The 54,654-nt window shown below is 64.6% G+C and carries 59 protein-coding genes and 1 tRNA gene (1 of these 60 running past the window's edge); 28 read left to right on the top strand and 32 right to left on the bottom strand.

What is annotated here, in order from left to right; all coding sequences use genetic code 11:
* The first annotated feature begins 97 nt into the window (after positions 1 to 97).
* Positions 98 to 171, top strand: a tRNA-Gln gene (locus tag F7P65_RS10370).
* On the opposite strand, the gene F7P65_RS10365 is transcribed toward F7P65_RS10370, so the two are convergent.
* The 14 genes from F7P65_RS10365 to F7P65_RS10305 form a co-directional block, all read right to left on the bottom strand.
* Positions 139 to 519, bottom strand: coding sequence for a hypothetical protein (locus F7P65_RS10365; RefSeq protein ID WP_150291674.1), 381 nt, complete (start codon positions 517 to 519; stop codon positions 139 to 141). The genes F7P65_RS10370 and F7P65_RS10365 overlap by 33 nt on opposite strands.
* Positions 520 to 1,064: 545 nt before the next feature.
* Positions 1,065 to 3,656, bottom strand: coding sequence for a hypothetical protein (locus F7P65_RS10360; protein ID WP_150291673.1), 2,592 nt, complete (start codon positions 3,654 to 3,656; stop codon positions 1,065 to 1,067).
* A 10-nt stretch (positions 3,657 to 3,666) separates the two neighbouring features.
* Positions 3,667 to 4,014 carry a hypothetical protein gene (locus tag F7P65_RS10355; RefSeq protein ID WP_150291672.1) on the bottom strand — a complete coding sequence of 116 codons (348 nt, stop codon included), beginning with the start codon at positions 4,012 to 4,014 and terminating at the stop codon, positions 3,667 to 3,669.
* Complete coding sequence (locus F7P65_RS22005) at positions 4,011 to 4,160, bottom strand: hypothetical protein (protein ID WP_162854593.1); 150 nt, start codon at positions 4,158 to 4,160, stop codon at positions 4,011 to 4,013. Before F7P65_RS22005 ends, F7P65_RS10355 begins: the two co-directional genes overlap by 4 nt.
* Positions 4,157 to 4,363 carry a hypothetical protein gene (locus F7P65_RS10350; protein ID WP_150291671.1) on the bottom strand — a complete coding sequence of 69 codons (207 nt, stop codon included), beginning with the start codon at positions 4,361 to 4,363 and terminating at the stop codon, positions 4,157 to 4,159. The genes F7P65_RS22005 and F7P65_RS10350 overlap by 4 nt, the downstream gene beginning before the upstream one ends.
* 4 nt (positions 4,364 to 4,367) lie before the next feature.
* Positions 4,368 to 4,961, bottom strand: a complete 594-nt coding sequence (locus tag F7P65_RS10345) for an HK97 family phage prohead protease (RefSeq protein WP_150291670.1) — start codon at positions 4,959 to 4,961, stop codon at positions 4,368 to 4,370.
* Positions 4,958 to 6,001 (bottom strand): phage major capsid protein, encoded by a 1,044-nt coding sequence (locus tag F7P65_RS10340; protein ID WP_150291669.1) that lies wholly within the window; start codon positions 5,999 to 6,001, stop codon positions 4,958 to 4,960. Before F7P65_RS10340 ends, F7P65_RS10345 begins: the two co-directional genes overlap by 4 nt.
* 88 nt (positions 6,002 to 6,089) lie before the next feature.
* A complete protein-coding gene (locus F7P65_RS10335; protein ID WP_150291668.1) occupies positions 6,090 to 6,371 on the bottom strand; it encodes a MerR family transcriptional regulator in 282 nt (93 codons plus the stop codon).
* The gene (locus F7P65_RS10330; RefSeq protein ID WP_150291667.1) at positions 6,368 to 7,261 is read right to left on the bottom strand and encodes a hypothetical protein; all 894 of its coding nucleotides are present in this window, start codon (positions 7,259 to 7,261) and stop codon (positions 6,368 to 6,370) included. The genes F7P65_RS10335 and F7P65_RS10330 overlap by 4 nt, the downstream gene beginning before the upstream one ends.
* A complete protein-coding gene (locus tag F7P65_RS10325) occupies positions 7,261 to 7,524 on the bottom strand; it encodes a hypothetical protein (protein ID WP_150291666.1) in 264 nt (87 codons plus the stop codon). The genes F7P65_RS10330 and F7P65_RS10325 overlap by 1 nt, the downstream gene beginning before the upstream one ends.
* Position 7,525: 1 nt before the next feature.
* Positions 7,526 to 7,816 (bottom strand): hypothetical protein, encoded by a 291-nt coding sequence (locus F7P65_RS10320; protein WP_150291665.1) that lies wholly within the window; start codon positions 7,814 to 7,816, stop codon positions 7,526 to 7,528.
* Positions 7,813 to 8,223 (bottom strand): hypothetical protein, encoded by a 411-nt coding sequence (locus F7P65_RS10315; protein WP_150291664.1) that lies wholly within the window; start codon positions 8,221 to 8,223, stop codon positions 7,813 to 7,815. Before F7P65_RS10315 ends, F7P65_RS10320 begins: the two co-directional genes overlap by 4 nt.
* Before the next feature lie 61 nt (positions 8,224 to 8,284).
* A complete protein-coding gene (locus F7P65_RS10310; RefSeq protein ID WP_150291663.1) occupies positions 8,285 to 8,512 on the bottom strand; it encodes a hypothetical protein in 228 nt (75 codons plus the stop codon).
* Positions 8,505 to 8,690, bottom strand: coding sequence for a helix-turn-helix domain-containing protein (locus F7P65_RS10305; RefSeq protein WP_150291662.1), 186 nt, complete (start codon positions 8,688 to 8,690; stop codon positions 8,505 to 8,507). Before F7P65_RS10305 ends, F7P65_RS10310 begins: the two co-directional genes overlap by 8 nt.
* Before the next feature lie 116 nt (positions 8,691 to 8,806).
* On the opposite strand from F7P65_RS10305, the gene F7P65_RS10300 reads away from it, so the two are divergent.
* Positions 8,807 to 9,421 carry a hypothetical protein gene (locus F7P65_RS10300; RefSeq protein ID WP_150291661.1) on the top strand — a complete coding sequence of 205 codons (615 nt, stop codon included), beginning with the start codon at positions 8,807 to 8,809 and terminating at the stop codon, positions 9,419 to 9,421.
* Between the two features lie 43 nt (positions 9,422 to 9,464).
* Positions 9,465 to 10,580 carry a tyrosine-type recombinase/integrase gene (locus tag F7P65_RS10295; protein ID WP_240334259.1) on the top strand — a complete coding sequence of 372 codons (1,116 nt, stop codon included), beginning with the start codon at positions 9,465 to 9,467 and terminating at the stop codon, positions 10,578 to 10,580.
* Between the two features lie 377 nt (positions 10,581 to 10,957).
* Here F7P65_RS10295 and F7P65_RS10290 read toward each other — a convergent pair whose 3' ends face one another.
* The 5 genes from F7P65_RS10290 to F7P65_RS10270 all read right to left on the bottom strand — a co-directional run bounded on the left by F7P65_RS10290 (position 10,958) and on the right by F7P65_RS10270 (position 17,142).
* A complete protein-coding gene (locus F7P65_RS10290; RefSeq protein ID WP_150291659.1) occupies positions 10,958 to 11,464 on the bottom strand; it encodes an energy transducer TonB in 507 nt (168 codons plus the stop codon).
* A gap of 283 nt (positions 11,465 to 11,747) precedes the next feature.
* On the bottom strand, positions 11,748 to 13,370 hold the full coding sequence (locus F7P65_RS10285; RefSeq protein WP_150291658.1) for an NAD(P)/FAD-dependent oxidoreductase: 1,623 nt from the start codon (positions 13,368 to 13,370) through the stop codon (positions 11,748 to 11,750).
* Between the two features lie 42 nt (positions 13,371 to 13,412).
* Positions 13,413 to 14,669 (bottom strand): PepSY-associated TM helix domain-containing protein, encoded by a 1,257-nt coding sequence (locus tag F7P65_RS10280; protein ID WP_150291657.1) that lies wholly within the window; start codon positions 14,667 to 14,669, stop codon positions 13,413 to 13,415.
* Positions 14,670 to 14,671: 2 nt separating this feature from the next.
* Entirely contained in the window at positions 14,672 to 16,693 is a 2,022-nt protein-coding gene (locus F7P65_RS10275; RefSeq protein WP_150291656.1) for a TonB-dependent receptor family protein, read from the bottom strand.
* Positions 16,694 to 16,734: 41 nt separating this feature from the next.
* Entirely contained in the window at positions 16,735 to 17,142 is a 408-nt protein-coding gene (locus F7P65_RS10270; protein WP_150291655.1) for a hypothetical protein, read from the bottom strand.
* Between the two features lie 95 nt (positions 17,143 to 17,237).
* Between F7P65_RS10270 and F7P65_RS10265 the strand changes: the two genes are divergently transcribed.
* The 3 genes from F7P65_RS10265 (at position 17,238) to F7P65_RS10255 (ending at position 20,899) form a co-directional block, all read left to right on the top strand.
* A complete protein-coding gene (locus F7P65_RS10265) occupies positions 17,238 to 17,645 on the top strand; it encodes a MerR family transcriptional regulator (RefSeq protein WP_150291654.1) in 408 nt (135 codons plus the stop codon).
* A gap of 33 nt (positions 17,646 to 17,678) precedes the next feature.
* Complete coding sequence (locus F7P65_RS10260) at positions 17,679 to 19,481, top strand: acyl-CoA dehydrogenase C-terminal domain-containing protein (RefSeq protein WP_150291653.1); 1,803 nt, start codon at positions 17,679 to 17,681, stop codon at positions 19,479 to 19,481.
* 116 nt (positions 19,482 to 19,597) lie between these two features.
* Entirely contained in the window at positions 19,598 to 20,899 is a 1,302-nt protein-coding gene (locus F7P65_RS10255; protein WP_150291652.1) for an amino acid permease, read from the top strand.
* On the opposite strand, the gene dnaJ is transcribed toward F7P65_RS10255, so the two are convergent.
* A complete protein-coding gene (gene dnaJ / locus F7P65_RS10250) occupies positions 20,877 to 22,010 on the bottom strand; it encodes a molecular chaperone DnaJ (RefSeq protein ID WP_150291651.1) in 1,134 nt (377 codons plus the stop codon). The two genes, F7P65_RS10255 and dnaJ, sit on opposite strands and share 23 nt — an antisense overlap.
* Positions 22,011 to 22,073: 63 nt before the next feature.
* Positions 22,074 to 23,972 (bottom strand): molecular chaperone DnaK, encoded by a 1,899-nt coding sequence (dnaK, locus tag F7P65_RS10245; protein WP_150291650.1) that lies wholly within the window; start codon positions 23,970 to 23,972, stop codon positions 22,074 to 22,076.
* Between the two features lie 178 nt (positions 23,973 to 24,150).
* Here dnaK and F7P65_RS10240 point away from each other — a divergent pair, with 178 nt between their 5' ends.
* From F7P65_RS10240 to F7P65_RS10220, 6 genes are all read left to right on the top strand, one after another.
* Positions 24,151 to 24,621: a copper chaperone PCu(A)C gene (locus F7P65_RS10240; protein ID WP_150291649.1), complete on the top strand. Its 471-nt coding sequence runs from the start codon at positions 24,151 to 24,153 to the stop codon at positions 24,619 to 24,621.
* Entirely contained in the window at positions 24,618 to 25,082 is a 465-nt protein-coding gene (locus F7P65_RS10235; RefSeq protein ID WP_150291648.1) for a vgr related protein, read from the top strand. Before F7P65_RS10240 ends, F7P65_RS10235 begins: the two co-directional genes overlap by 4 nt.
* A gap of 97 nt (positions 25,083 to 25,179) precedes the next feature.
* Positions 25,180 to 25,356 carry a hypothetical protein gene (locus F7P65_RS22000; protein WP_162854592.1) on the top strand — a complete coding sequence of 59 codons (177 nt, stop codon included), beginning with the start codon at positions 25,180 to 25,182 and terminating at the stop codon, positions 25,354 to 25,356.
* Positions 25,357 to 25,445: 89 nt separating this feature from the next.
* On the top strand, positions 25,446 to 26,108 hold the full coding sequence (locus F7P65_RS10230; RefSeq protein ID WP_150291647.1) for a peroxiredoxin: 663 nt from the start codon (positions 25,446 to 25,448) through the stop codon (positions 26,106 to 26,108).
* 5 nt (positions 26,109 to 26,113) lie between these two features.
* Positions 26,114 to 27,151, top strand: coding sequence for an MBL fold metallo-hydrolase (locus tag F7P65_RS10225; protein ID WP_150291646.1), 1,038 nt, complete (start codon positions 26,114 to 26,116; stop codon positions 27,149 to 27,151).
* Positions 27,148 to 27,909, top strand: coding sequence for a class I SAM-dependent methyltransferase (locus F7P65_RS10220; protein WP_150291645.1), 762 nt, complete (start codon positions 27,148 to 27,150; stop codon positions 27,907 to 27,909). Before F7P65_RS10225 ends, F7P65_RS10220 begins: the two co-directional genes overlap by 4 nt.
* Positions 27,910 to 27,980: 71 nt before the next feature.
* Here the strand turns inward: F7P65_RS10220 and F7P65_RS10215 are convergent, their stop codons facing one another.
* Entirely contained in the window at positions 27,981 to 28,988 is a 1,008-nt protein-coding gene (locus F7P65_RS10215) for a S66 peptidase family protein (protein WP_150291718.1), read from the bottom strand.
* 20 nt (positions 28,989 to 29,008) lie between these two features.
* Positions 29,009 to 29,452 carry a cupin domain-containing protein gene (locus tag F7P65_RS10210; RefSeq protein WP_150291644.1) on the bottom strand — a complete coding sequence of 148 codons (444 nt, stop codon included), beginning with the start codon at positions 29,450 to 29,452 and terminating at the stop codon, positions 29,009 to 29,011.
* Positions 29,453 to 29,560: 108 nt separating this feature from the next.
* Here F7P65_RS10210 and dapE point away from each other — a divergent pair, with 108 nt between their 5' ends.
* A complete protein-coding gene (gene dapE / locus F7P65_RS10205) occupies positions 29,561 to 30,703 on the top strand; it encodes a succinyl-diaminopimelate desuccinylase (RefSeq protein ID WP_150291643.1) in 1,143 nt (380 codons plus the stop codon).
* Positions 30,704 to 30,708: 5 nt separating this feature from the next.
* Here the strand turns inward: dapE and F7P65_RS10200 are convergent, their stop codons facing one another.
* From F7P65_RS10200 to F7P65_RS10185, 4 genes are all read right to left on the bottom strand, one after another.
* Positions 30,709 to 32,388, bottom strand: coding sequence for a putative bifunctional diguanylate cyclase/phosphodiesterase (locus tag F7P65_RS10200; RefSeq protein ID WP_150291642.1), 1,680 nt, complete (start codon positions 32,386 to 32,388; stop codon positions 30,709 to 30,711).
* Between the two features lie 96 nt (positions 32,389 to 32,484).
* The gene (locus F7P65_RS10195) at positions 32,485 to 33,018 is read right to left on the bottom strand and encodes a Smr/MutS family protein (protein WP_150291641.1); all 534 of its coding nucleotides are present in this window, start codon (positions 33,016 to 33,018) and stop codon (positions 32,485 to 32,487) included.
* Between the two features lie 12 nt (positions 33,019 to 33,030).
* Positions 33,031 to 34,287, bottom strand: a complete 1,257-nt coding sequence (mltA, locus tag F7P65_RS10190) for a murein transglycosylase A (RefSeq protein ID WP_150291640.1) — start codon at positions 34,285 to 34,287, stop codon at positions 33,031 to 33,033.
* Positions 34,284 to 34,940 (bottom strand): Tim44/TimA family putative adaptor protein, encoded by a 657-nt coding sequence (locus F7P65_RS10185; RefSeq protein ID WP_150291639.1) that lies wholly within the window; start codon positions 34,938 to 34,940, stop codon positions 34,284 to 34,286. The genes mltA and F7P65_RS10185 overlap by 4 nt, the downstream gene beginning before the upstream one ends.
* Before the next feature lie 182 nt (positions 34,941 to 35,122).
* Between F7P65_RS10185 and secB the strand changes: the two genes are divergently transcribed.
* From secB to F7P65_RS10165, 4 genes are all read left to right on the top strand, one after another.
* Positions 35,123 to 35,620 carry a protein-export chaperone SecB gene (secB, locus tag F7P65_RS10180; protein ID WP_150291638.1) on the top strand — a complete coding sequence of 166 codons (498 nt, stop codon included), beginning with the start codon at positions 35,123 to 35,125 and terminating at the stop codon, positions 35,618 to 35,620.
* 21 nt (positions 35,621 to 35,641) lie between these two features.
* Entirely contained in the window at positions 35,642 to 37,249 is a 1,608-nt protein-coding gene (gene murJ, locus F7P65_RS10175; protein WP_150291637.1) for a murein biosynthesis integral membrane protein MurJ, read from the top strand.
* A 4-nt stretch (positions 37,250 to 37,253) separates the two neighbouring features.
* The gene (gene trpS / locus F7P65_RS10170) at positions 37,254 to 38,258 is read left to right on the top strand and encodes a tryptophan--tRNA ligase (RefSeq protein WP_150291636.1); all 1,005 of its coding nucleotides are present in this window, start codon (positions 37,254 to 37,256) and stop codon (positions 38,256 to 38,258) included.
* 199 nt (positions 38,259 to 38,457) lie between these two features.
* The gene (locus F7P65_RS10165; protein ID WP_150291635.1) at positions 38,458 to 39,108 is read left to right on the top strand and encodes a DUF4136 domain-containing protein; all 651 of its coding nucleotides are present in this window, start codon (positions 38,458 to 38,460) and stop codon (positions 39,106 to 39,108) included.
* An 89-nt stretch (positions 39,109 to 39,197) separates the two neighbouring features.
* Here F7P65_RS10165 and F7P65_RS10160 read toward each other — a convergent pair whose 3' ends face one another.
* From F7P65_RS10160 to mutM, 4 genes are all read right to left on the bottom strand, one after another.
* Positions 39,198 to 39,803: a peptidylprolyl isomerase gene (locus tag F7P65_RS10160; protein ID WP_150291634.1), complete on the bottom strand. Its 606-nt coding sequence runs from the start codon at positions 39,801 to 39,803 to the stop codon at positions 39,198 to 39,200.
* A gap of 32 nt (positions 39,804 to 39,835) precedes the next feature.
* Complete coding sequence (dnaA, locus tag F7P65_RS10155; RefSeq protein WP_150291633.1) at positions 39,836 to 41,245, bottom strand: chromosomal replication initiator protein DnaA; 1,410 nt, start codon at positions 41,243 to 41,245, stop codon at positions 39,836 to 39,838.
* Between the two features lie 440 nt (positions 41,246 to 41,685).
* Entirely contained in the window at positions 41,686 to 41,949 is a 264-nt protein-coding gene (rpsT, locus tag F7P65_RS10150) for a 30S ribosomal protein S20 (RefSeq protein ID WP_150291632.1), read from the bottom strand.
* Between the two features lie 119 nt (positions 41,950 to 42,068).
* The gene (gene mutM, locus F7P65_RS10145; protein WP_150291631.1) at positions 42,069 to 42,881 is read right to left on the bottom strand and encodes a bifunctional DNA-formamidopyrimidine glycosylase/DNA-(apurinic or apyrimidinic site) lyase; all 813 of its coding nucleotides are present in this window, start codon (positions 42,879 to 42,881) and stop codon (positions 42,069 to 42,071) included.
* Between the two features lie 135 nt (positions 42,882 to 43,016).
* On the opposite strand from mutM, the gene F7P65_RS10140 reads away from it, so the two are divergent.
* From F7P65_RS10140 to F7P65_RS10120, 5 genes are all read left to right on the top strand, one after another.
* A complete protein-coding gene (locus F7P65_RS10140) occupies positions 43,017 to 43,748 on the top strand; it encodes a class I SAM-dependent methyltransferase (RefSeq protein WP_150291630.1) in 732 nt (243 codons plus the stop codon).
* Positions 43,749 to 43,754: 6 nt separating this feature from the next.
* A complete protein-coding gene (gene ubiB, locus F7P65_RS10135) occupies positions 43,755 to 45,296 on the top strand; it encodes a 2-polyprenylphenol 6-hydroxylase (RefSeq protein WP_150291629.1) in 1,542 nt (513 codons plus the stop codon).
* Positions 45,297 to 45,338: 42 nt separating this feature from the next.
* Entirely contained in the window at positions 45,339 to 45,746 is a 408-nt protein-coding gene (locus tag F7P65_RS10130; protein WP_150291628.1) for a GlcG/HbpS family heme-binding protein, read from the top strand.
* Between the two features lie 67 nt (positions 45,747 to 45,813).
* Positions 45,814 to 47,058 carry a bifunctional phosphopantothenoylcysteine decarboxylase/phosphopantothenate--cysteine ligase CoaBC gene (coaBC, locus tag F7P65_RS10125; RefSeq protein ID WP_150291627.1) on the top strand — a complete coding sequence of 415 codons (1,245 nt, stop codon included), beginning with the start codon at positions 45,814 to 45,816 and terminating at the stop codon, positions 47,056 to 47,058.
* Between the two features lie 127 nt (positions 47,059 to 47,185).
* The gene (locus tag F7P65_RS10120) at positions 47,186 to 48,934 is read left to right on the top strand and encodes an N-acyl-D-amino-acid deacylase family protein (RefSeq protein ID WP_150291717.1); all 1,749 of its coding nucleotides are present in this window, start codon (positions 47,186 to 47,188) and stop codon (positions 48,932 to 48,934) included.
* A 9-nt stretch (positions 48,935 to 48,943) separates the two neighbouring features.
* Here F7P65_RS10120 and F7P65_RS10115 read toward each other — a convergent pair whose 3' ends face one another.
* Complete coding sequence (locus F7P65_RS10115) at positions 48,944 to 49,543, bottom strand: nuclear transport factor 2 family protein (protein WP_150291626.1); 600 nt, start codon at positions 49,541 to 49,543, stop codon at positions 48,944 to 48,946.
* A gap of 173 nt (positions 49,544 to 49,716) precedes the next feature.
* Between F7P65_RS10115 and dut the strand changes: the two genes are divergently transcribed.
* The 6 genes from dut to F7P65_RS10085 form a co-directional block, all read left to right on the top strand.
* Complete coding sequence (gene dut / locus F7P65_RS10110; RefSeq protein WP_205452018.1) at positions 49,717 to 50,196, top strand: dUTP diphosphatase; 480 nt, start codon at positions 49,717 to 49,719, stop codon at positions 50,194 to 50,196.
* Complete coding sequence (locus tag F7P65_RS10105; RefSeq protein ID WP_150291625.1) at positions 50,193 to 50,960, top strand: HesA/MoeB/ThiF family protein; 768 nt, start codon at positions 50,193 to 50,195, stop codon at positions 50,958 to 50,960. Before dut ends, F7P65_RS10105 begins: the two co-directional genes overlap by 4 nt.
* Positions 50,948 to 51,313, top strand: coding sequence for a DsrE family protein (locus F7P65_RS10100; RefSeq protein ID WP_150291624.1), 366 nt, complete (start codon positions 50,948 to 50,950; stop codon positions 51,311 to 51,313). Before F7P65_RS10105 ends, F7P65_RS10100 begins: the two co-directional genes overlap by 13 nt.
* A 133-nt stretch (positions 51,314 to 51,446) precedes the next feature.
* On the top strand, positions 51,447 to 53,444 hold the full coding sequence (thrS, locus tag F7P65_RS10095; RefSeq protein WP_150291623.1) for a threonine--tRNA ligase: 1,998 nt from the start codon (positions 51,447 to 51,449) through the stop codon (positions 53,442 to 53,444).
* 127 nt (positions 53,445 to 53,571) lie between these two features.
* Positions 53,572 to 54,105 carry a translation initiation factor IF-3 gene (gene infC, locus F7P65_RS10090; protein WP_150291622.1) on the top strand — a complete coding sequence of 178 codons (534 nt, stop codon included), beginning with the start codon at positions 53,572 to 53,574 and terminating at the stop codon, positions 54,103 to 54,105.
* Positions 54,106 to 54,229: 124 nt separating this feature from the next.
* On the top strand, positions 54,230 to 54,654 hold the 5' portion of the coding sequence (locus F7P65_RS10085; protein ID WP_150291621.1) for a hypothetical protein. The gene runs 139 nt beyond the window's last position; 425 of the gene's 564 nt are visible here — the first part of the coding sequence; the start codon lies at positions 54,230 to 54,232; its stop codon lies beyond the right edge, outside the window.

Here is a 54,654-nt window from a genome sequence, read left to right as displayed (position 1 = left end):
CCAGGAAATTGTGCGAAAAGCCTGTCGCAATCCTCTTGACCAATGCCGAATCCCCGCCTATTTGCGCGTCTCCGGTGAGCTACAGGCCTGCCGCTGATGCCCGATCCTCTAATGGTAAGAGAGCGGACTCTGACTCCGTCAATCAAGGTTCGAATCCTTGTCGGGCATCCAAACTTTCCCAAAGAAAATCAATGCCTTGGAAGCGTCGGAACCCTGCCCGGCCCGCGATCCCATGTTGCAAACGATAACCGCGCATTTCTGCCATTTTCTGGCGATTTCTGAGGGTTCCCGGCGGCTCCATGCAACATGGATGCAACATGAGATCGGCCCGAGAGGCGCAGAAAACTGCGGTTCGCAGAGGTTCGCACTGGTTCGCAAAAGGTGCGCAAACTTGAATTCCAACTTGAATTCCGGCGCCTTTGATTTCTTTGATTTCCCAGCCCCAAAACCGCGCATTTCCGCCGTTTCTGCCGCGCCGGGTTTGATTATTTCACCGATTCTTTGATTTTCGGAATTCATACAGGAATAAAAAATCTCCACATGCCAGGGAGGCCGGTTCGCGAGCAGGGGCCGAGCCAGATTTTCGACCCGCCCCCCCGGTCAGTGATGGGGTCGGCGCGAGGGTCGGGGCCAAGGGCTTCGGCTCGGGCAATCTGACGGTTTACGTGCTGCTTAGTCTGCCCGATCTTATTGGAGGCGTCAGACGCGAACCCCGCAGGGCGACCTGTTGATTTCGGAACATTTTGTTCCGAAACTTCCAAAGCCTCCCAAACCTCTTTGCGCCGCGCCAGATGTTCCGCTTGCTGTGCGGGCGCATGCAGGCCGGGTGCCAGCGGGTCAGCGCGTGTCTGGATATCCATACGCATGGCGGGACAGGCGGCCGCCGGTTCAACTGTTCACATATGGCAACGGTTGGAGGCGTGGCGATATCCCCACAACTGGCGCCCACCAAAAGCCAAATTAGACATCTCAGACAATCAATGTGGTTTTGCGTGCGATTTGTGGCGAGGTCGGTCCTACAGGCGGAGGGCGGCAGGTTTATACCGTCCCCCCTCCTGTTGCCCTCAATATCCCCGCTTGGCCGACCTGCCGAGCTTCGCCCGCAGCACCGACGCCGCCTGCATCGCGCTCTCCCGGTCTGCCTTCGGGTTCCCGCTGGCGATCATGGAGAGGTTGATCGTGACGGGCTTGGCGCGGCTGTCGCTGTTCGCTGCGATCCCGCGATAGTGGTCGCCCAGCTTGCTGACGAAGCCACCGGCGGCGAAGCGCGGGGGCGTGATGCCTTTGTTCATCAGGTCCAGTTGGGATTTCCCCCACTTGCGCACCGCTGCGGCGTTCAGCACATATTCGCCGTTAGAGAGCCACGCCTGGATGCTGTCGCTGGTCGGGCCGCCGGGGCCGGTGATGAGGCCGCCATCGGCATGGCCGAACGCCTTGGCGAACGCGCCTTGGTTGACCATGATCCCGTTGGACGCTTGCACGATGTTGCTGTTGCCGCCGCCCAGAAAGCCCAGATAATTGTTCGCGTCGCCAGTGCCGCCGAGCAGGCCACCGCCGCCACCGAAGCTGATACTGCCCGCAACAGCCTTACCGATGCCGAACAGCGTGCCGAGCAGCCCGCCGCCACCGCCGCCGCCCATGCGCGACTGCAACGCCTGCGCGATGGGCTGGATCAAATTTTGCTGGATGAATAGGTCGATCAGGCCCTTGAGGAACGGGTCTTTCACCCCGAGCGCGTTGCTGATCGCGTTGTCGATGCCCTGCCGGACCGATTCGAGTTGATCCACGTAAAGCTGCTCGACCTTCTCACCGATCTTCGCGGGATCATTCTCCGCAATGTATTGCTCAAGCGGCGAGCGGGTGGACTGGATGATGTAGTCGCGCTGCAAGGCGGTTTTCTGATCGAGCGTGCTTAGGTCGTTCTGCGCGTTCAGCTTGGCAGTCGGGGACGCGTTCGGGTCGTTGATAGTGACATTGGCCTTGCGCCGCAGTTCGTCCCGCTCCTTCTCCAGCAGTTGAAGCTGGATTTTCCGGCGCTCCTCCTGCGTGACGGCCAGCGATTCCTGGAGGCGGAGAATATCCTTCTGGTTGTCGTTGGCATGAACGAACGCGTCCAGTTCATCAGCGGCCTTCCGGTGCATTTCCTGCACATCCACGGTCAGCAACTTCTGCGCGGCGATCTGCTTCGCCTGCTCTTCCAACTGGACCTTGTGCGCCTCGATCTCCTTATTGTGTCCGGCCTTCGCTTCGATGTCGGCAATCAGCTTGTCGCGCTCGATGCCGATCTGATCCCGCGCATATTGCGCAATCTGTTCGGCGTCGGTGACATTGGCGCGCTTGGCGTTGAGCAGGTCCATATCGAGGCTGGCCTGAAGGTCGGTGAATTCTTTCTGCTGCTCCTCCGCCTTACGGGCTAAACTCTCCGCTGACGGCCCGCTGCGCCCCTTGGCGGCCTCGCGGACCTCCTTGGGCTTCAACAGATAGTTGCCGCCCGGCTTGCCCGCCAGCAGCTTCTCAGCGTCTCCCAGCACTTTTATATTTTCAAGATTGACGTTGAGGTTCGCGATGGCGCTGGCCGCGTTGGCAAAATCTTCCGGGCTAATTTGCCCGGCTTTCTGGAATTTTTCGAGATTGCCCAGCGCATTGGCGGGCGTGACGACGCCAGCAAGGACCTGGCTGACGAACTTCTGGTCTGCCCCAAGCGGCGATTTGCCGATGGAGAAGCCGCCGCCCAAACCGCCCGAAAATTCGGTGCGTGGGTCGGTGATGCGCTGCAAGGCCTTCCGGGCGTCGGCGGCGTCGACCTGCGCCTTGACGCGCGCCACGGCCAGTTGCGCCTGTGCCAAGTCGCGGAGGGCCTGAGACTGGTTCTGAATCTTGCCGGTCTGGAGGTCCATGACGGTGCCAAGGATGCCTTGGGCCTGGCTGACTGCCGAGGTGGCGAATTGCACCTTGCCCAGCGCCACGCGCGCCTGTTCAGACGCATCGCTGAAATCCATGAACTTCGCCGCCAGCGCGCCGACCACTGCCGAGCCGACGCCAAGGGCAACGCCCCAAGGGCCAGCCATGAACTGCGCGAACTTGCTGGTGCCGCCGCTCATCAACTGGACCGCGCCCACCACCTGCGGCATCTGCTGCGAGAAAATCAGCGCCGCCTTCTGGCCGCCCGCGAACTGGACCGCCACGTCCTGCAACTGGAAACCCAATTGCTGGAGGCCCGCGCGCTGCGCACCGGATGATCCGACAATCTCGCTCGCGCCCCGGCGGAAGGATGCAACTTGGCTTTGATATTCTGAGCGGACGAGGGCGAGCGCGGTTCTGGTTTCCAACTGCTGGCGCTTATATTCCTCCAGACCGAGGGTGCCTTGCCGATATGCCTCCTTCGCCGCCTTGAACTCGGCGGACGCCTGAATCTGCGCCCCTGCCACGGCCTTGATGGCTTGCTGCAACTGGTCGTACCCGGAGCGCGTCCCGACCAGCGCGCCGGCCGTCGCCTTGGCCTCCTTCGCGATCTCGCTGAACCCGCCGTCCAGCTTGCGCAAATCATCGAACATCCGGCCCGTGTTGGCCTTGAGCGTATCCGCCGCCGCCTTTACCCCGCCGTCCCATGACGCGGTGTTGGCGACGAAATTGACGGCGATTTCCTGACCAGCCATGGCGCGTCCCTCAGTTTAAGATCGGCATTTCGGAATATTCGAGCTGGGGCCTCTTGCCGTCGACGCGGCTACAGAATGCCACCTCACCGCCGAGAAGCTCTATCATCGCCGCCGCCTCGGCAAATTCCGGCGCCAGATCCCCGAAAATCGAGATGAATGAATTCGCCGCCAGCGTCGCCGCGTCAGGGGCCGAGCGCGGGCCGCATATAATGGCGCTCATCCCGGAGTTATCGATCGGCCTGACCACGATCCCGAAAGCGTTCTTCCGCTCAAGGTCGATTCCGGTTTCCGCCAGAACAAAGGACCGCAACGCGGCCCATGCGGTTTCGTGACTGACCGTTCGGCTCTGATCCCTCATGCGGTTGCCCCTTCTTCCAGGTCCGTGATGCGCTGCGCCAGCGCGGCAATATCGTCGCGCAACGGTGCCAGCGCGGCATCGATGGCGCCGCCAATGAGATCTGCGAGCATGTCGGCCATTTCCTCCGAAGGCGTCAGCGTCGTCATGCGGTGATCCCTTCCTCGATGTCCGTCACGCGCTGGCGCAGCGTTGCCATGTCGGCGTCGCGCTGCCGTTCGCGGGCCTCCATCTCCTCGATGCGGTCCCGCAACGCCTTGTTCTCAGCCAGAACCGGCGCGAGGGTTTTATTGAGATGGGCGCGGACAATTTCGGCGGTCGATTTTGCCAGCGCCTTGGAGTCGATCTCCATCGCATCAGTCCTCCCAGCCGAACATCTGCTCATAGGCAGCCTTCACCTCGGCCATCTCCCGCCGCTCCGCAGGCGTCAGGCCGGAGTAGCGACCGCTCGCGGCGGGCTTGTCCCTGATGATTCGGCGGATGGTGAAGCCGTTGGCGGCCTTCGCGCTGGTGATCGCGGCATCGGCCTGGGCCGGGACCGCGACCAGCGAAAGCTCCAGCCATTCCCATTTTTTAAAGCGCTTGCCGCCGGCCGCGAGAGGTTCGTGGTCGAGCGGCCGGAAGCCGATCGATACGGAACGGCGCAGGCCATTTTTGACAAGTTGCCATGCCTTATCGACTAGATTCTTCGCCTCGCCCGGTTCTGCGATCTTGGCAATTCTCGCGGTGAACTTGATCCCGGCGTCCGACACTTCGACCCGCTCCACATTGCCGACCGCGAGCGAGTGGTTATGGTCGATCAGCAGCGGCAGAGGCAGTTTGTAGGACGCCCCTCGCGGCATCACGATATCGCCCATGCGGTCCTCTGTCGGGGTGGTCGCCCAGCCTTCGATGACGCGCTGGTCGTCCTGGGTCGCCTTGATGGCGAGATCTAGAAAGACGCGGTTCATGGCATCACCTCCACCGGAGCGATGCCCGTCAGCAGGGCGACCGAACCCGGGCGAACAGTTTCCCAATTTTCATGTAGCATCGCCGCGATGACCGTCGAATCAACCTGGAATGCGGAAACCAGCTTATGCCCCACGCCCGGCGGCAGGGTCGGGTCGTCGCGCATGTCGATCAGCGCCGAGGTGGAGGACCGCACTTCCGCGATTTCATCGCGCGACGTGAACGCGATGCCCGCCGGATCGATCAGGGCCAGTTGGTAGTTTCCGCCGCTGTCCGGGACGTTGGCCGACGAGATGGCCGGGATGCCGAGAATTTCACCGCCGCGCGCGCCGACATTCGGGAACTCGACGCCCGCGATCTGGGCCAACAGCTTGGGGCTGGCGACGAAATAGGCGGTTTCCAGGTCGCCTGCGAAGGACGCGATCAACCGCTTTACGTCGAGTTCGAAGGCGTCGATGCCCGATGAAACCGCCGGCGTGACGCCATTTGTCACGGCCGGCGGCCTCTGGTCCGTCGATCCCGCATTGGACGGGTCGATGAACGTCTCGTCGCTGGTCCGCGTCACAGCAGCGACAAGTTCATTGCGAATAAATATTTCGGCGGCCGGATCGGTGGATTGCAACAGTTCGTCCGAGACGACGCAGGCGGCCGCGATCTTGAGCGTTGCCAGCGACGTGCGCGCGAACGACATGGCGCTGATCGGCGCGGGCTGGCCTTCCTCGACCCAATGACCCGTTGCCTTGCCGGTCTGCGCCAGGATCGGCGTGCGGGGTGGAACGCGGCGCAGGCCCTGCAAGCGCCCAATGATCGACTGCGCCCGCACCGCCGCGACGAACTCCGCCGCGATGCTGCCAACCTCACCGACGAGCGGATTGCCCCAGTTGCCGGAATCCGTGCTGCCCGCTTCGATGGCCGCCTTGACCAGCCGGGCGCTTTGCGTGCCTTCGCCCCACCGCGCCGAGGCATAGGCCACGGCTTCGTCCGGGTCGCCCTTCGCGACGGACCTCGCAATCGCGAGGCGGGTGAACGCTAATCCCTTCATGTGCACGATCTCCTTCTCGTCCCCATTATCGCAAACGAGAATCGGCCCGGCGAGGCTATGGCGGGCACCTCCGGGCACTTCCGGGCAACTATTTTTGGGATCGCGCGAGCCAGTCAGCCAGATCGTGCAACTTATAGAGAGGGTGCCCGGCGCGTGTCGTGAAGGGGATCGGCTGATCGGCGTAACGCCAATTACGCATCGTCTTTGTCGCCACGCCGATAAGCTCCGCCGCAACCGCCTCGCGAACCATTCCGTCAGGCGAAATCCAGATGCCGCGCTCAATGCAGGCGGCGCGGAGAGTTTCCGAGATGTCGGCGTTCGCCGGGCCGGGTTCTCGGCCGGTCCCGCCGCAACGGGTGCAGCAGGTCATGACGGCCTCCCGCCATACGCATCGGCGCGTTGCCGTTCGACATGCTTCTCCCAGGTCGCATCCAGCAATCGTTCAATTTGGCCGCGTGTCTGGTTGTCACCCTCGAAATCATCCTGAAGCTTGGAGAGTTGGACCAGACACTCATCGAGTTTCATGCTTGCAGGTTGAGCTTTCAGGCGTCGTTCGTATTGCGCCAGCGCCGCGCCAACCGTCATTCCGCACTCGATATCCTTGAATAGGTCCACCACCGCAGGCGCGCTGTCCTGCGTCTGGACGCCATCCTGCCAAGCCCCTTCAACATCACCGGATGGGGCCTCCGTCTGATCGGAAAAACCATCATCACCAAAATCATCAAAACTCAAACCGCGCTGCTTTGCGGAATTTATTTTCCCTGTTTCTACAGAATATATTTCCTCCCTTTGGGAAATATATTGGGAGGTGTTTTCGCTGTTATTTTCGGGACTTGGCTTATCTGCTGGGCAAACTGTTTGGGAGGCATTCTCCGCGTCTCGGCAAACTATTTCGCCCGCATCGTTTGCTGCTTGGCAAACATCATCTTTGCTTGAGGGCAAACGATCTTCGTCTGTGTAGACGATCCGATAGGTGTATTGGGTGCGGTTCGTCGCGCGCTTTTCGCGGACGATATACCCCTCCCGCAACAGCTTCGAAACGGAGACGCTAAAGCGCGTGTAATCACGCCTGCACCATCCGGCCATCAGTCTGTGGGTTGCCCACGCGCCCTGTCCGGTCCCCCGCGCGTGGCTCAATCGGTCAAAGGCGGCGATAGAGCAAAGAACGCGCAAGTCGCCATCTGTGATTTTAGGGTCGCCAATCGCACGCAGCGGAACGGCTGCGTAATGCGGTTTGCGAGGGCCGCGTTCCTTAGCCATCAATCCTCCTCGCTCGGATCACTGGCGGCGCAACCGGGACCGGGCGTCGGCCCTGCGCGCTGGTGGCAGAAGTCGTCCTCGCCCCCCGAACCATCGCGCTCATCGCCATCCGGCTCCAGATCCGGGTCGCCGTCCGCGAGATCGAGGAGGCCGATGGCGATCTCGATGAACCCGGACAGTTCGTCGCGGCTGTAGCGGGACAAGATGCGCGAGATCGCAGCGGGCGGGGCGGGCTGGCGCGCGGGGTGATCGATTACGCCCATATCAGTGCCCTCCGTTCTGGCTGGGCTGGGCGCGATAGGCGACGCCGCGATATTGCATGAGGTCGACGGCAGAGAGCATTTCCCGCTCGGCAAGGGCTTTGCGAAGATCCTCCTGCGCCATTTCAAGGACCAGTGGGGCACTGACGGCGGTGACGCGCTGCTGGAGCGTGGCGGCATTCGGATCGCAGTTCTCGATGTGGTCGAGTTGGGTCGCAATGCGGCGCTCGGCACTGCGGATTTTCCCCTCGATGATGATGGCGCGAGGGAATGGAACAACCTTGCCCATGGTCATTCCCCTTTCGCCAGCATCCGCAGGCCCGCGATGCGCTCAAGCTGGAGCGCGGTTTCAATGATCCCGCGCCCCTCCCAATCAAGGCCGGGCGCGGCCGCCTCGAGCGCGGCATAATCACCGGCCGCGATCATCGCTCCCAACTCGGGGCGCATGTCGACGCTCGAGACGATGGCCCAGAGCTTGCAGATGATCCCGCCGAGCGTGCTGGCCTGCGCCGCCCGGATTTCAGCTTCCAGGATGGCGACCAGATCGATGCGCGCCTCAGCGGCCTCACCGACGCAACCGGCGGCGTGAGCGGGGGCCAGCAAGGCCTGCTGTTCGCGAAAGGCGGTGATGATCTGGTGGTCGGGGTTGGTGGCTGCGCTGGTGACGGCGCGGTCTGTCGGTGCTATGGTCATAACGGTCATGTGGTGCTTCCTTCATGATAGGTCGGGGTGAGCGGGTCCAAGCGCTCCCTCGACCGCCTCTTCATTTGCCCAAGCCTTCGCCCGAGCATGTCCGGTCCTCGACGGGCCAGCGGTGGACGAGACGCAGGCCGCCAGCATGGCCCCGCGCGTTACGGTAGGTGTGAAAGGTGCCCGTCATGTCCGGGCCGTCAGGGGCGGGTTCCACGCGGACATGGAATAGCCCGCCTTCCTGCGCGATGACGATGCGGCGGTCGGTGCGCATCAGCGTGGCCATCGGGCGATTAGCCATTGGTCGCATCCGAGCGGAAGGCGGCTTCCAGTTCGGACTTGCGGGCGTACCAGCGCTGACCTTTCTTGAAGGCGGTCGGCAACGCGCCGGAATAGATCATGTGGTATGTCGCACGCTCGGATTTGTTCAAAAATGCTGCGATGGCGGCAACGCCGTCGAGCAGATCATCTGCCAACATTGCAATTCTCCTCCATTTCTGTAGGTTGCCGACATTGAACGTCGACGTTCAATGATTACAAAACAATTCGGCGCACGTCAAGAAGTTGAATGTCGTCATTCTATGGAAACGTTCATATGCAGATTGAGATGGGATTCTCCGCCGTTGAAGCCATGCTGGCGCGCATCCACAACGTTGCAGATGACAAGCGAATCGCGTTTCAAGGGCGGCTGAAATCACTCTTGAAAGCGGGCTTGCTTCCCCATGTTCAACAAGGGCGGGGAAAGGCGGCGGTCTATGGCGCGGGGGATGTTGCCATATTGGCTCTTGCGCTTGAGTTTGCGCAGATGGGCGTCGGCCCTGAACGTGCTGTCGAAATAATCAGCAGCAATATGCAGGAAATCGTGCGGTCGGTCCTGCACAGCGTTCGTATGCAGGATAGTAACGTCGGAGAAGCGGGATGGTCGCCGGCGATCATCTTCTTCGATCCGAATGGCTTGGCACCATTATACCCGCCCGAAGCCGATCAAGGCGTGCAGGTTAAATTTGCTAATATCGAGGAATTCAAAGACGAAATCCGCGAAACGCTACGCTCACAGGGCCGACTAGCCGTCATTTCGATAACTGCGATGATAGTCGAGATCGCCAAGAGGAGCGCCGCGGATATTCCAGCAGGAATGCAAAACTTTGCCGAAGCGGGGTTTGGTACGGCACTGGTTCATTGGGCCAAGACACATGACCTCAATTCGTAAGCGCTCTTGGACCGCCCCCAATGGCGAGGAAAAGACGGCTTGGATGGTCGATTACAAGGACGCATCCGGGAAGCGCCGCGCCAAGTCCTTTGCCCGCAAAAAGGATGCGGACATGTGGGCGACGACCGCCGCTTATCAGGTGCAGCAAGGCACGCACACGCCCGATTCGCAGTCCATCACCATCAGCAAAGCCGCCGATCTCTGGTTGAAGCGGGGCGAGCGCGAGAATCTGGAGGCGTCGACCCTGGCCGCGTATGGCCAGCACGTCCGCCTTCATATCCTGCCCCTCTGCGGCGACCGGAAGCTGTCCCAGATCACGCGGCCCATGGCGGAGGGCTGGCGCGACGAACTTATGGAGAAGCTGTCTCGGCCGATGGCTGCCCGCGTGCTGCGATCCCTCTCCGCCATCGTCAGCGAGGCGCAGGGGCGCGGTCATGTGGCACAGAATGTCGTCGCTGGCGTGAAGATGCGCCGGGCGAAGCGCGAGAAGCCCAAGGTCGTCATCCCGACCAAGGCCGAGTTGAAAGCCGTGCTGGAGGCCGCCAGCGCCGCCACAGAGCCGATGGCGCATCCGCTGGCCCTACTGCTCATCTTCGCCGGCCTTCGCGCCTCAGAGCTTCGTGGCCTGCCCTGGCGCTGCATCGACCTCAAGGCCGGAACCGTCACGGTCGAGCAGCGCGCGGACCTCAAGAACGTAATCGGCCCGCCCAAGTCCGAAGCGGGGCACCGCACCATTCCCCTGCCCGCTTCCGCGCTCGCCGCATTGACCGCATGGAAGCTCGCCTGCCCGCCCACCGATGACGGGCTTGTGTTCCCCTCGATCGCCAAGCGGGTGATGAGCCATCAATATATGAATGTGAATGTCATGGGCGCGGTCCAGATCGGCGCCGGGATTGCCAGCGCCGCGATGGACGACGCGGGAAAGCCAGTTCTGGACAAGCGCGGTCAGCCGGTGATGGCAGCACGCTACACCTTGCACGACTTCCGCCATGCCGCCGCGTCCCTCTGGATCGAGCAGCGGGTCAATCCCAAGCGCGTCCAGAAGTGGATGGGCCACAGTTCCATTCAAGTGACGTTCGACACATACGGACATTTATTCGACCAGGCCGACCAAGACAGCGCCGTTGCGGCGGCCATCGAAAGGGATCTGCTCGGCTGACTCGATGCAACACGGATGCAACATGGAGGCCAAAACCCGCAGAAAACCATGGGGTATTGCCGCACTCTGACTCCGTCAATCAAGGTTCGAATCCTTGTCGGGCATCCAAACTTCCTCCATCAAAAAACCAGACGCCCTCCGGCACGCCGACATCCAGGCACGCCTCGCTGATGCCGCGCCGCAGAGCGACGGGTGCGTTGCCGGCCTTTCACCTTCAATGCGGAAAATCTACGCGGACGAGCGTAGAACGCGCGACGGTTTTACCCGTCTCGGAGGAAGCTGGAAGGGCGCAGGGGCGGATGGACGCGATCCACCGCCATTGATCGCCCTTCCAGACTCCGCGACGCGGAACGCCTCCGGGGGGAGGGAGGCAGCGTTCAGCGCGACGCTATCAGGACAGGCCTGTCACCATTTGCCTGCGCCAAGGTTTGGGCGCGATGGCCCGCGCGCAGCTGGTTCATCATATCGTCCCGCTGCCAGCTATCGTTGGCGACAATGATCCACGCCTCGAACTTCGAATCATTGGCGATGCCCCGCGGCAGCGGTGTCAGCCTGCCCATGGTCCGGACCGCCTTCATCGATATGCGGTCGATCGAACGGGAGGTGGACGGCTGGGCGAGGGCGATGGCCTGCGGCCGTCCCTCGTCATCCAGGCGGAACTGAACCCGCGTAAAGCCGGTCGTGCTGCGGTCGGGATCGGAACCGACCGCCCGGCGGATGCTGCTGGTCAGCCGGGTCTCGGTCCGGTTCGACCATTTCTGATAAGTGACTTCCTTTTCGGGTGACGCGACGACCGTCAACTGGTCGCCCGACTGTCTGGCACTGACCCCTGTTGAAAGCAGCAGGGATGAGCAAAGCGCCATGATCAAGGGCTTGGCTTGCATGGAGGCCTCCTCTGCATGATTATCAATTTCATTGATTGCGGCTGCGGCGGCGTCTTGCCGGTCGAAAAGCGCGTGAAGCTATATATTACAAAGTCACGCCAATTCGTAATGAATATAGGCTAATGATCTCATTCACATATCGATAATTTCAAAATTTCGTTCATCTCCGGTTGCCCGCTCCCCTCTTCCAACGCTGTGGCAACAGCGTGGGGCAAGCCGTTTTCCTGGATGGATTTTCAGGGAACAGGCCCGGCCGTCACCGCCAGGACGACTCGATTTTCGGTCAGTCCGTCGCGATGCGAAGGCCCACCGCTTCAGCCACCTTGATGCCGTCGATCGCGGCGGAGAGGATGCCACCGGCATAGCCCGCCCCCTCGCCCGCCGGATAAAGGCCCGCGACGTTGAGGCTCTGATAATCCCGGCCGCGCGTGATGCGGATGGGCGAAGAGGTGCGCGTTTCCACCCCCGTCATCACCGCATCGGGATGATCGTAATGGGCGATCTGCCGCCCGAACACCGGGATCGCCTCGCGAAAAGCCTCCAGCACGAAGTCCGGCAGACAACGCGACAGGTCGGTCATGGCGACGCCCGGCTGATAGGATGGAATGACCGCGCCCAGTTCGGTCGAAGGACGCCCGGCGAGGAAATCTCCCACCTTCTGCCCCGGCGCATGATAGGATTCCCCACCCGCGACAAAGGCCATGGACTCCCAATGGCGCTGCAATTCGATCCCCGCCAGCGGCCCGCCCGGATAGTCGCGCTCCGGGTCGATGCCGACGACAAGGCCCGAATTGGCGTTGAATTCAGCCCGCGAATATTGGCTCATGCCGTTGGTGACGACGCGCCCTTCCTCCGAAGTCGCCGCCACCACCCGTCCGCCCGGACACATGCAGAAGCTGTAGACCGTGCGCCCATTGTCGCAATGATGGGCCAGGCTGTAGGCCGCCGCGCCCAGCAACGGATGCCCCGCGCAATTGCCATAGCGCGCCCGGTCGATCCAGCTTTGCGGATGCTCGATCCGCACGCCGATGGAAAAGGGCTTCGCCTCGATATGCACGCCCCTCGCATGAAGCATCTCGAAGGTCGGGCGGGCGCTGTGGCCGACCGCCAGGACGACATGATCCGCCTCGATGAAGCTGCCGTCCGCCAGATACAGGCCGCGCAGCTTCTGCGTGCCGTCGCCCTGCCGCTCCAGTTCCAGTTCCTCGACCCGGTGCTGCCAGCGATATTCCCCGCCCAATTCCTCGATCTGGCGGCGCATCGATTCCACCATCGACACGAGGCGGAAGGTGCCGATATGCGGATGAGCCTCGGTCAATATATCGTCAGGCGCACCCGCGGCGACGAACTCCTCCAAGACCTTGCGGCCCAGAAAGCGCGGGTCCTTCACCCGGCAATAGAGCTTGCCGTCGGAGAAGGTCCCTGCCCCGCCCTCACCAAACTGCACATTGCTGTCGGGATTGAGTTCCGCACGGCGCCACAGGCCCCAGGTGTCCTTGGTCCGCTCCCGCACCACCTTGCCCCGGTCCAGGATGATCGGGCGGAACCCCATTTGCGCGAGGATCAGCCCCGCGAACAGCCCGCACGGCCCCGCGCCGATCACCACGGGTCGCTTGCCCGACCAACCCGCAGGCGCTGTGGCCACGAACTGATAGTCGGTGTCCGGGCGCGGCCGGACGTCATGATCCTTGGCGAAACGCTCCAGTACCCCGGCCTCGTCCGTCACCTCGACATCGACCGTATAGACAAGCTGGATCGCATTTTTCCGCCGCGCGTCATTGCCCCGGCGCGCCACGACATGGCTGAGCAGTTCCTGCGGCGCGAGGCCAAGGCGCTCACAAATGGCGACGGGCATCGCCTCGGCGGGGTGGTCGAGGGGCAGTTTCAATCCGGAAAGGCGCAACATCTGCCTGCCCCTAGACCTAAAGCCGAGTCGGCTCCAGCCCTGTCACGCCCTCCGCAGGCGGACTAATCCCCATTCGCCCAGCAGCGCCGCCACCATGCTGAGGCCGGTAAGGGGAAAGACCAGCCCCAGCAGCAGCATCAACACCGCGACATTGCGCCGCGCCGCCGGGGGAGCGGCGGGCGGCGCGGTCAGGCCGGCTTCAGGCCGTCGCTTCCACCACAAAACCGGCGCCGTCCCGCACAGCAGCAGCAGGCACAGGCACCCCGCCAGCATCAACAGCCGGTTCGGCTCGCCATATTCCTGCCCCTGATGAGTGGCGACGCCCCATTCGACCGCCTTGGCGCCTGCCCCGAACATGCGCCAGTCAATATCCTGCTCGACCGCGCCGGACCCGGCATCGATGGTAAGAGCGCGGGCATCCTCCGCCTGCACCACCAGCGTCGTCACCAGCCAGGGCGCGCCCGCAGTGGCCGGAAAGCCGATCATATAGCCACCCGTCACTCCCCGCTGCGCCGCGATCCGGGCCACCGCATCGACATCCACGCCACCGGTGCCGCCCGGGACCGCGCCACTCTCGCGCAATGTCCAGGGCAGCGTTTCCTTGACCGGCGCAGTCCACGGGATCGCCCCCAGTTTCGGCCGCCCCCAATCCTGCGCCGCGACCATCGCGCGCAGTCCGCCGCCCCACACCTCCGTCCACGGCAGGCCCGTGACGGCCAGAAACAGGATCACCCCCGCCGCCAGAAAGCCGACCGTGCCATGCAGGTCGCGCCAGAACAGCCGCCCTCCGGGCCGCCCGCGCAAAGCCAGCGCCCGGTTCCCGCGGCACGGCCAGCGCAGGTAAAGGCCCGTCACGCACAGCAGGATCGCCCAGCCCGCCACCACCTCGACCAGCCGATTGCCGATGGGGCCGGTCAGGACCAAACTGTGCAGATCCTTCACGGTCTTCATGATGCCGCCGTTCGTCATGCTGCCCAATAGACGCCCGTCGTGCGGATCGACGAACCATGTCGTCCGCCCGACCGTCAGCCGCCAGCTTTCATCGGCGCTGGCCGGGCGCTGGAGTTGGCTCACGGTCCCGCCGCTCGCCTTCTCCACCGCCGCGACCAGCCGGGATGGCGGCAGCGCCTCCCCGCTCGCACCCATCACGATCCAGTCATGATAGACCGCGCGCTCAATCTCCGGCTTGTAGAGATAGAGCGCGCCCGTCACCGCCATCAACGCCAGCACCGGCAGGACGATCAGTCCCGCATAAAAATGCCAGCGCCACATCGCCCGATAGAAAGCGCCGTTTTCCATGGTCAGAACCGCGCCCGGACGCCGCCGTAAACGGCGCGGCGTTCGATGGGATAGAAGATCGCCTGCGACGCGGGCGCCAGCTTCGCATAGTCCACGACCGCGCTGATGTCGCCAACGGCACGCTCCCCGGTCAGGTTGCGGGCATCGAGGAACAGGGTGATGCCCGATCGCACTTCCGCCTGCGCGCCGAGGTTCAGCGTCGCATAATCGCCCACCCGCTTGCTATTGGCATAGTCCACCCATGCCCCCTGGGGCAGCCATTCGACGGCGGGCGAGATGCTGAACGTCTCCGTCCCGAGCTTCAGCTCGGCCCGATAGAAATGGCGCGGCACCACCGGCAGGCGGTTGTTCCCGAACTGGGCGTCGTTGCGGAAGCGGAAGTCGCTATATTGATAGACCTGCCTCAGCACCGCCCATGGGGTCAAAGTCAGGTCCACCCCGGCCTCGATCCCCTGATGCCGCGTGCGGTCCGCATTGAAGGTGGCCGCCGGATAAAGACCCGCCACCACATTATATTGCAGCATCTCACCCTTCAGGTCCGCACGATAGAGGCTGACATCCCAATGCGCGATGCCCAGCGTGCCACGCGCGCCGATTTCCGCCGTCCAGGCCTTTTGCGGCCCAAGCGGCGTGAAGCCCGGCGCACCGCCCGCCGGTGCCTGCCCCAATTCGATAAAGCCCGGCAATTCCACCGACCGGCTATAGTTCGCATAAAATTGCACCGATTGCGCCGGCTCGAACAGCAGCCCGAATTTCGGCGCGAAGCGATCGAACGACACCTCCCCACTCCGCGTCGGAGCGAAGCGGTTGTCCAGCCGCCGCTCGCCATGGGTGTAGATGCCGCCCGCAATCAGCCACAGCCCCGCAATTGGCGCGGTCCGCGCCTCGCCATAGCTGTTGATCGTCTGCGCCCGCGCCTTCTGGTAGGAGGTCGGCGCCCCCGCCTGACCGTTCAGATTGACGAACTGGCGAAACTTGCCCTGACCGAACCGCGCCTGCGTGCCCAGCGTCAGTTCGACCGGCATGCCACCCCAATTCCCCGCCAGATCGAGGCTGGCGAACACCCCGCGATCCTCCGATTTCTGGTCGACGACCTGATAAATGGGATGGTTCAGCGTCTTGGCATTATAATAGATGCCAAAGGCCAGTTCCCCGCCCTCCAGTGCCACCGTGGTGCGGTTCTGCAAGCGGATCGAATCGATATTGCGCGCCTGATCGCCGACGAAATTGCCCTTGGCCGGATGGTTCAGCGCATCGTCCTCATTGAGCGCACCCGACAGCTTTTGCCGGATCGTCTGCGCGCTGGCATAGAAGCGCGTCTCCACCCGGTCGCTCAGCTTCAGCCCGACATTGCCGTTGAAGCGCAGCGCCTTGCGCCGCCCATGGTCGCGATCGCCATCGGAACGGTCGGCGGTGATCGCCGCCCAGGCATCGCCATTCCCGTCCGCATACCCATAGGCCGCCTTGGCCCGCAGCGTGTCGAAAGAGCCGCCGTCCAACCGCATGTCCACCCCCGGCGCGGTCCGTCCGGTCGGCGTCACCGCATTGATCGCCCCGCCCAGCGTCGATCCGCCCAGTCGCAGCGCATTGCCGCCGCGATAGACCTCCAGATGCTGGAAGACCTGCGGGTCCAGCTCCTGAAAATCGCCATTGTCGTCGGCCATGTTGATCGGAATACCGTCCTGCAACAGCGTCAGCCCGCGCATATGATAACCGCGCGACAGGCCCGATCCCCGGATGGAAATCCGCACCTCCTGCCCGAAGCGGGGTTGGGTATAGACGCCGGGCGAGAAACTCAGCGCATCGCGCAGCGACACGGCCAGCCTGTCCTCGAAATCCTCGGCCGGCACGACATCGACGCCGCCGGGCGTGCGGACGACTTTCGCCGCCGCCGCCTCGACAACGGGACTGGCGGTGACGATGATTCGGCTCTGATCGCCCCCCTCATCGGCCAGAGCAGGAAGCGAAAGCGAGCAGGCCAGCGCACACAGCGAAAGGCCGCGTGAAACGGAAAAAACGGACATGAAACAAATACCCTACTGAAAAAGCACGAAAGCGGCGATTTTCAGAAGGGGGCGGGCGGTCCCGACGAAGGCGGCGGCGGCGCCGCCAGCCGGGCGATCCATCCGGTCTTGAGCGCGAAGGCAATCGGCCCAAAGCCCAGTTGCCAGGCCGACAGCACCAGATCGGCCAGCGCCAACGGCGGCACCAGCGGCTGCACCGAGGCGGCAAAGGGGCAATGCTGCTGTCCCGGCGCGCCGTCATCGGGGCGGTGATGCTTGCCCGGCGCTTGCCCGCGATCGACCACGACATTGACCGCGCCCTGCCCCGTGCACAGCGTCACCACGACGCCCCGATCGGTCCGCACCGGCATGAAGCCGGAGGGCGCGACAAGCGGAATCGCCAGCACAAGCAGAGCCAGCGCGGCCAACAGGCCCTTCGCGCTTTCCGACTGTCTGACTGCCCCCATCATGCCGCAAGCCCTAGCGACGACGACCCGCCCTGTCACTAGGACAAAGGGCCATACTCACCTTGACGTAAACGTAAGGTGGCGCTACATCACGCGCCATGGACAAACGCACCAGCATCGCCGGTATCGAACTGCCCGATCATAGCGACCGGCAGACCTATACCATCACCGACCTGTCCGAAGAATTCGGCGTCACCGCCCGCGCCCTGCGCTTCTATGAGGATGAGGGGCTGATCGCGCCGGAACGGCAGGGTCTTGCCCGCATCTATTCCCGCCGCGATCGCGCCCGCCTCGCCTGGATATTGCGGGGCAAGCGGGTCGGCTTCAGCCTGTCCGACATCCGCGAGATGATCGACCTCTACGACGCCGATGAAGGGCATGAGGAGCAGCGCCGCGTCACCGTCGCCAGGTGCAGGGCGCGCATCGACCTCCTCACCCGTCAGAAGGACGACATCGACGCCGCCATCGCCGAACTGGCCCAGTTCGTGTCGGTCCTCGGCGAATAATCCCCAACAGAACACAACCTCCCGGAGAAGATCATGCCCAGCTATACCGCACCCATTCGCGACACCCGCTTCGTGCTTGACCATGTCGTGGGGCTGGACCGCTACGCCAACCTGCCCGGCTTTGAAAATGCGACCGCCGACCTGGTGGACGCGATCCTGACGGAAGGCGGCAGGATCGCCGCCGAAGTGCTCTTTCCGCTGAACGCCGTGGGCGACAAGGAAGGCTGCACCCGCGACGCGCAGGGCAATGTGAAGACGCCGACCGGCTTCAAGGCGGCCTATGACGCTTATGTCGAGGGCGGCTGGACCACCCTCCACGCGCCGGTCGAATATGGCGGGCAGGGCCTGCCCAGCGTCGTCGCGGCGGCGGTGGGCGAATATGTCCTCTCGGCCAATCATAGTTTCGAGATGTATCACGGCCTGACCAGCGGCGCGGTCGAAGCGCTGCTCGCCAAGGGCAGCGACGAACTGAAGCAGAAATATGTCCCCAACATGGTGTCGGGCCGGTGGACCGGCACGATGAACCTGACCGAGCCCCATGCCGGCACCGACCTCGGCCTTATCAAGACCAAGGCCGTGCCGAACGCCGACGGCAGCTATGCGATCAACGGCACCAAGATTTTCATTTCGGCCGGCGAACATGATCTGGCGGAGAACATCATCCATCTCGTCCTGGCCAAGACGCCCGGCGCGCCCGACAGCAGCAAGGGCATTTCCCTGTTCGTCGTGCCCAAGTTCATCGTCAAGGAAGACGGCTCGCCGGGCGAGCGCAACGCCGTCTCCTGCGGCTCGCTGGAACACAAGATGGGCATTCACGGCAACGCCACCTGCGTCATGAACTATGACGGCGCGACCGGCTGGATCGTGGGCGAAGAGAATAAGGGTCTGGCCGCCATGTTCATCATGATGAACGCGGCGCGCATGTGGGTTGGCATGCAGGGCCTGGGTCAGGCGGAAATCGCCTATCAGAACGCCGCTGCCTATGCCCATGACCGGCGCCAGGGCCGGGCGCTCACGGGCCCCAAAGACCCGCAGGAAAAGGCCGACACGCTGTTCGTCCACCCCGATGTCCGCCGCATGCTGATGGAGGCGAAGGCACTGACCGAGGGCCTGCGCGCCCTCATGCTCTGGGGCGCGCTCCAGGTCGACCTCGCCCATCAGGCCGCAACCGAGGAGGAACGGCAGGCCGCCGACGATCTGGTCCAGTTGCTGACCCCGGTGCTGAAGGGCTATGGCACCGACAAGGGCTTCGACGTGGCGGTGATGTCGCAGCAGGTGTTTGGCGGCCATGGCTACATTTGGGAAAACGGCGCCGAACAATATGTGCGCGACGCCCGCATCGCCCAGATCTACGAGGGCACCAACGGCGTGCAGGCGATGGATCTGGTGGGCCGCAAGCTGCCGATGAACGGCGGCCGCGCGCTCCAGGCCTTCCTGAAGATCGTCTCCACCGAGGTTGCCGAAGCCAAGGGCGATGAAAAGCTGGCGGGTCTGGCCGAGGCGCTGGAAAAGGCCAGCGGACAGCTGGGCGCGGCGACCATGTGGCTGATGCAGAATGGGATGAAGAACCCCGACAATGCCGGGGCGGGCGCGCATCACTATATGCACATATTGGGCATCGTCGCGACCGGCCTGATGTGGCTGCGCATGGCGAAGGCCGCGACCGCGCAACTCGCCGCGGGCGAAGGCGACGCCAAATTCCTCGAAGCCAAGCTGGTGACGGCGCGCTTCTTCGCCGAGCGCATCATGCCCGACGCCGGTTCGCTCCGCCGCAAGATCGAGGGGGGCGCCGACAGTCTGATGGCGCTCGACCCGGACATGTTCCTGGCGGCCTGAGCCCGGCATCCATGACAGGGCGCTCCGTTCGGCCATGCGTCGAGCGGAGCGGACCCCATTGCGCCGTCCGCCGCATCGCGCCATGACCGGCGCATGATCCAGCCCATCGCCCAATCATGAACGCCGCTCCATCCGCCAGCCGCACGCTGGGCCTTGCCGCCTGCATCGCGCTCGTCATGGGCAATATGATCGGGTCGGGCGTGTTCCTGCTGCCTGCCTCGCTCGCGCCCTTCGGCTGGGATGCGGTGGCGGGGTGGGTCTTCACCATCGCCGGATCGCTCGTCCTCGCCTATGTCATCGCCCGGCTGACGGTGCTGATGCCCGATGCCGGCGGCACGGCGCAGTTCATCACCCGCGCCTATGGACCGCTCGCAGGCTTCGCCATCGGGTGGATCTATTGGATTTCGGTGATCTTCACCAACGTCACCATCGCTGTCGCCGCCACGGCCAATCTCAGCAGCATCATGCCCGCGCTGAACCGCCCCGGCGTGGGCGCGCTCGTCTCCATCGCCTTTCTCTGGGCAACCACCGGCATCAACCTGATCGGCGCGCGGGCAGCGGGCCTGACCCAGCTCGCCACTACCGCGCTCAAGCTGATCCCCATCGCCGTCGTCTTCATCCTGCTCGCGCTCATGTTGGGCAGCGGCAAGGCGGAGATCGCGCCCTTCCCGGCGGAGGGCTTCACCAGCGCCGGCATCACAGCCTCGGCGGCGCTGACCCTCTGGGCATTGCTTGGCTTCGAATCCGCCAGCGTCGCCGCCGACAAGGTCCGCGATCCGGGCCGGACCATCCCCCGCGCCACACTGATCGGCACGGCCGTCACCGGCCTCATCTACCTGCTCGTCTGTTCCGGCATCGCCCTCACCCTGCCCGCAGCGGAGAGCCAGTCCGGTTCCCCCTTCGCCGCCTTCGTCGCTCATTATTGGTCGCCCGGCCCGGCGCATCTGATCGCCACCTTCGCCACGATCAGTTGCCTCGGCGCGCTCAACGGCTGGACGCTGCTGCAAGGCGAAGTGCCCCTCGCCATGGCCCGCGGCGGCGAATTGCCGCGATGGCTGGCCGGGACGAACGCCCATGGCACGCCCGTCCGCGCGCTGTTGCTGTCCTGCGGGCTGGGAACGCTGATGCTGATCGCCAACAGCCTGCAAGGGCTGGTCGCGCTATTCACGGCGATGGCGCTGCTGTCGACCTCCGCCACGCTCTGGCTCTATGTCGGCTGCGCACTGGCAGCGCTCCGGTTCCGGCTGGTGGTGCCGGCGGCGCTGGTGGGCCTCGGCTATGCGATCTGGACGCTCTGGGGCGCCGGGCTGGTGCCCAGCGGCGCCAGCTTCCTGCTGATGGCGGGCGGTTTCCCCTTCTACGCCTGGGCGCGTCGGGAGGGGAAGCGGGGGAACATCAGTCCCCCCACAATTCCTTGAGCTTGCTGAAAAAGCCGGTCGACTGCGGGCATTCCTCGCCGGTTTCGGTTTCGCGGAATGCCTCCAGCAACTCCCGCTGCTTGGCGGTCAGCTTGGTGGGCGTCTCGACATCGACCTGAATCACCAGATCGCCCTGCCCGCGCCCGTTCAGCACCGGCATGCCCGCGCCACGCTGGCGGATCTGCTTGCCGGACTGGATACCGCTCGGGATCTTGATCTCATGCCGCTGGCCGTCGAGGCCCGGTACTGCGATCACCCCGCCGAGCGCCGCCGTGGTGATGCTGACAGGCGCGCGGGCGAACAGGGTCGTCCCGTCCCGCTCGAAGATCGCATGCCGCTTCACATGCAGGAAGATATAGAGGTCGCCCGCAGGCGCGCCGCGCGCCCCGGCCTCGCCCTCGCCCGACAGGCGGATGCGCGTGCCTTCGTCGACACCGGCGGGGATGTTGACGGACAGCGTCTTGGGCTTGTCCACCCGTCCCTCGCCCCGGCACGACCGGCAGGGACTTTCGATCACCTGACCCGCGCCATGGCAGGCAGGACAGGTCCGCTCGACCACGAAAAAGCCCTGCTGCGCCCGCACCTGTCCATGACCGTGGCAGGTGCCGCAGCTCTTGACCCCGGTGCCCGGCTGCGCGCCCGATCCGTCGCAGCTTTCGCAAGAGGCCGAAACCTCGATCTCAATTTCCGTCTGCTTGCCGTGATAGGCTTCGTCCAGCGTGATTTCCATGTCGTAACGCAGGTCCGCCCCGCGCCGCTGGGCCTGCCGGCCGCCACCGCCGAAACCACCGGCCGCCTGACCGAAGATCGTCTCGAAAATATCGCCAAGGTCAGAAAAGCCACCGGCGCCACCGCGCCCGCCGCCAAAGCCGGCACCGCCATTCTGGAACGCGGCATGGCCGAAACGGTCATAGGCCGCGCGCTTTTGCGGGTCCTTCAGACACTCATAGGCTTCGGAAACGGCCTTGAACTTGGCCTCGCTGTCGGTGCAGCCCCCGGTCTTGTCCGGGTGATATTTCATCGCCAGCTTGCGATAGGCGCTCTTGATCGCCGCGCCATCAGCGGTGCGCTCGATTTCGAGCAGTTCATAATAATCGATTTCGGTGCTCATCTCGCCCCCGGCGTCCCTGCCCCGTCATGACCACAGCGGCCATGACGGGGCAAGCACATCAGCTTACGCCTTGTTGTCGTCGACTTCCGAGAATTCGGCATCGACGACATCGTCGTCCGCCTTCGGAGCATCCGCGCCCGGAGCCGCAGCCGAAGCCTGCTCCTTCTCGTAGATCGCCTGACCCAGCTTCATGGCAACCTGCGCCAGTTCCTGAGCCTTCTCCTTCATCGCTTCAGGTTCGCCACCCTCGACAGCCGCCTTGGTCGCGGCGATCGCGGTCTCGATCTCGGACTTCAGCGAAGCGTCCACCTTGTCGCCATGCTCGGAAAGCTGCTGCTCGGTGGTATGGATCAGGCTCTCGGCGTTGTTCTTCGCCTCGGCCGCCTCACGCTTCTTCTTGTCTTCATCGGCGAAACGCTCGGCATCCTTGACCATCTGGTCGATGTCGGCGTCGCTGAGACCACCCGAAGCCTGGATGCGGATCTGCTGTTCCTTGCCCGTGCCCTTGTCCTTGGCATGGACGTTGACCAGGCCGTTGGCGTCGATGTCGAAGGTCACTTCGATCTGCGGCACGCCGCGCGGCGCGGGCGGGATGCCGACCAGATCGAACTGGCCGAGCAGCTTGTTGTCCGCCGCCATTTCACGCTCGCCCTGGAACACGCGGATCGTCACCGCCTGCTGGTTGTCATCGGCGGTCGAGTAAACCTGCGACTTCTTGGCGGGGATGGTGGTGTTGCGATCGATCATGCGGGTGAACACGCCACCCAGCGTCTCAATGCCCAGCGACAGCGGCGTCACGTCGAGCAGCAGCACATCCTTGACGTCGCCCTGCAACACGCCCGCCTGAATGGCGGCGCCCATGGCGACGACTTCATCCGGGTTCACGCCGGTGTGCGGTTCCTTGCCGAAAAAGTCCTTCACGGCCTCGCGCACCTTGGGCATGCGGGTCATGCCGCCGACGAGCACCACTTCGCTGATCTCGCTCGCGGAGACGCCCGCGTCGGCCAGCGCCTTCTTGCACGGCTCCATCGTGCGCTTGATCAGGTCGGCCACCAGCCGCTCCAGATCGGCGCGGGTGATGTTCTTGACGAGGTGCTTGGGACCATTCTGGTCAGCGGTGATGAAGGGCAGGTTGACTTCGGTCGACTGCGCCGAGGACAGCTCGATCTTCGCCTTTTCGGCCGCTTCCTTCAGACGCTGGAGCGCCAGCTTGTCCTTGGTGAGGTCGATGCCCTCTTCCTTCTTGAAGTCGGCGGCCAGATATTCGACCAGCTTGGCGTCGAAATCCTCGCCGCCCAGGAAGGTGTCGCCGTTGGTCGACTTCACTTCGAACACGCCATCGCCGATCTCCAGGATCGAGATGTCGAAGGTGCCGCCGCCAAGGTCATAGACCGCGATGGTCTTGCCGTCCTGCTTTTCGAGGCCATAGGCCAGCGCCGCCGCGGTCGGCTCGTTGATGATGCGCAGCACTTCAAGGCCCGCAATCTGGCCGGCGTCCTTGGTCGCCTGACGCTGGGCGTCGTTGAAGTAAGCCGGAACGGTGATGACCGCCTGCGTGACCGTCTCGCCCAGATAGCTCTCGGCGGTTTCCTTCATCTTCTGGAGGGTGAAGGCGGAAATCTGCGAAGGCGAATAATCCTTGCCACCGGCATTGACCCAGGCGTCGCCATTGGGACCCTTGGCAATCTCGTAAGGAACGAGTTCCATGTCCTTCTTGGTCATCGGATCGTCGAAGCGGCGGCCGATCAGGCGCTTCACCGCGAAAACCGTATTGTCGGGATTGGTCACGGCCTGGCGCTTGGCGGGCTGGCCGATCAGGCGCTCACCATCCTTGGTGAAAGCGACGATGGAGGGCGTGGTGCGCGCGCCTTCCGCATTTTCGATCACCTTGGGCTTGCCGCCGTCCATCACAGCGACACAGCTGTTGGTGGTGCCAAGGTCGATACCGATTACTTTTGCCATCTTGTCCTCTTTGAACCCCAAATCATATTCAGCGGTTGACGGCCCCATACCTCACGAAAGCGCCAAGGCAAGGGCGTTTGCGCAAGGGATATAGGCGCGCTTTCGCTTGGCACAAGAAGCTGCGATGATTAGCGTTACGAAACGACCGGAAACGGGACATTTGAGGAAGCCCTTGGCCATGCGCGCATTTCTACCCCTGATCGCCCTTTCCGCCGCCTTCGCGCTCGGTTCCTGCGGTGAGCCTGCGCCCACCTATGTCGATCAGGCATGGGTGCGCCTCAGCCCCAACAAGGATACGCCGTCGGCCGGCTATTTCGTCGCCCATGGCGGCGATGCGGCGACGCAGCTGCGCGGCGTGCTCACCGATTATGCGCTCAAGGTCGAAATGCATGAAAGCGTGCAACAGGGCGGCAAGATGAGTATGAAACCGCTCGACAGCGTGGATATTCCGGCGAAATCGACGGTCGCCTTCGCGCCGGGCGGCAAGCATCTGATGCTCTGGGGCGTCAACGATACCGCCATCGGCCGGGGCAAGATGACGCTGACCTTCCTGCTGGCGAACGGCGATCGCCTGCTGGTCGACGCGATCATCCAGAAGCCCGGCGCCGCCGCGCCCGCGCCCAAGCCCGAAGATCACAAGACGCATTGACCGGCCGCGCGCTGACGCAGGCGGAGATCGCCCTTGCCCGTTCGGTCTTCGGGGACACGATCGATTATGGGCGGGTGCGGCTGCATCACCGCAAATGGTGGCCCTTCCAGCCGAACGGCGTCACCATGGCGCCCGACGGCGATATCTGGTTCCATCCCAAGAGCGATCTGTTCTGCACCGATTTCTGCGACGGGCCGCTGCATCTGCAAGGGCATTTCATCCATGAAATGACCCATGTGTGGCAGGCGCAAAGGGGCGGGAAATGGTATCTGCCGATGATGCGCCATCCCTTTTGCCGCTACGGCTATACCGTCGTGCCTGGCCGATCCTTCCACCGCTACGGCCTGGAGCAGCAGGCGGAGATCGTGCGCCATGCCTTTCTGCTGCGGCGGGGCATCGCGATCCCGGACAAACCGCCGCTGCCGGTCTATGAGGCGCTGCTGCCCTTCGCCCCGGCATAACCCGGCAAATCGCCTCTTATCAGGGATATATCGACGATCCGTCCCCTAGGCGTCCTGCCAATCCGTTCTAGAACGGTTGGCAAAGAGAGGATGGACCATGAATATCGACAGCAACGACACGGTGGCCGAACGCGCGGAATTGCACTTCCTCGCCGCGCTGGTCGACGAACTGATGCGCAAGCTGCACCAGGCCGGCGTGCTCAGTCAGGCCGAACTGAACGCCGTCGAGCAGGAAGTCGCGCGCCGGGTGGGTCGCTCGCCGCGCGCCTGGTGATGCTCCCATCGCCGCTTCTATCGCTCCTCCCGCCATGGTAAATTCCGCCGTCCGCTTGCCGGGCGGCGCGACTCGACAGGGAGGGATTCATGACGCTCTCGATTGGCAGCAAGGCCCCCGACTTCACCGCTGAAACCACGCAAGGGCCGATCCAATTCCATGACTGGCTGGGCGATGGCTGGGGCATCCTCTTTTCCCACCCCAAGGATTTCACGCCCGTCTGCACCACCGAACTGGGCTATCTCGCCCGGCTGGAACCGGAATTCGCCAGCCGCGGCTGCAAGGTGATCGGCCTTTCGGTCGACCCGGTGGGCAATCATGAGCGCTGGCTGGCCGACATCAAGGCCGCGACCGGCGGCGAGGTCACCTATCCCATCATCGGCGACAAGGAGCTGAAAATCGCCCAGGCCTATGAGATGCTGCCCGCCAGCGCCGGCGACAGTTCCGAAGGCCGCACCGCCGCCGACAACCAGACCGTCCGCACCGTCTATCTGATCGGTCCCGACAAGCTCATCAAGGCGATGCTGAGCTATCCCATGAGCAGCGGCCGCAATTTCGACGAGGTGCTGCGCCTGCTCGACAGTTGCCAGCTTACCGCGAAGCACAAGGTCGCGACCCCGGTGAACTGGAAATGGGGGGAGGATGTCATCATCGTCCCCTCCGTTTCCGACGAGGAGGCGAAAGAGCGTTTCCCCGAAGGCTGGAACAGCGTCACCCCCTATCTGCGCGTCGTTCCGCAGCCGCAGGACTGACGGCCATGTTCTTCGCGGTCTTCCAGGATGGCGAGGGATGCAAATCCTATATCATCGCCAATGAAAGCTGCTGCGCCGCGGCCATCATCGACCCGGCGCTGGATCTGGTCGACCGCTATCTGGGGGAGGTCAACAAGCAGGGCCTGCGCGTCCGCTACATCATCGACACGCACACCCATGCCGATCATTTCTCCGGCGCGCGGGCCTTGCGGGAGGCGCTCCATGCTCCCATCGTCATGCATCGCTTCTCGCCTGCCCCCTATGTCGACCTGCATGTCGAGGATGGCCACTCGCTCCCCTTGGGCGACATGCGCATGCGCATCCTCCACACGCCCGGCCACACCCGCGATTCCATGGCGATCCATGTCGGGGACCGGGTGTTCACCGGCGACACGCTGCTGATCGGCGGCACCGGGCGCAGCGACCTGCCCAGCGGCGATCCGGCGCAACTGCATGACAGCCTTTTCCACAAGCTGCTGGACCTGCCCGACGACACGCTGGTCTTCCCCGCCCATGATTATAAGGGCCGCGAAGGCTCCACCATCGGCCAGGAGCGCGCCAGCAACCCCCGCCTCGCCCAGACCGAACAGACCGCGTTCGTCGCGATGATGAACAGCCTCAACCTGTCCGCTCCCACCCACCTCACCGAAGCGCTGCGCACCAACATGTCCGGCGGCAAGACGGTGCGCCAATTGCTGGGGGAAGCGGGCGCCAAAGTCCCCTTCATGGCGATGGACGAACTGCTCCGGCGCCTCGATGTCCGGGCCAATGACTTCGTGATCCTCGACGTGCGGGAAAAGGAGGCCTTCGCCGCCGCCCATGTCCCGGGCGCGATCCACCTGCCGCGCGGCCAGCTCGAACTGCGCGTCAACGAGGTACTGCCCGACCCCAGCGTCGAGGTGCTGACCGTCTGCGAACTGGGCAAGATCTCGACGCTGGCCGCCGCGACGCTGCACGAACTGGGCTTCAGCCGGGCCACCGCGCTGGACGGCGGCATGGCGGCCTGGCGCGAAAAGGGAAATCCGCTCGAAAGCGCGGCATGACGAACTTCAAGGACCATTTTTCGGAAGGCTCGACCGGCTACGCCGCCCATCGCCCGACCTATCCCATAGGTCTGGTCGATGAACTTGCCGCGATCAGCCCCGGCCAGAGGCTCGCCCTCGATTGCGGCTGCGGCAACGGCCAGCTTTCCGTGCTGCTGGCCGAGCGGTTCGAACGGGTCGAAGCCACCGACGCCAGCGCCGCCCAGATCGCGCAAGCGCAGCCCCATCCCCGCGTCCACTACCGCACCGCCCTTGCGGAACGGAGCGGCCTGCCCGACGCCAGCGCGGACCTCATCACCGTCGCGCAGGCAGCGCATTGGTTCGACCTCGATGCCTTCTACGCCGAGGCGCGCCGCGTCGCCCGCCCGAATGCGGTGCTGGCGCTCATCACCTATGGCCGCTGGCATGTGGACGGCGATGCCGACCCCATCGTCCAGCATTTCTACAAGGAGGTTATCGCCCCCTATTGGCCCCCCGAACGCCGCCATGTGGAGGAAGGCTATCGCACCCTGCCCTTCCCCTTCCGCGAGATCGTGCTGCCGCCCCTCACCCTCGACGTCGCATGGCGGCTGGAGGATGTGATCGGCTATGTCCGCACATGGTCAGCGGTCAGGGCCGCGCGGCAAGCGCTGGGCCGCGACCCCGTGGAAGGCTTCGCCGAGGATCTGGGGGAAGCATGGGGCGATCCCGATGTTCCCCGCCAAATCACCTGGCCGCTCTCCCTTCGCATAGGCCATATTGAGAGCGCGCTGCGTTAAATGGGACGCAGGTCGCGCGGAAAACCGGTACCCACTTTTCCGCACGATGCTCTAGATTTGTCTTCGCCATTCTATCGGACAGCCGGCTCCAGCAAGCGGATCGTCCCCGCATCCGCATCGATCTCGGCCCGGCACCCTACCGGCAGGCTGAACTGACTGGCGACATGCCCGAACGACGCGCCCTGAAACGCCGGCACGCCGAGCTTCCCGAGATGCTGCTGCAACACCTCCGACAGCGTAAACCCGCCATAGGACGCCCCGCTCGGCCCGCAATCGGTGCACTGCCCGAACACCACCCCGGCGACCTTGCCCAACAGCCCGGCCAGCGACAATTGCGTCAGCATCCGGTCGATCCGATAGGGCTGTTCGCTCACATCCTCGACGAACAGGATGGCGCCGTCAAAATCCGGCAGCCACGGCGTCCCCATCAGCGTCGACAGCACGGTCAGGTTGCCGCCCAGCAACCGCCCGCTCGCCCTGCCGCCCCGAAGGGTACGGATACGCCCGCTGCGCTGCGCCAGCCGGTCTTCCCGCCCCTCTGGATTCACAAGCGTCGGCGTCGCTCCGTCAAAGGCCAGCGCGCGGAAGGCATCCCAGGAAAAGCGCGGCCAACTGCTCGCCGCATTGGGGCCGTGAATGGTGACGAACCCGGCCCGCGCCGCGAAAGCCAGATGCAGGGCGGTAATATCGGAAAAGCCGATCAGCAGCTTGGGATTGGCCCGGATCGTCCGGAAATCCAGAAAGGGCAGCACCCGCGCGCATCCCCATCCGCCCCGCGTCGCGAACACGGCCCGGACCGCCGGATCGGCAAACATCGCATTGATGTCCGCCGCCCGACCCGCATCCGTCCCCGCCAGATAGCCGTAACGTTCGACCAGATGCTTCACCGGCTTGGGCACCAGCCCCATGGCGCGGATGGTTTCCTTTACCAGATCGAGGTCGAAGGCGTCGTCGGTGAAGCCCGCCGGTTCGACCAGCCCGACCGTATCGCCGGGCCGCAGGCGAGGTGGCTTCACCACCCCCGCAGGCGCCGCTGCCAGCGCTCCGGGCGCCACCGTCGCCGCGCCCAGCACGGTCATCAATGCACGGCGATCAAGGTTCAAAAACTGCTCCCGTCCTTGCGTAAATAGACGCTTCCCGTCCATTGCATGTCGATATCGGGATAATGGGCTTTCCCTTCCGGCACGCGGCCTACGGCCAGAAACACGCAATCCTCGCCGCTCTCATTGACCAGATGATGGCCATTGCCGTCGCCCTTGGGAAAGGCCGCCATGTCCCCCGCCCGCATCGGCACCCGGCCGCCATCGTCGATCAGCACCGCCTCCCCGCTCAGCAGGACGACGAACTCGTCCTCCTCCTCATGCCAGTGGCGTTGGGAGGATGCCGCGCCGGGCTTCAGCACGACATGGCTGACCCCGAATTGGGAAAGCCCCGAGGCCGGACCCAGCCTGCGCACCCATCGTCCCGCCACCGCCCCGGCATATTCGGGGGGATAGCCGGTCCGGTCGCTCTGTGCGACGGCTGCAAGATCGATCCTGGGCATGATCCGTCCTCCCGCTGGCAAAGCCGCCCGCATGCGCGGCTTTGGCGGCCGCATTTTTGCGAGCCATCGGCTGTTTCAGCCGACTTCAAAATGCTCTAACGCAAGCCGATGACCAGAACCAGCACCGATGCCGACCCGATCAGCCTGACCGAAAAGCTGATCGCCTGCCCCTCTGTCACCCCCGCCGTGGGAGATGTCTTTGCGGTGCTGGAAACCATGCTGAAACCGCTGGGCTTCACCATCGACCGCTTCGTGACCGGCGAAGCGCCCGACGGCCCGGTGGAAAACCTCCTCGCCTGGCGGACGACCGGCCCCGGTCCCCATTTCGCCTTTGCCGGGCATCTGGACGTGGTGCCGCCTGGCAATGGCTGGACCAGCGACCCGTTCCAGCCGGAAAAGCGCGGCGAACTGCTCTACGGGCGGGGCGCGGTCGACATGAAGGGCGCCATCGCCGCCTATGTCGCGGCGCTGCATGGCCTGCCCGACGATCTGCCCGGCACCATCAGCCTGATCATCACCGGCGATGAGGAGGGCGCGGCGGTGTATGGCACGCTGGCGCTCATGGACCGCATGGCCGCCCACGGCCTGCGCCCCGATCTCTGCCTGGTGGGCGAACCGACCTCTTCCCAGCGGCTGGGCGATGTCATCAAGATCGGCCGTCGGGGTTCGGTCAACATGTGGATCGATGTCGCGGGCATACAGGGCCATGTCGCCTATCCGCACCTTGCCGACAATCCGATCCCGCGCCTCGTCCGCATCCTTTCCGCCATCGACGCCATCGTGCTGGACGAAGGCAATGACTGGTTTCAGGCCAGCAACATCGAGATCACCAATCTCGACGTCGGCAACCCCACCACCAACGTCATTCCCGCCGCCGCGCAGGCGCGCATCTCGATCCGCTTCAACAATGAGCATAGCGGCGCCGCGCTGGTCGAGCGCATCGCCGCCATCGCCGCGGCCGAGGGCGGCACGGTGGAAGCCAGGATCAGCGGCGAGCCGTTCCTGACCGAACCGGGCACCCTGTCCGCTCTGGTCGCGGGCGCCATCCGCGAAGTGACCGGGGTGGAGGCGGAACTGTCGACCACCGGCGGCACGTCCGACGCGCGCTTCCTCTCGCGCCTTTGCCCGGTCGTGGAATTCGGGCTCAACAATGCGACGATGCACAAGCTGGACGAGGCCGTGGCGCTGGCCGACCTTGTCGATCTCACGGAAATCTACCGGTTGGTGACGATAGGCGCACTCAGGGGCTGAGGGACTCAGACCGAGCGGCGCTCCGGCAGAAGCGCGGGCGCGGCGAAGCGGGCGAGATACTCCGCCTCCCCCGTGGGCCGCGCCAGATGATAGCCCTGGAACAGCGTGCAGCCGACGACGCGAAGCATCTCCATCTGCGCCTCGGTTTCCACACCCTCGACCACCACCTCCATGCCCAGGCCCTGGATCAGCCCGACCACGGCGCTGCAAATCGTCCGCGCCTCGGCGGACACGGCGATGTCGCGCACCAGACTGCGGTCGATCTTCACCCGGTCGACCGGCAGATCGCGCAGGCGGGCAAGGTTGGAATAGCCCGTTCCGAAATCGTCGATCGCAATGCGCACCCCATCCCGGCGCAGCGCGCGGAACTGGTCGCGGATGGGCGGCTGCATCGCCATCGCCAGCGATTCCGTGATCTCGAGCTCCAGCATGGTCAGCGGCGTTCCATACGTGGCGACGGCATGGCGCAGACGCAGGAAGAAATCCGCCTGCGCCAGTTCGCGCGGCGAAATATTGATGGCGATGCGCTGGGCAACACCCGCCCGCGCCCAGCGCGCCGCCGTCTCGCACACCTGGCTCATCACCCAGTCGCCCAGCGCCACGATGGCGCCGCTTTCCTCGGCCACGGGCACGAAGGCGCCGGGCATGACCAGATCCCGCTCCGGATGCGCCCAGCGCACCAGCGCCTCCGCCGTGACGGCGCGGCCCGTGCCGACTTCGATCTGCGGCTGGAACTCCAGCAGGAACTCGTCGCGCTGAAGACCCAGCAGCAGGTCGCGCTCCAATTCGGCGCGGTCGGCGGCTTCCAGCGCCAGTTCGGCGGTGAACATCTCGGCCCGGTTCCGGCCCTGATGCTTGGCATGGTACATGGCGATGTCGGCCGAGCGCAGCAGCGCGGGCAGCGTGTCGCCATGCTCGGGATAGCAGGCCATGCCGATCGACGCGCCCAGATCGACATGCTGGCTGCCCAGATCGAAGCGTTCGCCCAGCGCGAACTTGATGGCGCGGGCGATCCGCCAGGCCACCTCCCGGTCGGCCATGACGGGCACGAACAGGGTGAACTCATCGCCCGCGAGACGGCCGATCAGCGCGTCGCCGACGCCCGCGCTCGCCTGCGCCATGGCCACCTCCCGCAGGCGCCCGGCGACGCGCGCCAGCAACTGATCGCCGGCCGCATGGCCCAGCGTGTCGTTGACGCCCTTGAACCCGTCCAGATCGATGAAGAACAGCGCGGCCAGCCCCTCCTCGGCACGCTCCGCCAGCATCCGCTCGACCTGCCGGCAGAAGCTGGCGCGGTTGGCCAGACCCGTTATCGGATCGAACAGGGCCAGCGCCTGCACATGGTCGAGATTGGTCCGCACCTGACTGAACAGGCTTTCCATCGCCACCGACAGATCGGGCAGTTCCCGGCCGATATCCGGGTCGATGGCGGATTGCAGGTCGCCATGAGCGGCGTCCAGCAAGCGTTCGGTCGCGCGGTCGATGGCGCTGGCGGTGGTCGCCACGGTCTGGCGGGCGGAGGCCCAACTCAACGTTCCGCACAGAATCGCGATGATGAGGGAGCGGCCGATGCCCGCAATGTCCGTCGCCTGCCCCTGGCCAAGCACCAGCGAGAGGATGAATACCAGCGCCCCCGCGGCGCAGGCGAAGGCGGTGGCGCGGCTTGTCAATGTCACGCCTTGCATCGTCCTCCCTGCCCCGCGCAGCCCGGCCTTGGGCTGGATCAGCCGGATATGAAGGACAGTGGTTAAGAAAAGATCAGTGGAACGGCCCCCACAGGCTTATTTTTTGCGCCGCAAAATGACGTAGAGCGCGCCGTCCCCGCCATGACGCTGATGCGCGATCCGCACGCTGGCGATGCGGTCGGCAAAGCTGCTGGTTTCCAGCCAATGGCCGATCTCGCCGCGAATGGCCCCGCGCCGCGATCCGCTGTCGGAAGAGGCGGTTTTCGGCGGCTTTCCGGTCACGACCAGCAATATGCGGACATCGCGCGCCCATGCCGCCGACAATGCCTGGTTAAGCCGCGCATGGGCGGCGGAGAGGGTGTGGCCGTGGAGATCGATCGCCATGTCCGGCGCCAGATTTCCGCTACGGATTCGGCGTTCCCAACCGGAATCCAGCACTGCGGCGGGGGTCCGCGCGGGTGGCGCCGAAACGGGCGGAACGGGCACCGGCGTTAACCCTGTTTTGCCCACGGCCTTGACCGCCGCCGCCGGTGGCGCGGGCGTCCGCGCGCCGGGGCGCAGCGGCCTTACCGATCGGGTCAGCGCCGTCCAGAGCGCCTGTTCTTCGGAGGAGAGATGTCGCCGGACCATCGCCGCATGGCATCAATTCTGGGCAAGCCGCGCCGCCGACCCGATCGGCAGCAGGATCAGCGCGCTGCCCCGCGCCGACATGCCGCCCGCGATGCTGCGCGCATCGCTGCCCGCGCCCCAGAAGCTGTCGAAACGGTTGGCGCCCTTGATCGCGCCGCCGGTATCCTGCGCGATCCAGATGCCATTGGGTTCGGCCCGGTCGAGCGAGAGCAGCACCGGAGCGCCCATGGGCACATATTTGGGATCGGCCGCCACCGTCGCCTCCGGCGTCACCGCCACGCCCATGGCACCCAGCGGTCCCGCGCCGGTCAGTTCCCGGAAGAAGACGAAGCTCTTGTTTTCATTCATGATCGCCGCGCCTTCCACCGGATGCGCGCGCAGATAGGCCATGATGTCCTGCATCGACCCAGCCTGGATCAGGCCGCGATCCTTCATCAGCTTGCCGATGCCGGTATAATCGCGGCCATTCTGCCCGTCATAGCCGATGCGCATCACGCCGCCATCGGGCAGCAAGAGCCGCCCGCTGCCCTGCACCTGGAGGAAGAAGAATTCGACCGGGTCGGCTGCCCAGGCCAGTTCCAGACCCCTGTCCGCCAGCGATCCCGACACGATCTGCGACCGGTCGTCGAAGGGCACGAACTTGCTGCCGTCCACCTTGCCGCGAATGGTCTTGCCCTTCAGGCTGTCGCTGAACAGGCCGAGATTGACGTCGATCAGATTGGATGGACGGCGGTAGATCGGCACTGGATAGCCGGGCTGGCGGGTGCGGGACCCGGCGATTTCCGGCTCATAATAGCCGGTGACGAAGGCCGTGCCGGGACCCACCTGCACCGCTTCGAAATAGCGGGAGAAAAATTCATTGGCCGAACTTTCGGGCCAGCTGGACGCGGCCGCGCAGGCATTGTTCCAGTCGGACCCCCGGGTCAACCCGCTCTGGTCGGTCCGCCGCATCAGCGAAGGACAGGACAGGCGGAAGGCCTGTAACGCCTTGCGCGATCGTTCGCCGGGCGGGATCAGGTTTGCGACATCGGGACCGCGCGTGATGCCGGTGCTGGCCGCATTGGCGGTTTCGGCGGGCGTGACAGTAGACGGCGGCGTCACCGGCAGCGTCGGTCGGGGCGTGGCGGGAACCGGACGGGTTGCCGTCTCTGCGCCATGGGGTGGGCGCGAAGGGACCGGACCCGCCGCGCCCGGCGGAATGACGCCGCCCGCGCAGGCGGATAGCAGCAGCGCCGCGACCAGCGCTCCCCCCGACCGGCGCAGGGTCATGCCGCCTCGTCAGTCTCGCTGAGCTTCCAGTTGGGATCGGTGCTGCGCAGGTCGCGCGTGAAGGTCCAGATGTCGTTGGTGCCGATCGCGTCGGTCAGCGAGCCTGCCACGACATGGCCGTCCTTGTCGCGGGTAACGGCGGCGATATCCGCCTCGAACCGCAGGGAGATTTCCGCGATCCGGCCATTGACGCTGGCGTCGACGATCTGGGTCTTTTCGATACGGACCAGCCGGTTGTCGAGCACATGCCCCTCCGCCTCGCGCGCGGCGATGGCTTCTTCGAAGGAGGCCAGGACATCGGCGTCGCAGAGCCACTCCAACTCCTGCCGGTCGCCGCGCCAGAAGGCTTCGAGCACCATCCTGTAAGCGGCCTTGGCGCCCTCCACGAACTGGGGCACGTCGAAACTGCGATCCGCCGCGATGAGCGTGCGGACGCCCGCCTCGCCGCCGGGCGCGATCAGCCCATCGGACAGGCGCACCGAATCGCCCGCCATTTCGGGCGCGGGGCGCGGCTGCACGATCGTCACCTTGGCGCGCTCCTCCGCCGGGCGAAGGGCAGGCTCCTGCTCATGGCCCGTGCGTTTGCCGAGCACGGAATAGAGCCGCAGCGCCAGGAAACCAGCAATCATGGCGAGGATGACGATCACGTACACGGGGTCAGCTACCCTTTGAATCTTGAATCCGGAAAACCGTAACGCAACCAACATAGGCATGTTTCCCCGCATATTCAAATGGCGGCTTTGCGTGAGGTCCATTGCCCTGCCCAGCCGCCCCTGCTAAGCGCGCGGGTCGAACATCAAGCGGGCGTTCCGCCTGTCAAACCCAGGGAAAAACGATGGCCGAGGAAGCCGATACCATTCAGACCACCGGCAATGGCGCCGACACCGGCCCGCAGATCGCGCTGATCAGCCAATATGTGAAGGATCTGTCGTTCGAGAACCCGAACGCGCCGGCCGTCTACCAGTGGCAGGACCAGCCGCAGATCGACGTGCAGTTCAACATCGGCGCCGACAAGGTGGGCGACGAAGTCGTCGAAGTGTCGCTGAAGATCGAGGTCAAGGCGACCGCGCCGCAGGGCACCGCCTTTGCCGTCGAACTGGTCTATGCGGCGATCTTCGGCATGCGCAACGTGCCCGAGGATCAGATGCAGCCCTTCATGCTGGCCGAAGCGCCGCGCCTGCTCTTCCCCTTCGCCCGCCGCGTGCTGGCCGATGCGATCCGCGACGGCGGCTTCCCGCCGCTGCTGCTCGATCCGATCGATTTCGGCGGCCTTTATGTCCAGCAGGCGGAAGCCATGGCGCAGACCGCGGGCGAACCGGCCGGTCACGCCTGAGCCGGTCAGGGGATCTAAGATATGAAGCTGGTGCGGGCGCTTGGCTCGGTCGGCGGGCTGACGCTCGCCAGCCGGGTGCTCGCGCTGGTGCGCGATTCGCTGGCGGCGCGCTATGTCGGGGCGGGGTTCGCGTCGGACGCCTTTAACGGCGTCGCCTTCCGCCTGCCCAACATGTTTCGCGCCCTCTTTGCCGAGGGCGCCTTTTCCGCCGCCTTCATCCCGATGTTCAACCGCAAGGCGGCGGGACCGGGCGGGATCGCGGAGGGCTATCATTTCGCCGAGCGGGCGCTGGCGGTGCTGCTGCCCGTGCTGCTGTTGTTCACGGCGCTGCTGATCGCGGCGGCCTGGCCGATCACCTGGGCGCTGTCCGGCGGCTTTTCCCGGCAGCATCCGACGCCTGAGCAATTCGCCTTCGCGGTGATGCTATCGCGCATTACCCTGCCCTATCTGGCGCTGATCAGCCTGGCCTCGCTGCTGGGCGGAATATTGAATTCGCTCGACAAATTCTGGGTGAATGCGGCAGCGCCGATCTTGCTCAACATCGCGATGATCGCCGGGCTGTGGCTGTTCCACGGCGCCAATGAATATGAAACCGCGCGGGTGCAGGCGATTTCCGTCACCGTGGGCGGCGCGTTGCAACTGCTCTGGCTGATCTGGGCCTGCCAGCGGGCGGGCGTGTCGATGAAGCTCAAGCGGCCGCGTTTCGACGCGGACGTGAAGCAATTGCTGCGGCTGATCGTCCCCGCGGCGGCGGGCGCGGGCGCGTCGCAGATCAACCTGCTGATCTCCACCGCCCTGTCGGGCTGGCTGCTCGCGTCAGGGTCGATCACCTATATCTATTATGCCGACCGGCTGAACCAGTTGCCGCTGGGGCTGATCGGCATCGGGCTTGGCACGATCCTGCTGCCGACCATCTCGCGCCTGCTCTCGACCGGACAGGACCAGCAGGCGATGGACACGCAAAATCGCGGGATCGAACTGGCGCTGTTCCTGACGCTGCCCGCGACGGTCGCCTTCATTACCGTCGCGGAGCCGATCGTGCGCGGCCTGTTCCAATATGGCCGCTTCACCGTGGAGGACGCGCAGCGTTGCGGCTGGGCCTTGTCCGCCTTTTCCATCGGCCTGCCCTCCTATGTGCTCGTGAAGGTGCTGACGCCGGGCTATTATGCGCGCGGCGACACCCGGACGCCGGTCCGCTATGCGATGCTGTCGATCGTCATCAACATCATCGGCAATTTCGTGCTGATCCCCCTGCTTGGGCGGGCGGGCATGGGTCATGTCGGGCCGCCGCTGGCGACCGCGCTGTCGTCGACCGTCAATGTCGCGATGCTCTATTCGACGCTGGTGAAGCGCGGACATTTCGCCGCCGACAGCCAACTCAGGCGGCGGTTGCCCCGGCTGGCGGTGGCGGCGGTCGCCATGGGCGGCGCGCTGTATGCCGGCGAAGGGCTGCTCGATCCCTGGCTCGGTGGCGTGATGCTCCAGCGCTATGTGGCGCTCGCCATACTTGTCGGCGTGGGCATTGCGCTTTACGGGGTGGCCTGTTTCGTCACGGGCGCCTATCGGCTGTCCGACCTCAAGGCGCTGATGCGCCGCAAAAGTTCAATCCCTAACCAAGAGAATGGATAGAAGAATGCGCGTCCTTTCCGGCATCCAGCCGACCGGTAATCTGCATCTGGGCAATTATCTGGGCGCGATCCGCAACTGGGTGCGGATGCAGGACGAGATGGACGCGGACAGCCAGTGCTTCTTCTTCCTGGCCGACATGCACTCGATCACCGTGCATGAAGAACCCGCCGCCCGTATTCGCCATGTGCGCGACATGGCCGCCGCGCTGGTCGCCGCGGGCATCGATCCCAATCGCAGCGTCCTCTTCAACCAGGCGCGCGTCCCTGCCCATGCGGAGCTGTGCTGGCTGCTCAACGGCACGGCGCGGATCGGCTGGCTCAATCGCATGACCCAGTTCAAGGACAAGGCCGGCAAGAATCGCGAAAGCGCCTCCGTCGGCCTCTATGTCTATCCGGTGCTGATGGCGGCCGACGTGCTGCTCTATCAGGCGACGCACGTGCCCGTGGGCGAGGACCAGAAGCAGCATCTGGAACTGACCCGCGACCTCGCCACCAAGTTCAACGCCGATTTCGGCGTGGAGCTGTTCACCCTGCCCGATCCGATCATCCCCAAGGAATCGGCGCGCATCATGTCGTTGCGCGACGGCACGGCGAAAATGTCCAAGTCCGACCCCTCCGACATGAGCCGCATCAACCTGACCGACGATGACGATGCGATCATGCAGAAGGTGAAGAAGGCCAAGACCGATCCCGAACCGCTGCCCGAAAGCGCCGAGGGACTGGCCGGACGACCGGAGGCGAACAATCTGATCGGCATCTATGCGACCTTGGCGGGCACCACCGCCGACGCTGTCTGCGCCGAGTTTGCGGGCAAGGGCTTTGGCGCGTTCAAACCGGCGCTGGGCGAGTTGCTGGTGGAAACGCTCCGCCCGATCCGCATGCGGTTCATGGACCTGCGCAGCGACGACACAGCGCTGGACGCCATTCTGGAAAAGGGCGCGGCGAAGGCGTCCGCCGCCGCCGAGCCGACCCTGCGCGCCGCCTATCGGGCCATGGGACTGATGCGCTAATGTCACAGGGGCCGCCAAAGAGGCGGCCCCCTTCCCGTTCGCGACGGAACGATCCTGTCCGCGCCGTCCTATGGGGTGACAGGACATGGTTTGCGCCCGTTCGCCCGTTTCACGCGTTCAAACGATGTTCAGTTGCGTTTTGCTATGGCAGGGCGCAAGATGTTTCGCAGGCGTATTGCCTGATACAGGACGCAGAAAAATGATCCGTTTCAACAAGATCGGCCTGATCGCGGCGCCCGCTCTGGCGCTGGTGGCGTTGTCGGGCTGCGCAACTTCCTTCAAGGCGGACGTCGCCCGCTTTCAGCAGCTTCCGGCACCCGCCGGGCAGAGCTTCACCGTCGTCGCGGACGATCCGCGTCTCGCCGGCGGTCTTGAATTTTCCCACTATGCCAATCTGGTCGGCCAGCGCCTGACCCAGACAGGCTATGTCGCGGCCGGCGACCCGGCGCGCGCCGATCTGGTGGTGCGTGTCGCCTACAGCGTCGACAATGGACGGGAGAAGGTGCGCTCGACCGGCTTCGGCGCGCCCGACCCCTTCTTCTATGGCGGCTGGGGCTGGCGCGGACGCTGGGGCCGTCCCTGGGGCTATGGTTTCTACGATCCGTGGCTGTTCGGTCCGGGCGGCTATAACGACATCAGCAGCTATACCGTCTACACCAGCGACCTCAGCATGAAGATCGACCGCGCCGCCGACCATCGCCGCCTGTTCGAGGGCAAGGCCCAGGCCCAGTCGCTGTCAAACAAGCTGACCTATCTGGTGCCGAACCTGATCGACGCGATGTTCACCGGCTTCCCGGGCCAGAATGGCGAGAATGTGAAAATCACGCTGCCGCCCGAGAAAAAGGGCTGAACGGCGTTCCATAAGGGCGGCTCCCAGCCATGCCCCTTTTGCCCGGCGGTCGATGATCGCCGGGCTTTCTTTTGCGCTCCCGCCATCGGTCAGGGAATGCGGTGCGCCGTCCGGATCGTCACCGGCTGTTGCAGCATCTGCCCCTTCATCACGCCCTCGCCCGCGGTCGGCGACTTGGGCGCCGCCAGGACCGCCTTCACGACGTCCATGCCCTCCACCACATGGGCGAAGACGGCAAAGCCCTGATTGTCGCCCGCAGCTTGCGGATGGGCATCCATGCCGGGCATCTTGCCCAGCACGATGAAGAAATCCCCGGTCGCGCTGCCGGGCGCATAGCGGGCCATGGAAAGCGCGCCGTCATCATGGGTCAGGCCGGTCCGGGTCGTCGGTTCATGCACGATGGGCGGCAGGACGCGCTTGGGATCATTCTGCGTTCCGCCTTGCACGAAGCCATAATCCGGCGTGCCGACGCCGCGATAGAATGAGGTGCCGTCCAGCCGCTTCTGATCGACATAGCGCAGAAAATTGGCGGCGGTGACAGGCGCCTGACCGACATGCACCGCGATGACGATTCGCCCCGCATCCGTCTCCAGCGCCACCCTCGCATCGGCGGGCGGCGGCGCGGCTGGTTCCTGCGCGACGGCGGGGGAGACGAAAAACAATGCGGCGAGGAAAAGGGCAAACTGTCGGATCATGGCGCGAAGCCTAATCCAAAGCCGCCTGTCTGTCAGCCTTCCAGCAGACGCTGGAGCGCACGAATGTCAGCGTCGATATCCGGATTATTCTGCCGCAGTTCCTCGATCGTGCGGACCGCGTGAATGACCGTGCTGTGATCGCGCCCGCCGAAAATGCGGCCGATTTCGGGCAACGACCGCGGCGTCATCTTCTTGGCGAGATACATGGCCACCTGCCGGGGCCGCGCCACGGCGCGGGCACGGCGCTTCGACCGCATCTCCGCCGCGTCGATCTTGTAATGGGCAGCGCAGACCTTCTGGATCTCATCGACGGTGATCCGGCGGGCATTGGCGCGCACCGCGTCGGCCAGCATGGACTGGGCGAATTCCAGGTCGATCGAGCGGCCGGTCAGCTGGCCATAGGCGATCAGCTTGTTGAAGGCCCCTTCCAGTTCACGAACGTTCGAGCGAATCGAGCGGGCGAGGAAATCCACCACGGCATCGGGAACCGGCGGATCGCCGGCAATGGCGCGCTTGGCTTCCAGGATGGCGAGGCGCAAATCGAGGCCCGCCGGACGGATGTCCGCGACCAGCCCGCCCGCCAGACGCGAGAGAATCCGCGCATCGATGGCGTCGAGCATCTGCGGCGCCCGATCGGCGGTGACGACGATGCGGGCACCCGAATCGATCAGGTCGTTGATGGTGTGCAGAAACTCTTCCTGCGTGGACCCCTTGCCGGCGATGAACTGAATGTCGTCGATCAGCAGCAGGCGCGCCGCGCGCAGTCGGGCCTTGAACATCATGGTTTCGTTCGCGCGCATGGCGTTCACGAATTCCATCATGAAGCGTTCGGCCGACATATAGAGCACCGGCGCGGACGGAGAATGGGCGGAAAACGACTGGGCGATGGCATGCAGCAGGTGCGTCTTGCCCTGTCCGGTGCCGCCATGGATGAAGAGCGGGCTGAAGCGCGGCTGGGCTTCGCCCGCCATGGCCTGCGCCGCCGAAAAGGCGAGATGGTTGGTATCGCCGGTCACGAATTCATCGAAGCCGTGGCGCGGCTGGAAATTCGAGGCCGGTTGCGGCGCGGCGCCGGCTTCTGCCACCGAAGCGGCAGGCGCGGCCGACAGTTCCAGGATGCGCGGGCCGACCGCATTGGGCGCGCGTCGGAGGCGGACCTCCCGCACGCCTGCCTCGGCGCAACGCCAGGCCATGCGCAGCCGGTCGCCGAACTGCCCCGATACGAAATTGGCGGTGAAATCGGACGCGAACAGCAGGTCGAGGGTTTGCGACTCCGGGCAATAATCGCCCAGTTGCGCGGCCTTCAGCCACTGATCGAACATCCGCGCGCCGATGTCCCGGCGCAGGCCGGCGCGAATGGTCGCCCAGGCAGTCTCCAGGCGCGCATATTGCTGCGTGTCGAGACCGCTCAAACCACCTATCACTGCCGTAATATCCTTCATAAAACAGTCGACCCCCATCAACTGCACCCCCAAGACAGGGGCAAATGAGAGACGCGGAAGACCGATCGGAAAAGCATGCGCCTTCCCGCGTTTCCTGCGTCAAAAACCTACAGATGGTCGCCGGAAATTCGATTCGAGTGGCGACCGGAGGAGCAAAATAGACAGGCCTTCCTCGCCGGATCAAGGGCTTGGCCGGTCAAAAATGTGAAATAAAGCCGTTGACTCGGCAAACCCGCGGAAAACGAAGCTTTGGAATATTATCGTTATTTTTCAATATGTTATTGAATCTTCTTTTTTGCCGGACCGCTCGAATCGCGCGAGAATCGCCGGGAATCCGCAGGTCCCCGAAAATGACCGTTCCATGAACGAAACATGAAAAGCCCGCCCCGCGCAATGGCGGGGCGGGCGAATATTCGAGCTGACGATGAAAGGGCTGGGGCTTAGCCCAGCGCGCCGACGCGCTTCGTCAGACGGCCGAACTTGCGGGCCGCGGTGTTCTTGTGCAGCACGCCACGGGCAACGCCGCGGGCGAGTTCTGGCTGGACCGCCTGAAGCGCCGTGGTCGCAACGGCCTTGTCGCCAGCGGCGAGAGCGGCTTCGACCTTCTTCACCAGGGTGCGGATCCGGCTGATGCGGGCGCCGTTGATTTCGGCGCGACGGGCGTTGCGGCGGATGCGCTTCTTGGCTTGCGGCGTATTGGCCATTTACTGTCCTCGGTTCTCGTCAAATCTCGTGGAAAGGGCCTGTCGGAATCGCCAACCGGCCCTGTGAAGGTGCGCCCCTTACAGGGGATCACAGAAGGCGTCAACTGCTGAGCGCCCCGCTATTTCTGGCATTTCGGGCAGAAAAAGGTCGATCTGCCGCTATCCACGCGCCGCCGGATGAGTGTGCCGCAAGGGCATGGCTCCCCTTCCCGGCCATAGACTCGCCATTGCTTGGAGAAATAGCCGAGTTCGCCGTCGGGCCGGGCATAGTCGCGCAAGGTCGACCCACCCGCGGCGATGGCGGCGGTCAAAACCTCGCGAATCGCCTCGACCAGCAGGATGAGTCGCGCACGGCTGATCCTGCCCGCCTCTCGCGTCGGGGCGATGCCCGCCATGTTCAGCGCTTCGCAGACATAGATATTGCCGAGGCCAGCGACGATGCGCTGGTCAAGCAGCGCCGCCTTGATCGGGGCCGCCTTGCCCTGGAGCCTGGTCGCCAGAGCGGCGGCGGTGAAGTCGGGACCCAGGGGCTCCGGCCCCATGCGGGTGAAGGGGCTGTAGCTTTCCCACGCCGCGCTGCGGACAAGGTCGAGCGAACCGAAGCGGCGGGGATCGTTCAGGGCAAGCAGCCGCCCTGCCCCTGTCTCGATCAGCAGATGGTCGTGCGCGCCGATCTCCGTGGGATCGATTCGCCAGCGGCCGGACATGCCCAGGTGGAAGATCAGCGTGTCGCCCCGGTCGGTGTCGATCAGGCCATATTTGGCGCGGCGGGACAGGGCGGTGACGGTGGCGCCGGTCAGGCGCTGGCGCAGATCGACCGGGATCGGGAAGCGCAGGTCGGCGCGGCGCGCCTCGACCCGGGTAAGGACGGCGCCCTCCAGGACGGAGCGGAGGCCGGCGACGGTGGTTTCGACTTCGGGGAGTTCGGGCATGACGCCTATGTAATCACGCGCCGGCCTAAAGAAACAGGCAGCTTCCCACAGGGGCGCGGGACAGGTTTTTCCGCCGCGATTTCCGAGCCGGGAAATATTTCCATTTCCCTTGGAATCGCTCTAGGAGGCTCGACCATGAGTGAAACCGCTTCCTTTGGCTATCGCGATGTCGAAGCCGCCGAAAAGCAGGGGATGGTCCGTGCCGTCTTCTCCAACGTGGCGTCCAAATATGATCTGATGAACGACGCCATGTCGGCGGGCGCGCATCGCCTGTGGAAGGACCAGTTCGTGAACCGCGTGAAACCGCGCCGGGACGAGCAGATCCTCGACATGGCGGGCGGCACCGGCGACATCGCTTTCCGCATGCACAAGCATGGCGCGCAGGTCACAGTGTCGGACATCAACCCCGAAATGCTGGCCGTCGGCGTCGAGCGGGCGCAGAAAAAGGGGCTGGAGGGCCTGATCTGGTCGGAGCAGAATGCCGAGGAGTTGACCTTCGGCGACCGGGCGTTCGACGCCTATACGATCGCCTTCGGCATCCGCAACGTGACCCATATCGACAAGGCGCTGCGCGAGGCGCATCGCGTGCTGAAGTTCGGCGGGCGGTTTTTCTGCTTGGAATTTTCGACCACGACCTGGCCGGGCTTTTCGGATGTCTATGATGTCTATTCGCATCGGCTGGTGCCCAAGCTGGGCAAGCTGCTGGCCGATGACGAGGAGAGTTATCGTTACCTGATCGAATCGATCCGTCGCTTTCCGCCCATGCCGGAATTCGAACGCATGATCCGCGAGGCCGGGTTCGTGCAGACCAAGGTCGAGCCGATTCTCGGCGGGCTGGTCGCGATTCACTCGGGCTGGAAGATCTGACGCCCCGTGCCTTCGCATCTGACGCATATCTGGCGACTGCTGAAATGGGGCCGCACCTTGGCGCGCCATGGCGCCCTGACGGGAATTGAGCGCGATCCGCTGACGCCGACGCCCGTGCGGCGGCTGGTCAAGGTCGCGCGGTTCGGAGCGCGCGTGCCCCAGCAGCCGCGCTATGCCGACGCCTTTCAATCCATCGGTCCCGCCGCGATCAAGCTGGGGCAGACGCTGGCGACGCGGCCCGATCTGGTGGGCGAGGATGCCGCGAACGACCTGCTGCGCTTGCAGGACGCCCTGCCCCCGGTGCCTTTCGCGACGGTCCGGGGTCAGATCGAGCAGAGTTTCGGGCGGCCGCTGGACGCGCTCTACAGCCGCTTCGATGAGGAGCCGGTGGGCGCGGCCTCCATCGCGCAGGTCCACCGGGCGGTGACGACCGATGGGCGCGACGTGGCGGTGAAGGTCATCCGCCCCGGCGTCATCGACCAGTTCAACCGCGACATCCAGACCTATGAATGGGCCGCCGCCCATGTCGAGATGCTGGGCGGGGAACTGGCACGGCTACGGCCCCGGCTGGTCATCGCAAACATGAAGCGGTGGACGGCGCGGGAACTGGACCTGCGGCGCGAGGCGGCGTCGGCCTCCGAACTGGGCGAGGCGATGGAGGCGATGCCGGGCTATTGTGTGCCCACCATCGACTGGGACCGCACGACCGGCAAGGTCATGACGATGGAGTGGATCGACGGGATCAAGATCTCCGACCGGGACGCGCTGATCGCGGCGGGTCATGACGTCAAGGAGATCGCGGCGCGGCTGGTCAACGCCTTCCTGCGGCAGGCGATTGCCGAGGGTTTCTTCCATGCCGACATGCATCAGGGCAATCTGTTCGTGCGCGACAATGGCGATATCGTCGCCATCGACTTCGGCATCATGGGGCGGATCGACCGGCGGGCGCGCATGTGGCTGGCGGAGATTCTCTACGGCCTGATCACCGGCAACTACAAGCGCGTGGCCGAAATCCACTTCGAGGCGCAATATGTGCCGGGCCATCATAATGTCGAGGAGTTCGCCACCGCCCTGCGGGCCGTGGGCGAGCCGATGCGCGGCAAGCCCGTGCGCGAACTGTCGGTCGGCGGGATGCTGGACGGGCTGTTCGCGATCACGCGCGATTTCGACATGCAGACCCAGCCGCATCTGCTGCTGTTGCAAAAGACCATGGTGATGGTGGAGGGCGTCGCGACCTCGCTCGACCCCGACATCAACCTGTGGGAGACGAGCGGGCCTTATGTGAAGGAATGGCTCCGCTCCGAACTCGGGCCGGAGGCGAAGGCGGCCGATGCGCTGATCGAACATTGGCGGATCGTGCAGCGGCTGCCGGGTCTGGTGAAGCGGATCGAGGAAGCCTTCCCCGAAAAGGGCGGCGCGCCGCCGCCGCCGCCGCTGGCCGAGGTGAAGCTGATCCGGGTCGGGACCGGATGGCGCTATGTGGCGGTGGCGGTGCTGGCCGGACTGGTCGGCGCAGGCGCGATGGCGGCGGTGACGAACTTTCTTTAGCGCCCGATGGACGATATTTTCTTCTGAGGAACGGACCGGATAATGAAGACCAAGCACAGCCTGGAAGCCAGTGACGTCAAGGCCATATTGGCCGCAGCCGAAGCGGAGGCGGTGGCCAATGGCTGGGCCGTGACCATCGCGGTCGTCGATGACGGCGCGCATCTGCTGGGGCTGCTGCGGCTGGACGGCGCTGCGGCCAGCACCGCGCAAATGGCGCCGGCCAAGGCGGTGACATCGATCTTGGGGCGCCGGGAATCGAAGGTCTATGAGGATCTGGTGCTCAACGGCCGGATCACCATGCTGTCCGCGCCGGGGATGCAGGCCATGCTGGAAGGTGGCGTACCCATCGTGGTCGACGGGGATTTCGTCGGCGCGGTCGGCGTATCCGGCGTCAAGTCGGAGCAGGATGTCCAGATCGCACAGGCGGGCATTGCGGCCCTGGCGCTCTGATGCGATCGTCCAGCCCGCCGGGCGGGCTGGACAAGCCTGCGTCGCTTGACCAAATGATGGGACTGTCATGACCAAGCGTGTTCTTCTCATCATTTCGGGCGGCATCGCTGCCTATAAGTCGCTGGAGCTGGTGCGGCTGTTGCGCAAGCGAGGGGTCGCCGTGCGGGCGGTACTGACGCAGAGCGCCGAGAAATTCGTGACGCCGCTGTCGCTGGGCGTGCTGACCGAGGACCATGTCTTCGGGCAATTGTTCGACCTCAAGGAAGAGCGCGAGATCGGGCATATCCAGCTGAGCCGTCAGGCCGATCTGGTGGTGGTGGCGCCCGCGACGGCCAATATCCTGGCCAAGATGGCGAACGGCATCGCCGACGATCTGGCGACCACCCTGCTGCTGGCGACGGACAAGCCGGTTCTGGCGGTGCCCGCGATGAATGTGCGCATGTGGCATCATGCCGCGACCCGGCGGAACATCGCGCAATTGCAGGCCGACGGCGTGCATGTGATGGAACCGGACAGCGGCGAGATGGCCTGCGGCGAGTTCGGCAAGGGTCGGATGCCCGAGCCGGAGGCCATCGCGGCGGAGGTGGCGCGGCTGCTGGCCCTGCCCCTTGCCGCCGATCCGCTGGCGGGACAGCCGGATTTCGAGGGGCCGGATGCGCCGCTCGCCGGGCGGCATGTGCTGGTGACGGCGGGGCCGACGCATGAACCGATCGATCCGGTGCGCTATATCGCCAACCGATCCTCCGGAAAGCAGGGTTTCGCCATCGCGGCGGCGGCGGCGCGGGCGGGCGCGCGGGTGACGCTGGTGGCAGGGCCGGTGCATCTGCCGACGCCTGCGGGCGTGCGCCGCATCGATGTCGAGACAGCGCGCGAGATGCTGGCGGCGGTGGAAGCGGCGCTGCCCGCCGATGCGGCGATCATGGTGGCCGCGGTGGCCGACTGGCGCACGGCGGATGCGGCGGATCAGAAGCTCAAAAAGGACGGATCGGGCAAGCCGGCGCCGCTCGCGCTGGTCGAGAATCCCGACATATTGGCGAAGCTGGGAAAACATGCGAAGCGCCCGGCCCTGCTGGTCGGCTTTGCCGCCGAGACGCAGAAGATCGCGGAACATGCGCAGGCCAAGCTGACGCGCAAGGGGGCGGATTGGATCGTCGCCAATGACGTGTCGGGCGACGTGATGGGCGGCGACACCAACAGCGTGCATATCGTGTCCGGCGACGGGATCGAGAGTTGGGACAATCTGCCCAAGGATGCCGTTGCCACGCGATTGATGCAGAAGGTCGCCGACACGCTTTCCGCACGCCTCGATTGACATCGCGCAAGGCCCGCCGGCATTTATTTTCACCGCCTCACGCAAATAGATGAAGGCCGGCCGAAAGATCGTCTCTATAATCGAGCCAGCGATAAAAAGGCCGGTGAGAGGATAAGAGATGGGCAGCATGAGCAGCTATGACATGGTGATCCGCGGCGGGATGGTCGTCGACGGGTCCGGCGGTGAGCCCTATGCGGCCGATGTGGGCATCAACGGCTCGATCATCGCGGCGGTCGGCCCCGATCTGCCTGCGGGCAAGCAGGAAATCGACGCTCGCGGCCTGCTGGTCATGCCCGGCTTCGTCGATGTCCACACCCATTATGACGGGCATGTGACCTGGGAAAACCGGCTGCGGCCGTCCTCTTCCCACGGTATCACGACGGTCATCACCGGCAATTGCGGCGTCGGCTTCGCCCCCTGCCGACGCGAGCAGCGCGACGGGTTGCTGCGCCTGATGGAAGGGGTGGAGGACATTCCGTTCCCGGTGCTGGCGACGGGCCTGCCCTGGACCTGGGAGACCTTTCCCGAATATCTCGATTTCATCGCGGGCCGGTCCTACGACATGGACGTTGCCTGTTTCGTCCCGCATGCGGCGCTGCGCGTCTATGTCATGGGCGAGCGCGGCGCCGACCGGGAGGAAGCGAGCGCGCAGGACATCCGGGAGATGCGCGGATTGCTGGAGGAAGCGCTGGACGCCGGGGCGATAGGGATCGGCACCTCGCGGACGCTGATGCACCGGTCCTCCGACGGCAAGGCCATTCCCACGCTGGACGCCAGCGAGGCCGAGATGTTCGGGCTGGCCGAGGTTTTGCGGGACAGCGACAAGGGCGTCTTCCAGATCGTCGAGGATATTCATCTGCCGGGCGGCAGCCTCGACCGGATCCGCGATATTGCCGAACGCGCGCAGCGTCCCGTGACCTTCACCATCGGCAGCTCCAATGACGGGGAGGATCGCTGGCGGAGCATATTGGGCCAGCTGGAGGCCATCAACGATGCCGGCATTTCGGTGACGGCGCAGATGCTGCCGCGCGGCGTCGGCATGATGCTCGGCCATGAGCTGACGCTCAATCCCTTCTATTCGACGCCAACCTACCAGCGGCTTGCAAAATTGCCCCTGGCGGAACGGGTGGCGGAGCTTCGCAAGCCGGAAGTGCGCGCCATCCTCCTGAGCGAGGCGCCCGATCCCAACGCCCCGTCCATGGTCGGCCGCGCGGTTCGGGAGTTCGAGACGATGTTCGAACTGGGCAATCCGCCCAATTACGAACAGCCGCCCGAGGCCAGCATCGCCGCCCGCGCCCGCAGCGCCGGGCTGACGCCGGAAGAGGTCGCCTATGACATCATGCTGCGTGAGGACGGCAAGGGTCAGCTTTACCTTGCCATGGCCAATTACCCCCACGGCAACCTCAATGCGGTTGGCGAAATCCTGCGCCATCGCGATGTCGTGCCCGGCCTTGGCGACGGCGGCGCGCATTGCGGCACGATCTGCGACGGCAGCTATTCGACCTTCATGCTCATGCATTGGGGGCGCGACCGGAAGGAAGGCCGCATGCCCGTGCAGGAGATCGCGCATCGGCTGGCCCGCCGCACCGCGCTGCTGGTCGGCCTGGAGGACCGCGGCCTGATCGCACCGGGTTTCAAGGCTGACATCAATGTGATCGATTTCGACCGCCTCGCCCTGCATGCGCCGGAGCTGACCTACGACCTGCCGGCGGACAGGCCGCGACTGGTGCAGCGGGCGGAAGGCTATCGCGCGACGATCGTCAGCGGCGAGCTTGTCTATCGCGACGGCGAGCCGACCGGCAGCCTGCCCGGCCGGCTGGTGCGCGGCGCCCGCCAGCCGCAAGTCCAGGAGAGCAGGGAATTGTCGGACGCCTGACCGGAGCCTTTACCCTCCGTCCGCCTGCGCCAGAAAGGCGGCGCGGATGGAGGCAGCCGTGTCCTGGACATGGCTTGGCTCCGGTCGCTCGTCCCCGAGCGCAAATTGCAGGGCGAAGGGATCGCCGGGCGCACCGCCGACGCTCCCCTGCGCCTGTCCCTGCGACAGGGAGGCTTGCGATCCGATCAGCCGCATGGCGCTGTGGAAGGTGACGACCCGCTGGAAGTCGATCTTCCACTCGCCGCCGCGTTCGCTGAACAGATCGAGATACCAGCCATGGGTCGCCACCTCGATCACGCCGGACAGGCCGCCTTCGTCCAGATCGACATGAACCAGCGCCGTGTGCGGGGTTTCAGCATAGGCGACGGCTCCCTCGATGCGGACGGCGCTTTCGGAAAGCATGTGGTGCGACCGGAATGTCTGGCGCGCCCGCCATTCCGCGAAGCCATGGGCCGGGCCGTTGAAGATATGGTGCAGTTCATAGGCGTCTTCGTGATAGCAGCTCTTCAGCAGGGCCGCGTCGCGATGATCGACGCCCTGCACATAGCGCGCCATGACCGCGCGGATCTGCGACCGGATGTGGATTGCGCGAAGGTCCGACTCGGTCATTTCCCTTTCCCCCCTTTAGGCAATGCGGGGGACTGGCCCCGGACAGCAGGATATTCGCCCGCATGGGATATGCAACCTGCCGACCACCCGTTAATAGCAAGGTGCAGTGAGGCGGACGCATCGGCACCTTGGAAACGCCCGATACTGCGATCATTTTCATCAAGAGGCCCCTTTTGAGCAATCCGCAATTCGAACTGAAGATCCTGGACCCCCGCATTCACGAATGGGGGCTGCCCACTTTCCAGACCGACATGGCGGCCGGCATCGACATGTTCGCTTGTCTGGATGAGCCCCTCCTCCTCCAGCCGCAGGCCGACGCGGTCCTGATCCCGACTGGCGTGGCCATCCTGATGAACGATCCCCATGTCGTTGCCTTCCTGCTGGCAAGATCGGGCCTGGGGCACAAGAAAGGCGTCATCCTGGGTCAATCGGTCGGCACGATCGACGCCGACTATGCCAACCAGATCTTCATCAGCACCTGGCTGCGCACGCCTCCCGGAAGCGAGCCGGTGGTCATCCATCCGGGCGACCGGGTGGCGCAGCTCGTCTTCCTGCCGATCCTGCGGCCCAGCTTCAATGTGGTGGACGATTTCTCGACCACGACGAGCCGGGGTCTGGGCGGTTTCGGATCGACCGGAGTGACCTCCTCATGACGCTGACCGACGAGCAGCTGGAGCGCTATGCCCGCCATATCGTCCTCAAGGAGATTGGCGGCGCGGGGCAGGCCCGGCTGCTGTCGGCGGATGTGGCGGTGATCGGCGCGGGCGGCATCGGCAGCCCGGCGATCCTCTATCTGGCAGCCGCTGGTGTACGGACGATCCGGGTGATCGACGACGATGCGGTCGCCCTCTCCAATTTGCAGCGGCAGGTGTTGTTCGGGACCGAAGATGTCGGGTCGTCCAAGGCGGAAGGCGCGATGGCGGCGGTAGGGCGGCTCAATCCCGATGTGAAGCTGATCCCCATCAATGCCCGGATCGACGCCGACAATGCCGCGCTGATGCTGCGCGACGCCGATGCGGTGCTGGATGGCTGCGACAGTTTCGCGACCCGGCTGGCGGTGGCGGATTGCACGCAGCAGTTGCGGATTCCGCTGGTGTCTGCGGCCGTCGGCCCGTTTGAGGGGCAATTGGCCACCTATCGGGGGTGGGAGGCGGATAAGCCCTGCTATCGCTGCCTGGTCGGATCGCCGGAGGATGCGCCGGAGCGCAATTGTGCCGAAACGGGCGTGATCGGGGCATTGACCGGTGTGATGGGCAGTCTGGCCGCGCTGGAGGTGATCCGGACGCTGGTGCCCTTTGGCGAGGATATGGCGGGACGTCTGCTGCTGGCCGATCTGTTGTCGATGCGGTTCCGCACCGTGACGATGCCCAAGGACCCGGCCTGCCCCACCTGCTCCGTGGCACTATGCGCGCATTGAGGATCGTCGTCGCGACGGCCGATGCGGAGCGGTTGCGCGGGGTGCTGGCGATGGCGGCGGCGCAAGCGGCGCTGGGCGGCGCGGCGGCGGTTTTCCTGCAATTGGATGCAGCGGGATTGCTGCGGGCGCCGATGGGGGCGCCATGCGATGACGCGCATCGGGCGGCGGGCCTGCCCTCGTTGGCGATGCTGATCGAGGAAGCGCTGGGATTGGGCGTGGAATTGACGGTTTGCCAGAGTGGCATGGCACTGTGCGGGCTGGCGGCCGAGGATCTACCCCTGGGTGTTGAGACCGGCGGGCCGATCGGGTTTTTGCAGGCGACAGGCGATCAGGCGCGGCTGATCTTCGCCTGACAGCCTTCATGGCGAGTGGGGTGCGCTGGCAAGAGGGCTTCTATTGACAGGGCGGGAGGCCCATTTAAGGGGAAGTCGCGACTTTTCGGCCGTGCAATCTGCCATTTCAACAGAAAGACCATCCGTGTCCGCCATGCTCAAGATCACCCTGCCCGATGGTTCCGTGCGTGAAGTCGCGCCCGGCACGACCCCGGCGGACATTGCGGCGGCAATCGGGCCGGGTCTGGCCAAGGCCGCCATCGCCGCGCGAGTCGATGGCGAACTGCGCGATATCATGCGGCCGCTGGAGCAGGATTCGCAGCTGGCACTGGTGACGGCCAAGGATGAGGCCGACGCGCTGGAACTGGCGCGGCATGACTTTGCGCATATCCTGGCGGAGGCGGTGCAGGCGCTGTTTCCCGGCACGCAGATCACCTTCGGGCCGTCGACCGACGATGGCTTTTATTATGACTTCGCGCCCCCAGTCATCGAAGGAAAGCATCGCCCGTTCACCGAAGAGGACCTGCCCGTCATCGAGGCGAAGATGCGGGAGATCATCGCCGCCAACAAGCCGCTCAAGCGCGAAGTGTGGAAGCGCGAGGATCTGATCGCGCGCTGGCAGGCCGAGGGCGAGACGTTCAAGGCCGAATGGGCCGCCGAACTGCCCGAGGGCGAGGAACTGACAGTCTATTGGTCGGGTAATGAGTGGCTCGACATGTGCCGGGGGCCGCATCTGGCCTCGACCGGCAAGCTCGATCCCGCCGCGTTCAAGCTGACGCGCGTGTCGGGTGCCTATTGGCGCGGCGATCAGAAGAATGCGATGCTCAGCCGCATCTACGGCACCGGCTGGCTCAACAAGAAGCAGCTCGACGCGCATCTGACGCGGCTGGAGGAAGCGGGCAAGCGCGACCATCGCAAGCTGGGCGCGGAAATGGACCTGTTCCACCTCCAGCAGGAGGCCCATGGATCGGTCTTCTGGCACCCCAAGGGCTATATCATCTGGCGCGAACTGGAAGCCTATATGCGCCGCGCCATCGACGATGCCGGCTATCGCGAGGTCAAGACGCCGCAGGTGATGGACGCGCGCCAGTGGGAGCAGTCGGGCCATTGGGGCAAATATCGCGAGAATATGTTCGTCATCCCCGACGAAGTGCCGAACGTCGCCGACGAAGGCCCGCTGGTGTCGGACGATGCCGACTGGATGGCGCTGAAGCCAATGAACTGCCCGGCGCACATCCTGATCTTCAAGCAGGGGATCAAGAGCTATCGCGACCTGCCGCTGCGTTTCTATGAAAATGGCTGCTGCCATCGCAATGAACCGCATGGCGCGCTGCACGGGCTGATGCGGGTGCGCCAGTTCACGCAGGACGACGCGCACATCTTCTGCCGCGAGGACCAGATCGTCGAGGAAGTGCGGGCCTTCTGCGCGCTCGCCGACCGAATCTACAAGGATTTCGGCTTCACCTATTCGATCAAGCTGGCGCTGCGCCCTGAGAAGCGCTTCGGCAGCGATGAGATGTGGGACAAGGCCGAGGAGGAACTGCGCAATGCCGTCGCGGCGGCAGGGCTGAACACGCCGGAATATGGCTGGGAGGAACTGCCGGGCGAAGGCGCCTTCTATGCGCCCAAGCTGGAATGGCATCTGACAGACGCCATCGGGCGGACCTGGCAGGTGGGCACGATCCAGTCGGACCGCGTGCTGCCGGAGCGACTCGACGCCTCCTATGTTGCTGAGGATGGCGAGCGGCACCGGCCGGTGATGCTGCATCGCGCGATTTTCGGTTCCTACGAGCGATTCATCGGCATCCTCATCGAGCATTATGCGGGCAAATTCCCGCTCTGGCTGGCGCCGGTTCAGGCGGTGGTGGCAACCATCGTGTCGGACGCGGACGGCTATGCGCAGACGGTCGTGGAGAAGCTGCGGGCGGCCGGAATCCGGGCGGAAACCGACGTCCGCAACGAGAAGATCAACTATAAGGTGCGCGAGCATTCGCTCGCAAAAGTGCCGAATTTGCTGGTCGTCGGGCGTCGTGAGGCCGATGAGGGCACGGTGGCGCTGCGTGAACTGGGCAAGGAAGGGCAGAGCGTCCTTTCGGTCGAAGATGTGATCGCCCGTCTTGCAAAAGAGGCCCTCGCGCCCGATATGCAGTGAGGCAGCAATGCCACATGGGGTTGGTGAATCCGCAACTGCGGACTTGCCGCCCCTTTCGGCTTTGCGCTAAAGCGCCGCCAGAGTCGTTGTTTAAACTACCGTAGGAGAAGCTACTATACGTCCCCCAATGATGCGCCGTCCAATGGCGCCGCCGCCTAAGTCCGGTCCCCGTTACAATGAGTTCATCACCGTGCCCAAGGTACGCGTGATCGACGACGAAGGCGAAAATCTGGGCGTGATGTATACGCAGGAGGCGATTGAGCGCGCCTATGAGATCGGGCTGGACCTGGTCGAAGTGTCGCCCACCGCCGATCCGCCAGTCTGCAAGTTCCTGGACATCGGCAAGTTCAAGTACGAAGCCCAGAAAAAGGCGAATATCGCCCGCAAGACCCAGAAGACGCAGGAACTCAAAGAGATCAAGATGCGTCCGAACATCGACGATCATGACTATGATACGAAGATGAAGAAGGTCCATGATTTCATCGGCGATGGCGACAAGGTGAAGATCACCCTGCGCTTCCGTGGCCGCGAATTGTCGCACCAGCAGCTTGGCATGCAGCTTTTGCAGCGCGTGGCGGAGAATGTGGGCGAGATCGCCAAGGTCGAAGCCTATCCGCGCATGGAAGGCCGCCAGATGCTGATGGTGCTCGCGCCGAAATAACGGCCCTAGATTTTTTCAGGATCGGCGCAACGGGCGGAGTCTGGCGACAGGCTCCGCCCGTTGCCGTTTGGGTTACGGGTTACGACCATTTGCGCACGTCAAACGCTTGTGTATTCAGTCCCGAATGCAGTCGATCAAAAGCATATTCGAACTAGCCTTTTGGCAGCGAATTTTTTCGCGCACGCCGCTGGGGTTGCGGGCAGTACTCGTCGTATGGCTGATCGTATCCTTCGCCTTCTATGTCGGAGGCCCTTCATCTACCGTGAACCTACCGCCGTATTTGGCCTTTCTAGCCATACTGCCCTCGGCAGCAATCGCGCTCTGGCTCTCGCTGTTCATCATCTGGCGGGGCATGGGAACTTTAATCTTTACATTAAAGTCGATCAGCCAGCGCCACCAGCCTGAAACATCGTCAACCTCGCTTGGGTTCGCTTCATCAGTGGGTGGATGGGGTGCATTAAACATCTATTTGGTTGTCTATGCCCCGCTGTCTTTTTGGCTGGCGCACATGACGCGAGCTTATACCTTGAGCGTGGCGCTTTCCTGCGT

The sequence above is a fragment of the Sphingobium estronivorans genome, assembly GCF_008692605.1.
Lineage (GTDB): Bacteria > Pseudomonadota > Alphaproteobacteria > Sphingomonadales > Sphingomonadaceae > Sphingobium > Sphingobium estronivorans.
Note: the sequence above shows the minus strand (reverse complement) of the source record. Positions and strands in the feature narration are given on the sequence as shown.

Coding starts and splice junctions, on each gene's coding strand:
- F7P65_RS10350 (WP_150291671.1), bottom strand. CDS start 4,363: ATGGAGATCGACTCCAAGGCGCTGGCAAAATCGACCGCCGAAATTGTC.
- F7P65_RS10220 (WP_150291645.1), top strand. CDS start 27,148: ATGACGAACTTCAAGGACCATTTTTCGGAAGGCTCGACCGGCTACGCC.
- dnaA (WP_150291633.1), bottom strand. CDS start 41,245: ATGAAGGATATTACGGCAGTGATAGGTGGTTTGAGCGGTCTCGACACG.
- F7P65_RS10280 (WP_150291657.1), bottom strand. CDS start 14,669: ATGGAAAACGGCGCTTTCTATCGGGCGATGTGGCGCTGGCATTTTTAT.
- F7P65_RS10100 (WP_150291624.1), top strand. CDS start 50,948: ATGCGCGCATTGAGGATCGTCGTCGCGACGGCCGATGCGGAGCGGTTG.
- F7P65_RS22000 (WP_162854592.1), top strand. CDS start 25,180: ATGAATATCGACAGCAACGACACGGTGGCCGAACGCGCGGAATTGCAC.
- rpsT (WP_150291632.1), bottom strand. CDS start 41,949: ATGGCCAATACGCCGCAAGCCAAGAAGCGCATCCGCCGCAACGCCCGT.
- F7P65_RS10310 (WP_150291663.1), bottom strand. CDS start 8,512: ATGGCTAATCGCCCGATGGCCACGCTGATGCGCACCGACCGCCGCATC.
- F7P65_RS10305 (WP_150291662.1), bottom strand. CDS start 8,690: ATGTTGGCAGATGATCTGCTCGACGGCGTTGCCGCCATCGCAGCATTT.
- F7P65_RS10320 (WP_150291665.1), bottom strand. CDS start 7,816: ATGACCATGGGCAAGGTTGTTCCATTCCCTCGCGCCATCATCATCGAG.
- F7P65_RS10300 (WP_150291661.1), top strand. CDS start 8,807: ATGCAGATTGAGATGGGATTCTCCGCCGTTGAAGCCATGCTGGCGCGC.
- secB (WP_150291638.1), top strand. CDS start 35,123: ATGGCCGAGGAAGCCGATACCATTCAGACCACCGGCAATGGCGCCGAC.
- F7P65_RS10165 (WP_150291635.1), top strand. CDS start 38,458: ATGATCCGTTTCAACAAGATCGGCCTGATCGCGGCGCCCGCTCTGGCG.
- F7P65_RS10255 (WP_150291652.1), top strand. CDS start 19,598: ATGAACGCCGCTCCATCCGCCAGCCGCACGCTGGGCCTTGCCGCCTGC.
- F7P65_RS10295 (WP_240334259.1), top strand. CDS start 9,465: ATGGTCGATTACAAGGACGCATCCGGGAAGCGCCGCGCCAAGTCCTTT.
- F7P65_RS10355 (WP_150291672.1), bottom strand. CDS start 4,014: ATGAGGGATCAGAGCCGAACGGTCAGTCACGAAACCGCATGGGCCGCG.
- F7P65_RS10240 (WP_150291649.1), top strand. CDS start 24,151: ATGCGCGCATTTCTACCCCTGATCGCCCTTTCCGCCGCCTTCGCGCTC.
- F7P65_RS10340 (WP_150291669.1), bottom strand. CDS start 6,001: ATGAAGGGATTAGCGTTCACCCGCCTCGCGATTGCGAGGTCCGTCGCG.
- F7P65_RS10335 (WP_150291668.1), bottom strand. CDS start 6,371: ATGACCTGCTGCACCCGTTGCGGCGGGACCGGCCGAGAACCCGGCCCG.
- murJ (WP_150291637.1), top strand. CDS start 35,642: ATGAAGCTGGTGCGGGCGCTTGGCTCGGTCGGCGGGCTGACGCTCGCC.
- F7P65_RS10345 (WP_150291670.1), bottom strand. CDS start 4,961: ATGAACCGCGTCTTTCTAGATCTCGCCATCAAGGCGACCCAGGACGAC.
- F7P65_RS22005 (WP_162854593.1), bottom strand. CDS start 4,160: ATGACGACGCTGACGCCTTCGGAGGAAATGGCCGACATGCTCGCAGAT.
- thrS (WP_150291623.1), top strand. CDS start 51,447: ATGCTCAAGATCACCCTGCCCGATGGTTCCGTGCGTGAAGTCGCGCCC.
- F7P65_RS10315 (WP_150291664.1), bottom strand. CDS start 8,223: ATGACCGTTATGACCATAGCACCGACAGACCGCGCCGTCACCAGCGCA.
- F7P65_RS10275 (WP_150291656.1), bottom strand. CDS start 16,693: ATGTCCGTTTTTTCCGTTTCACGCGGCCTTTCGCTGTGTGCGCTGGCC.
- F7P65_RS10200 (WP_150291642.1), bottom strand. CDS start 32,388: ATGCAAGGCGTGACATTGACAAGCCGCGCCACCGCCTTCGCCTGCGCC.
- dapE (WP_150291643.1), top strand. CDS start 29,561: ATGACCAGAACCAGCACCGATGCCGACCCGATCAGCCTGACCGAAAAG.
- F7P65_RS10360 (WP_150291673.1), bottom strand. CDS start 3,656: ATGGCTGGTCAGGAAATCGCCGTCAATTTCGTCGCCAACACCGCGTCA.
- F7P65_RS10120 (WP_150291717.1), top strand. CDS start 47,186: ATGAGCAGCTATGACATGGTGATCCGCGGCGGGATGGTCGTCGACGGG.
- F7P65_RS10160 (WP_150291634.1), bottom strand. CDS start 39,803: ATGATCCGACAGTTTGCCCTTTTCCTCGCCGCATTGTTTTTCGTCTCC.
- F7P65_RS10130 (WP_150291628.1), top strand. CDS start 45,339: ATGAAGACCAAGCACAGCCTGGAAGCCAGTGACGTCAAGGCCATATTG.
- F7P65_RS10325 (WP_150291666.1), bottom strand. CDS start 7,524: ATGGGCGTAATCGATCACCCCGCGCGCCAGCCCGCCCCGCCCGCTGCG.
- F7P65_RS10105 (WP_150291625.1), top strand. CDS start 50,193: ATGACGCTGACCGACGAGCAGCTGGAGCGCTATGCCCGCCATATCGTC.
- F7P65_RS10265 (WP_150291654.1), top strand. CDS start 17,238: ATGGACAAACGCACCAGCATCGCCGGTATCGAACTGCCCGATCATAGC.
- dnaK (WP_150291650.1), bottom strand. CDS start 23,972: ATGGCAAAAGTAATCGGTATCGACCTTGGCACCACCAACAGCTGTGTC.
- F7P65_RS10285 (WP_150291658.1), bottom strand. CDS start 13,370: ATGTTGCGCCTTTCCGGATTGAAACTGCCCCTCGACCACCCCGCCGAG.
- dnaJ (WP_150291651.1), bottom strand. CDS start 22,010: ATGAGCACCGAAATCGATTATTATGAACTGCTCGAAATCGAGCGCACC.
- F7P65_RS10195 (WP_150291641.1), bottom strand. CDS start 33,018: ATGGTCCGGCGACATCTCTCCTCCGAAGAACAGGCGCTCTGGACGGCG.
- F7P65_RS10210 (WP_150291644.1), bottom strand. CDS start 29,452: ATGCCCAGGATCGATCTTGCAGCCGTCGCACAGAGCGACCGGACCGGC.
- infC (WP_150291622.1), top strand. CDS start 53,572: ATGATGCGCCGTCCAATGGCGCCGCCGCCTAAGTCCGGTCCCCGTTAC.
- F7P65_RS10115 (WP_150291626.1), bottom strand. CDS start 49,543: ATGACCGAGTCGGACCTTCGCGCAATCCACATCCGGTCGCAGATCCGC.
- mltA (WP_150291640.1), bottom strand. CDS start 34,287: ATGACCCTGCGCCGGTCGGGGGGAGCGCTGGTCGCGGCGCTGCTGCTA.
- F7P65_RS10225 (WP_150291646.1), top strand. CDS start 26,114: ATGTTCTTCGCGGTCTTCCAGGATGGCGAGGGATGCAAATCCTATATC.
- F7P65_RS10290 (WP_150291659.1), bottom strand. CDS start 11,464: ATGCAAGCCAAGCCCTTGATCATGGCGCTTTGCTCATCCCTGCTGCTT.
- F7P65_RS10230 (WP_150291647.1), top strand. CDS start 25,446: ATGACGCTCTCGATTGGCAGCAAGGCCCCCGACTTCACCGCTGAAACC.
- coaBC (WP_150291627.1), top strand. CDS start 45,814: ATGACCAAGCGTGTTCTTCTCATCATTTCGGGCGGCATCGCTGCCTAT.
- F7P65_RS10215 (WP_150291718.1), bottom strand. CDS start 28,988: ATGACCGTGCTGGGCGCGGCGACGGTGGCGCCCGGAGCGCTGGCAGCG.
- F7P65_RS10365 (WP_150291674.1), bottom strand. CDS start 519: ATGAATTCCGAAAATCAAAGAATCGGTGAAATAATCAAACCCGGCGCG.
- mutM (WP_150291631.1), bottom strand. CDS start 42,881: ATGCCCGAACTCCCCGAAGTCGAAACCACCGTCGCCGGCCTCCGCTCC.
- F7P65_RS10140 (WP_150291630.1), top strand. CDS start 43,017: ATGAGTGAAACCGCTTCCTTTGGCTATCGCGATGTCGAAGCCGCCGAA.
- trpS (WP_150291636.1), top strand. CDS start 37,254: ATGCGCGTCCTTTCCGGCATCCAGCCGACCGGTAATCTGCATCTGGGC.
- F7P65_RS10330 (WP_150291667.1), bottom strand. CDS start 7,261: ATGGCTAAGGAACGCGGCCCTCGCAAACCGCATTACGCAGCCGTTCCG.
- F7P65_RS10260 (WP_150291653.1), top strand. CDS start 17,679: ATGCCCAGCTATACCGCACCCATTCGCGACACCCGCTTCGTGCTTGAC.
- F7P65_RS10270 (WP_150291655.1), bottom strand. CDS start 17,142: ATGATGGGGGCAGTCAGACAGTCGGAAAGCGCGAAGGGCCTGTTGGCC.